A 55,972-nucleotide genomic window follows, 5' to 3' on the forward strand; every position below is an offset into this window, starting at 1 on the left:
GGATGCCCGCTTTCGCGGGCATGACGGTGTTTTTTATGGCGATACTCCCCTTTAGCGTCATCCCCGCGAAAGCGGGGATCCCGTTTTCTTGTTGTTATTACGTGTCAGTTCATAGACGGATTGGTATTAGTGAACCGTCGGGGGCTGTTTCTTATTCCCGCTTTTCATCATCCAAAGCAGAAGCATCCAGAACCATAGCGCACTTTTCTTCTCGTCACGGGGTGTTGGTTCTGGGTTCAGTTCATCTTGCGGCGCGGCGCGGCGTAGCTTCTTGTTTTTGCGTAAAGCCATGTGTTTGGTTTCGATGGCCGTAATTTCGCTGATGACGTCTTGTTCTTTTTCCTGAAGGCCTGCAATTTGCTCCACCCAATGGCTAAGGCGATCCAGCAAAGAGGGGGAAAGGTCGCTGCGTGTTTGTAGCTCTCCGGCCTTGGAACTTAGGTGTTTGATTTTGTTGGTTTGAATACCCCACTTTGTATAAAGATCGTGTAGGCGTTCAAGTTTTTGGGTTAGGATTTTATGCATAGGGAGCCTTTATGAATAGATTAAGTATCCCTATTCATACCAAATCAAGATGAAAAGCCCGTTAAAATGCCCTTCAAAATGTCCCCAAAGGGCTCATTAAGGCATCGCGTTGATCAAAGCCGTTGCGGAAGCAGAGTTTGCCGACACTGTGCGGTTGACCAAAATGTCGCGTGGCTTCACGTTGGAGCCGTAAACCTGCCTATTCCATATGTGGCGCGGCGATATGACAGAGCCTTCAAGTGAGGCCCCGACATAAAGGCCTTGTGACCGCGCAAAGGCGTACATATCAGATTTCAGACCCATGGCGGTGGCGGCATTCACACCTTTGCCAAGCTCACCAACGGCGATACCGGCATCGCCGCCCAACGTGACCTGACGATCCAAAACGGCGTTCAGTCCTTTTTCGGTCATGATCGCGATAACAAACTCGGACGTGCTGCCTCCGATTTGTAGGCCAAAGCTAAGGCCGCCCAGCGTATAGAAGGCAGGCGAACTCCACTTGTTTTGGGCATCGCGCACCAGCATCACGGCGTTGCCGCCTTGCCCGCCAAGGATGAAGGCCGCACGAATCTGGTTGGGAACGATCAGGATGGCTTTAGCGCGTGAGGCTAGGTCAACGAGGCCCGGATATTGGTTATCGCTAAGCATGGACTTAAAGGTAATGCGCGAGCGGTCCATCAGTTGATCGGGCTCGCTCCCAAACTCGCCTGCGCTACGGCAGCCGGTCAGAGAAATGAGGGCCACAAAAGCCAGAAGCAGGGAGCGGTTTAAAAAGCGCATAGAAAGTTCCTCCATTTTTGAAAAAAAGAAAGGGCTATTGCAACGCTAGAATGACGCCCAAGATGGTGATTTCGACGATTTCCTGTAAGGATCCCATCAGCGGGCCGTTATAGCCGCGCAAATGGTTGGCTCCTAGAAGGGCGACCAGCAATCCTGCGCCCGTCCCGATAGCCAGCGCATAGGTGGCGTAGGAGCCCAAGACGGCAAAGGCGATGATCCCACCCAAAGCGAGAGCCAGCAACATGCGCAGGGCAGGCGGCTGTTGGAAGTAATCCGCAACGGGATCGCCAGGAATCGGGCGCAGCCATGAGGCCATCACGACCATCATCGCGCGTGACCAGCACGCCGAAGTGATGAGGGCTTGAAAGACGATGTCGTTGTCGCTCAGGCTGGCGATGGCACCGATTTTCATAATGATCACAAGGATAACGGCAAGGGTTCCATATTGAACCGACCGTTCTTCTTTAAGCCAGCCAATGCCTTGGTCCTTGTCAAAGCTGCGGCCATAGAGATTGGCCATGCTGGCGAATTCTTCTTCATGCAAAGCGCGTGTTATCCAAAGCATGCTGATGACGGCGAAAGCCGATGTGATAATGCCTGGAAGACCTATTTGCGTCATGATCCAGTCAACGCTTGCACCAAAGACACCAATGGCCGCGCCGATAAGGGGGAACCAGACCATGGCTTTGCGAATAAAGCGGGGCCTTGGGGTTTCTTTCAGGCGCAGATTGAGACGAGTCAAATAGTTGATGGCAATGACGATTTCCACCCAAAGAGTCTCTGCCGATGGCGCATTCATCGTAATCACGGGCGGCGATTTCAGTGGCGTTCCCGTAGGCGCAGGCGCGGACTCAACCGTTTCGGCTGGTGTTTGAGCCTCTGGCGAATCGGGCGGCGTGGGGTCAAGTGGATCGGTCATACCTACAGTTATAATGGATTATGGTAAAAACGCAATCGGGATTGGGGCTGAGTTTTTGTTTTTGTCGGCAGAGGTCGCGGTCCCGCCAAGGCGATCACCCCTGAAAAAACAAAGACAAAGGTTAACAACAATCCTTTGGCTTCCAATACCTCAAGAACAGGAGGGAACGGGCATGGCGGAGTCCGTTACATGGGCCTGAATGATTTTCATCAAGGCTGTTTTTCTTGCCGTATAGTGGTCAGATCCAAGAGGCAACAAGTGATGTTCATAACCGCGTTTTGGCTGTCTGCCCCACAGGATAAGCCTTTCTTGAAGGGATAGGCTCCCCGTTTCCTCTTGCGCATGAATAACGCAATGCGTGAACGGGGTTGCGGTTGTAAGGGTCGCCGCACCTTCCAGAAGGGCAACAGCCTCATCCACTTTTTCCATTCCTTTTCTATAAACGGAAATGTCGGCCTTATCCTTACCGATCATGACGAGCCGTGTGCCGTGAGGAGCCCTGTCATAGGTGTTGTCAAAGAGCGCCCCAGCATAAGCAGCACCAGAAAGGGTTGCATAAAGCTGGTGAGCAAGAACATAAGTTTCTGCCTTGTCCGACATTGTCAATGTCGTGAGCGGAGCGCGAATATGGGGGGAATAGACTTTGCCATCCCCTGAGATCGTCAAATGAAGCCCCTGCAAGTTAGACGGCGCATGAATGACCGTCACGGCGTCTTTCGGTTGATAGAAAACGAACTGATCCTTTTGCTCATCGATCATGGCGGGAGAAGTCTCATTGAGACAGGCGTAATCATAGATTTTAATGGTAGGGTTTTTCTTAGCGTGTTTTGATTCTTTTACTGGTTGGATATAGACGGTTCCCTCGATATTCAGCCGAAGCGTGCGGATAGAACCGGAGTTAGATGACCACGAATACTTTTGTTTTCCGCCTTCAAGCAGGCGGGCTGATGCGCTTTTCCCCGCTGAATCAAGAAAGGCCTCACGGACCAAGGCTTGAAAGGATTGCTTGATGGGGCTCATGTCTATGACCTTTTTGATAGGAGTTATAATCAACAAGGCCATACCTTATCAAAACATCCCGCCTATTGAAAACAATTGCTTATGGTTAATGGTTGCATGGTTTATGGGCAACATTCAAATCCTTACAACGATCCTCTTGCTTCCAAGGCCATAGGGTGCGAAAAAGAGGCGGTTTTGCTAAGGGCTGCTTGGCCTGTTTTTATCATGGGTTGAAACATCAATGTTTTCCAATTTGTTAGGGTTGCTCTCCGCCGACATGGGCATCGATCTGGGTACGGCCAACACGCTGGTCTATGTGAAGGGGCGCGGAATCGTTTTGAATGAGCCGTCCGTTGTCGCTATCGCAACCTCACGCGGCAAGCGTCAAGTGCTGGCCGTTGGCGATGAAGCCAAGCTGATGCTGGGGCGCACACCGGGTAACATTCAAGCCATTCGCCCGCTGCGCGATGGCGTGATCGCGGACTTTGAAGTCGCGGAAGAAATGATCAAGCACTTCATTCGCAAAGTGCATAACCGTCGCAGCTTTGCGAACCCGCAGATTATCATTTGCGTGCCGTCAGGCTCGACGGCGGTTGAGCGTCGCGCGATTCAGGAGTCGGCAGAGTCCGCTGGTGCAAGGCGCGTGTTCTTGATTGAGGAGCCGATGGCCGCCGCGATTGGCGCAGGCCTTCCCGTGACAGAGCCTACGGGTTCCATGGTTGTCGATATTGGCGGGGGCACGACCGAGGTTGCGGTTCTTTCGCTTGGCGGTATTGTCTATTCGCGCTCGGTGCGCGTGGGCGGCGATAAGCTGGATGAAGCGATCATCAACTATATCCGCCGCTATCACAATCTGCTGATCGGTGAGAGCACGGCGGAGCGCATCAAGAAGGAAATCGGTTCCGCTTCACCTCCCGAAGATGGCGAAGGCCGCGTATCGGAAATCAAGGGCCGCGATTTGATGTACGGCGTGCCCAAGGAAATCGTGATCACAGAGCGTCAGATTGCCGAAAGCCTGTCTGAGCCTGTGAGCGCGATTTTGGAAGCTGTGAAGGTTGCGCTTGAAAACACCGCGCCGGAACTGGCCGCCGATATCGTGGATAAGGGTATCGTTTTGACGGGCGGCGGCGCTTTGCTTCGCAACCTCGATCTCGTTTTGCGTCATGCGACGGGTCTTCCTGTTTCGGTGGCTGAGGATCCTTTGTCCTGCGTTGCGCTGGGCACTGGCCGCGCTTTAGAGGAAATGCACGTTCTGAAGAACCTGCTGGTCGGCGGGTACTAAAGTCTAGGCTTTATAAAAGCACCTACCGTCATCCCCGCGAATGCGGGGATCCAGCTGCGAGCGATAGCGAGCGTATGAGTCAAAAATGAAAAACAAGCGCTGTTGTGAAGTTTTTTTGAGTCTTATGCCGCGCAGACGCGCGGCGCTGGATTCCCGCCTTCGCGGGAATGACGCTGTAGTGGTAATGTATTTTGTGTGCGTTAATCCCTTGGACTTTTTCCCTTAACGAAAGGGGTATCCTATGCGTCTTCTGACATGGTTTCTTACGCTGCCGATCTTTGTCGCGGTGGTTGTCTTTATCCTTCAAAACCGGCTTCAGGTCGCGATTAGCTTCTGGCCCTTCGATTTCGAAGCCACGATGCCCGTGTCCGTCCTCTCTCTGGGTCTTTTGATCGTGGGCTTTGTGATGGGCAGCCTTATGACGGGCGTGGCCGTGTTCCGCTCTGGCTGGCAAGCGCGGCGCTTACGCGGCGAAGTTGCCAAGCTGCAGGAGCAACTCAAAGAAAAAGACAACGCGCCGCTTTCTTGCGAGCCGACGATCCTTTACAAGGGTCGCTATCAAACTGTTTCAACCCTTGAAAAATCTGCGCCCCGCTCTTGGTGGTCGCGCCTTTGGAGGAAAGGATAATATCATGATCAATCCCGTTTTTTGCGCTATCGATACTTCGGATCCCGTTAAGGCTCTCGTGCTTGCTACGCAGCTGAAAGGCAAAGTTGGCGGGCTCAAGGTCGGCCTTGAATACATGATGGCCAACGGACCGCAGGGTTATGCCCAATTCGCGGCGCTGGGTCTGCCTTTGTTTGTCGATGTCAAGCTGCACGATATTCCCAACACGGTGGCGGGCGCGGTGACCTCGCTGCTGCCGCTGCAAGCCGACTTTATCACGATCCACACCGGCGGCGGCGCGGGTATGATGCGCGCGGCGGCTGAGGCAGCTGCGAAGGCCACGGGTAAGCGTCCCAAGCTCTTGGGCGTGACGGTTCTCACCAGCATGGACGCGGGCGATTTGAAAGCCGTTGGGCAAGAGGCCGACACGGCGGCGCAGGTGGAGCGTCTGGCGCTGCTGGCCAAGGAAAGCGGCCTTGATGGCATCGTGTGTTCTCCGGCAGAAGTCGTGCGGCTTCGCGCTTTGTGCGGGCCTGATTTCACGTTGATGGTTCCGGGGATTCGCCCCGTCTGGGCGGCGGCGAACGATCAAAAGCGCATCATGACGCCGCGTGAGGCTGTCATGGCGGGCGCGAGCTATCTTGTCATCGGAAGACCCATAACGGGCGCGGCGGATCCTGCCGAGGCCGCGCAAAGGATAACGGATGAAATCTTCGCCTCGTGTTGCGATGAAAAGAAAAGCTCCTGCGGCTGTGGCTGTTGCTGCTAAAATATGCGGCCTGTCGGATGAGGCGGCTCTTCGCGCGGCGATAGAAGGCGGCGCGGCCTATCTTGGCTTTGTCTTTATCCCAGAATCCAAGCGGGCGATTACCGTCGATCAAACGTTGGCGCTTTTGCAAACGCTGCCGCAACCGACTTTGTGCCGGTTTGTGACAGCTCATCCTTTATCGTCATTGCGAGGAGCGAAGGCGACGAAGCAATCCAGCGACGCGGCGTCTGCCGCGCAAGAGAGTCTTATGCCTCGCGGACGCTCGGCCTCTGGATCGCCACGCTCCGACTTCGTCTCCGCTCGCGATGACGGTAATGGGCTCGTCCTTGTCGCGCTGCTACGCGACCCGACCGATGAGCAGGTTGGGGATATTCTACGCCTCAAGCCTCTTCTTGGGCTTATTCAATTGCATGGGAGTGAGACGCCGCAGCGCGTCGCCGCGATCCGTAAGGCGGCGGGCGTGCCTGTCATGAAGGCGATAGCCGTGGCGGATAAGGGCGATTTGGCCGCCGTTTTAGCCTACGAAAAAGTGTCCGATATGCTGCTGTTTGATACCAAAATCGGCACGAAATCGGGCGGTACGGGGCAGCGTTTTGACTGGTCGATTCTGAAAGGCCTAAAAGCCCAAAAACCATGGATGCTGGCGGGTGGCCTGAACGCGGAAAACGTGCGCGAAGCGATCAGCGTAACGGGCGCAAAAATTGTCGACGTGTCGTCAAGCGTTGAAACGCGCACAAAAAAAGATCCGGATAAAATCCGGATCTTTTTAGCAAGGCTTTCTTCTTAATTTAGGATGGAGAGCAAATCATTACTGCTGAGCCATATTTTTTATTGGCAGCCGCAATCTTGGCATCATTGATCTTTCTTACGCGCTCTACCTCGGCCATCTTATTCTTTTCTGTGATCAGGGTATCGAGGAACGGAACGAAGCTCTTGCCAAAATACTTGGCGGCACGAGTCTCAAAGGCTCTAATCGATTTCGTCACATTTCCTGTCGTCAAGCTCAGACAAGAGGCAAGTTCCCAAGGCAAATAGCCGGTTGTTCTAAAAACGGCATCAGCCGCCGCACTAAACTCCTGACGAACCATTCTGGAATTCATGTCCGATCCTTTTGTATTGGCTAGTTTTGCGACAGCTTTCAATTTCTTTTCTAACTGACTGGTCATGATGCTTTCCCTTTGTAATTTGGCTGCGTTTCGGCGTGTTGAAACTTTCGAGGGTCAGCCTAAAACAGCCTAACGGAGGGGATCAATAATAAAAATTACTTTCACGCGGGAAATAAGGACAGAAAGTTGTTTATAACAGCCTCTGTTAACCATCTTTCTTGATGAGTCCTTGGGCCGCGTCATAAACCGCCGCGACGGTAAGGCTTCCCATGAGCAGCGGCGCGAACGCGCCCGCATAGGGCAAGCGGGCGAAAAGCTCGCTTGCGCTTTCGGGCGTGCGGACGATGGCTGTCTTTTCGCCCCACGGGCCATAGATGTTTTCATGGCCGGGCCCGAACAGACCCAAGGTGGGCGTGCCCATGGCCGCCGCGATGTGCATCAGGCCGGAATCGTTGCCGATAAACAGTCGCGCCTTTTGAAGGCAAGCCGCGACGGTCAAAAGGTCGTTGCCGATGGCATCGATGATCCTGCCCGCTGGAAAAGCATTCAATAGCGGCAAGAGTTGTTCACGCTCATGCGGCGCGGCGACGATCAGGAGCTTGGCCTCGGCCAAAGGCTCACCCTCTGCCGTCAGCTTCTTGGCAAGCTCGATAAAGCACTCAATAGGCCATTGCTTGGGCGGCCAGTTAGCGGCAGGTGCAAGGGCAAGAAGGGGCTGCGTGAGACCGGAGGGGATCAGCGCTTCGGCGCGCAGTTTAGCCGTTTTATCCAGCCACAGACGCGGCGCAGGCGGCGGGGACAGGTTAAGGAGGCTCGCAAGATCCTCGACCTTATGGCGGCCAGAGGGCTGTGCGGGTTTATAGGCTTTGCGCTGCGCCAGCAGCAATCGCGCCACAAGGCTGTTGCGTAGATCGACGATCAGATCCCACCGTGTGCCGATGCACTGCTGCCACAGATCAAACCAGTGGCCGTGGTATTTTTTCTTTTTAAGAACGATAAGGCGCTCAAGGCGCGGGACGGCGCGAAAGAGATCGGCGGCCACGGGGCCACAGACGATTGTAAACCGCGCCTTGGGATGGGCGGCCTCTAGCCACGCCAAAAGCCCCGTTGTTAAAACGGCATCGCCAATGCGGTTCGAAGAGATAAAGAGAATACGCAAAAGAGACTTCTTTCATTCGCAAGGGTGACTTTGGGGAGAATCGTGCTGTATAATCTAGTGCAGGAAAACCCTTTACTACGGAAATCGTTATGACGAAAACCCATGACATTGTCGAGATTTTTACAGATGGCGCGTGCAGCGGCAATCCGGGCCCTGGGGGCTGGGGCGCTTTGCTGCGCTATAAAGGCTCAGAAAAGGAGCTATCGGGCGGCGAGGCCGAGACGACCAACAACCGCATGGAGATGACGGCGGCGATTATGGCGCTGGAATCGCTTAAGCGCCCGTCCAAGGTGAAGCTGACGACCGATAGCCAGTACGTTAAGGACGGCCTGACCAAATGGATGGCGGGCTGGATTAGGAATGGTTGGAAAACCGCCGACAAAAAGCCCGTTAAAAACGTCGATTTGTGGCAACGTTTGCAAGCCGCCAGCCAGCCGCATGATTTGGAGATTCACTGGGTGCGCGGCCATACGGGCCACCCCGATAACGAGCGCGTCGATGCCCTTGCCGTCGCCGCGATTGTGCGGGGGTAGGGAGCCATCGCCCCGTTTTCGTCATGGGCGCACGCCCTAATTTAGATTTTCAATCGCTTTGAGCTTACAACTCGGAATAATAGAGGTCGCGAAGAAAGCCGTTGCTAAGGTGAGACTTCTTCATAAATTTCAGGCCTAACCTTTGAATGCTTTTTAGGCTCGCAACATTATCTGGATGAGCCATCGTTATTATGTGTTTAAACCCGATATCTCTTGCCAAGTTAAATTGCAATTGCATAAGGTTATATTGTATTTTTTGTCCTCTGTATTCGGACAAAACAAGATTACCGCCGAGTTCACAAACTTTTTCACTGGAAAGCCCCATTTCCTCTTTATACGATTTGAGCATCTCTTGTTGAACGTATAATTGGGCAATTCCCGCTAGTGTTTCTCCGTCATAGGCACCATGAAGCAAGGCATAGGACTCATCGTAAAGACTGTCTAATTCCCATTCTTCATACGGAATAAAAAATTCAGGCGGTGTAGCGGCAAGTACGTTGGAAATGAGCGTTCTCAATTGTTGCTCATCAGACTTTCTGACTTTTTTATACGTTAGGTCTTTCATTGCCGCTCCTGTTTACTGCTATCCAAACTGCCCTTATCAATCTAAACCACAATAACCCCTCTAAAACAACCGGCATTCAACCATTACCAATGTGTAAAGTGATCATAAGAAAGAAAACCAAACGGGATTCCCGCTTGCGCGGGAATGACGGGTTTTGTGTTTGGTTTTAACCCATAATTGTCATCCCCGCGAAAGCGGGGATCCCGTTTTCTTATTTTTCTTTGTGGATCAGTTCACTGGTGGATTGCTCTAACACGCTTCGCCTTGTTGGCAGGCTTTGGCTTTGTCGAGAGCCTGAAGGACGCTGGCTTTCGTCAAAAGCTCGGGCAAGGCGATGCCTTGCGGCGCACGCGGGCCAAAGACGATGTTGAACGGAATCCCATAGGATCCGTGCCTGTGCAGAAAATCCGTAATGACGGGATCGGGGCTTGTCCAGTCGGCTTGCTGCGTCACGATGCCGTCTTGCCCGAAGAGGCGGCTAGAGACTTCCTCTTGCCCTAAAACAACGCGCTTGTTGTATTTGCAGGTCAAGCACCAGTCGGCGGTTACATCGACAAAAACGGTTTTGCCCTCGCTGACGGCGCTGGCGATGGCCTTCTCATTAAACGGCGTCCAGATCCCTGACTCCTTTTGCAATGAGAGCGGAATCGAAGCGAGCGTCGCGATGGACAAGGACGCGATGAGCGCCCCGCCAATGGCCCACGGAACCAGAACGCGCAGGATGTTTTTGTGCCTTAGATACAGGGCAAAGAGAATTCCTGCCATCGCCATGCTGATAAGAACGAAAGGCCAATAGCCTGTTTGCGCCCGCACGACGATAAGAAGCCAAACCGCTGTTCCCAAAAGGCCAAAGCCCAAAACGCGGGTGAGGGTGTTCATCCAGTTGCCCGCTTTGGGCAGGGCGCTGGCGAGGTGCGGCCATAGCGCGATGGCCAGATAGGGCAGCGCCATGCCGATGCCCAAGGCTAAAAACACGGCCACGATCGTAACGCTTCCCGCTGCGAGGGCAAAGCCGATGGCCGTGCCAAGGAATGGCGCGGAGCAAGGCGTGGCGAGCAGCGTCGCCAGCATGCCGCCCGCAAAATCGCCCGCCAGTTTGGGATGGCGAGACGTATCGACCCTATCCAAAATAAAGCGTGGCAGCGAGATTTCGAAAAAGCCCCACAGGTTCGCGGTGAAAAAGGTTAAAAGGGCGATCATAAAGACCAGAAAAGCGGGCTGCTGGAATTGTACGCCCCAGCCAAAGGCTTGGCCTGACTCTTTAAGCGCGATGGTGGTGGCGGCCAGAAGCCCAAACGAAAACACGATGCCTCCGGCCGAGGCTAGAAAGGAATGACGCACAACGTCTTTGTGCTTGCCAGCGTGTTTGATGACGGACAAGATTTTGATCGACAGGACGGGCAGCACGCAGGGCATAAGGTTTAGAATAAAGCCGCCCAGAAGAGCCAACAAAACAATCGTCCAAAAGGGTAGGGGCGATGAGGGGATGGCGGCGTCGGCTAAGGTGGGCGCGGCGGATGGTGGCACTAAGGTTATTTCTCGCGCCGCGGCGCCGTTTGTCAGCGTGATCGTCAAAGGAAGGTCTGTCAGTGATGCGCCTTCCGGTAACGGGCTTAGCAAACTGGCCGTTAGCGTCGCGCCGTGGCCATCGGGGGCGGGGATAAGGCTGGGCTTGGAAAAGGCAAGCTCGTCGCCGCTTTCAATAAAGAGGTCGGGATTTTGCAAAGCGTCTTTGGTGATGAAGGTTACTTGAACAGTGTTGCTCCCAAGCGTTGTTTTTAGATTTGATAAAGCGGAGGTGTCTTGCGTGGTGGGAAGGCTGCCTGTGGCCGCCTTGATCAATGCCTTTTCTTCGCCTTTCGGTGACGCTGGCGTCAGCGCCAGATCAAAATGGCGCGGCACGCATAGGGTGCTGCACGTCAAAATATCAAGGCTGGCTTGTAGCGCCATTTCCTTAGCAGCTTCTTTTTTAAGAATGCGCAGGGGCAGGGTGACGTGGCCATTATAGCCTATTGTCTCCATCCCCATCAGGGTCAAGCGACGAGGGGCTGGGTAGAGAATGGTCAAGGACTCGATATTCTCCGATCCGTCCGTTGTGATGGCTGGCGGCGTGCCCGCCTCGCCCGCGCTGCGCCAATAAATATGCCAGCCCTCATCAAGTTGAATCTCAAGGCCGAGCGTTATTTCTTTGTTATTCGATGACAAATCATCGCCGTCGATCAACCGAACGGCAATGCCGTCTTCGCGCTGCCAGTCGCTGGCCGCCGCCCAAAGGGGCGCGGGCGAAAGGGCAAGGAGGAGAAAAAAGAGGGAGATCAGGCGATTCATAACGTTTCCTTGGTGTAGGCAGGACTTTGGGCATTGCTCTTTTCCTATGATGCAATAGAATAGTTAAAAAACAACCATGAAAATGGGGCGACCGTTGGGCAAGAAAGCAGACAAAACCAAAGCGTTTTTTGAGGAACAAAACTGGCTTACGGGTCAGATGTTGGTCGCTATGCCTTCCATGATCGATCCGCGCTTTGAAAAAACCGTCGTGCTGATTTGCTCGCATGGCCCCGAAGGCGCTATGGGCATCGTGGTCAACCGTTTGTTTGGTGATTTAGATTTTGGCGGCCTTCTCAATCAATTTGGTATCGAGTTGCCCCCCAATGCGCCTGAACACCTTGTCTATTACGGCGGGCCGGTTGAGCCTGTGCGCGGTTTTGTTCTGCATTCCTCGGACTATGATAGTGAAGCGACGACACGGATTTCGCCAACTCTCCACCTGACGGCAACTGTTGAAATCTTGCGCGCGTTAACGGAAGGCGCGGGGCCAGAGCGCTCCTTGCTGGTTTTGGGCTATGCCGGATGGTCGGCAGGGCAGCTAGAGGCCGAGATTCAGGGCAATGGCTGGCTCACCGCGCCAGCAGACCTCACCATTCTTTTTGATGCCGATATTGAAAGCAAATGGCGGCTTGCGCTGTCATCCATTGGCGTCAGTCCCACGATGCTGTCCAGCGATGTCGGGCACGCTTGAGGGAGAGGCTTTCTTAACCAAACCCTAACGATTTTCTCGTCATTTACCTAAAGATTCCTTCACTACCTATTGAATGAGGAACCCGCGATGGTTGATCTTGATCCTGTCCTTTTGGCGCGTATCCAGTTCGCGGCCAATATCACCTTTCACATCGTCTTTCCGTCCACGACCATCGCGCTCGGATGGCTGTTGTTTTATTTCAAGAGGCGCTTTGCCGCGACGAAAAATGCCGCGTGGATGGATACCTATTTCTTTTGGACAAAGATTTTCGCGTTGTGCTTCGCCATGGGCGTCGTGTCGGGCATCACCATGTCCTTTCAATTCGGCACGAATTGGCCCGGCTTTATGAACACGATTGGCAATATCGCGGGGCCTTTGCTGGGGTATGAGATTCTCACGGCCTTTTTCCTGGAGGCCACGTTTTTGGGCATTATGCTGTATGGGTTTAAGCGCGTGTCGGCGTTCGTTCACGACCTTGCGACATTCCTTGTCGCGGCGGGGACGACCTTTTCGGCCTTTTGGATTCTGTGCCTTGATAGCTGGATGCAAACGCCCGTTGGGTTTGAGATGATTAATGGCAAGGCGCACGCGACGGATTGGGCGGCGATCTTGTGGAACCCGTCCATGCCGTACCGCATGGTGCATATGCTTTTGGCCTCTGGCCTGACGGCGGCTTTTTTGGTCGCGGGTATTTCAGCCTATCGCTGGCTGCGCGGTGATCGTGGCGTGGCGGTTATGAACGCGCTGAAGACTGGCGTTTATTTGGCAGCGGTTTTGATCCCCTTGCAGGTTCTCGCGGGCGATCAGCATGGCTTGAATACCCTTCAATACCAGCCGCAGAAGGTCGCCGCGATGGAAGGCCTGTGGCATACAGAAAAAGGAGCGCCGTTTGTTCTATTTGGCTGGCCGGATAAGGAAACGCACAGCAATTTATGGGCGCTGGAGATTCCCAAAGTGGCGAGCTTGATCCTCACCCATGATCTGAATGGTGAGCTAAAAGGACTCAACGAGTTCGAAGGCAAGTCGCCGCCTGTTGCGCCTGTGTTTTGGTCCTTCCGTTTGATGGTCGGGCTTGGCGGGCTGATGGGGCTGATCTCATGGGCGGCCGCGTATCAGTTGAAACGCAAAAAGACCCTGACGCCGCTGGTGGCCAAGGCGCTTGTTGCCATGACCTTTTCGGGGTGGGTAGCCACGATCCTTGGCTGGTACGTCACGGAAATAGGGCGGCAGCCATGGCTTGTGCAAAATGTTCTGCTCACGGCGGATGCGGCCTCAAAAGTTCCGCCGCCGATGATCGGCCTTTCTCTGATCGCGTATTTGATTGTGTATGGCGTCCTGATGACGGCCTTTATCAAGACGCTTTTCCATATGGCGCGTAAAGGTTCAACAGAGGCCACGGCTCACTAAGGAAAGGATCCGATGATGGAAATCTTTGAAAACGGCCAGTGGTTGCCTTTGGCCTTCGCGCTTTTGATCGCCGTGGCGGTTTTGGTATACGCCGTGTTGGATGGCTATGATCTGGGCGTCGGCATTTTGATGCAATATGCCTTGCCACAAGAACAAGACAGGATGATCGCGTCCATCGGACCTTTTTGGGATGCAAATGAAACGTGGCTTGTTTTGGCGGTGGGGCTATTGCTGATTGCGTTTCCAGAAGCGAATGGCATCGTTTTAGGTCATCTTTATTTGCCGACCTGCTTGATGTTGCTGGGGCTTATTGTGCGTGGTGTGTCCTTTGACTTTCGCTCTAAGGCTGACGTGAAGGCCAAAGGCCGCTGGAACCGCGCCTTTACGGGCGGCTCCTTTCTGGTTGCGATCACGCAAGGCTATATGGTGGGGTCTTATATCCTTGGGTTTGAGAAAGGTGTGGGGCCGCTTCTGTTTTGCCTCATGACGGGGCTTTTTGTCGCGGCGGCCTATAGCCTTATCGGCGCGGCTTGGCTGATTATGAAAACGGACGGCGCGTTGCAGAAAAAAGCGATAGCTTGGGCGGGCACGGCGCTTAAAGGGACGGCGGCAGGAATTGCCCTTGTATCGATCACGACGCCACTGGCCAGCGCGCATGTGCTGGCACGTTGGACAACATTTCCCGATGCGTTTATTCTCGCCCCCTTGCCGCTTATCGTGCTGGGTCTTGTCGCGGGTCTGCGTTACTGCCTTAAGCGGCTGTCCCATGCGCCAACGATTAGGCAGTGGAGGCCGTTCGCCATGACGGTGGGACTTTTCCTGACGAGCCTTATCGCTCTGGCCTATAGCTTTTATCCCTATATCATTCCGGGACAGCTTAAAATCGTGGACGCGGCCAGTGCGCCGGAATCGCTTATGATCATTTTGGTGGGCGCTTTGATTGTTTTGCCTCTTTTGATCGGCTATACCTTTTTCGCGTACAAAGTCTTTCACGGCAAAGCGGATGAGCTAAGCTATAATTAAAAAAGGGCGCTATGACTTTTGATGTTTCTAAGGCCCAGCAACAGCTGGACAATATGATGCAAAGCGCCCGCCGTGCGGGCGCAGACAGCGCGGATGCGCTTTTGGTGGAGGGGCGCTCAATCAGTGTCGCGTGGCATGACCACAAGCTTGAATCGCTAGAGCATGCCGAAGGCGGCGATGTCGGCCTTCGCGTTTTGGTGGGACATAGGCAAGCGTCTGTGGCCAGCTCGGATCGCAGCCCTGCGGCTCTTGCGGCGCTTGTGGAGCGTGCCGTAGCAATGGCCAAGGCGGCAGCTGAGGATCCCTTTTGCGGCATTGCTGCGCCTGACGAAATTGCCACGTCCTTTCCTGCGTTGGAAATGGCGGATGATTATCAGATTGAGCCGCCCGCGCTTCTTGCGTGGGCTAAGGAGGCAGAGGATGCCGCTCTGTCGGTTGAGGGCATCGCGCAGTGCGAAAGCGCGGATGCGGGCTGTGGCCAGTCCACGGTCGTGATGGCGGCCAGCAATGGCTTTGCGGGGCATTATCGCCGCACGCACTATTCCATCAGCGCGGTGGCGCTGGCGGGACGCGGCACGGCGATGGAGCGTGATTACGATTTTGCCTCAACCGTTTTTCAAAGCGATTTGCCCAGCGCCGCCGCGATTGGGCGCAAGGCGGCGGAAAAAACGTTGGCGAACCTTGGTGCGCGCAAGATGTCCAGCTGCGCTGCGCCTGTTGTTTTCTCACCGCATGTTTCCCATGAGCTGTTGGGTTCCTTTGTCGATGCCATTCGTGGCAGCGCGGTGGCGCGAGGCACAAGCTTTTTGATGGAGGGCTTGGGGCAAAAGATTTTTCCGGACGCGATCACGATCATCGACGACCCTTTCCGTGCAAGGGGCTTGCGCTCCAAGCTTTTTGACGGCGAGGGTCTTGCGCCGCAACGACGCACGATTGTGGATCAAGGCACGCTCACGACGTGGCTTTTGGATCTTCGCTCTGGCAGGCAGTTGGGGATGAAAAGCACGGGTCATGCCTCACGCGGGACGACGGGCGTGCCCTCGCCGTCGGCGACGAACTTTTATATGGAAGGCGGCGCGGTTAGCCCCGACGATCTTATCAAGGACATTAAAACGGGTTTTTATGTCACCGAAATGATGGGGATGGGCGTGAACGATGTGACGGGCGATTTCTCGCAGGCCGCACGAGGCTTTTGGATTGAGAATGGCGCGATTGTTTTCCCTGTCTCGGAAATGACGGTGGCGGGTAATTTGAAGACGATGTTCAAGAATCTAACGGCGGCGGATGACCTGACCTTCCGTTATGGGGTCGATGCCCCAACCTTGCGGATTGAGGGGATGACCATCGCGGGGCTGTAAGGGATTCGCTTGAGTCTGTGGCTTTTTCTGGCGCTTTTGCACCCTGTTAATCCTAAAAAGGGGGTTGAGGGGTAAAAAACGCGCACTGACAGTTGACGCCGACGCAGGGAATCGTTAAGAGCTTCCATCCATCTGTTTCGAGGATGTTCCGCAGGTTAAGGCAGGAGCGGGTGGCCGTTGTAGCTCAGCGGTAGAGCAGGGCTTTCGTAAAGCCAAGGTCGGGAGTTCAATTCTCTCCAACGGCACCATTAAAACACGGGGCATTTGCCCCGTTTTTTAATGGGCGGAGGGAATTGAACTCCCGACAAAACAAAGAAATATAAAAGAAGAAACCAAACGGGATGCCCGTTTTCCCCCTACGCTGCTTCGCAGCTTCGGCGCGACAGGTCGCGGGGATGACGCGTGTGGATTGATATAGCCTACGTCAGATAAAATGATTCAAAAAAACTGGATCCCCGCTTTCGCGGGGATGACGGTAAGGGGTTAAATTAAAACATAAATCCTGTCATTCCCGCGAAAGCGGGAATCCAGTTTGTTTTCTTTTTTTATGATCACTTTATCGGAGATAGGCTATATTAAAAACAAATCCGTCATTCCCGCCCCGCACTTGATGCGGGGCGGGCTCCAGCGGGAATCCTGTTTGGGTTCCATCTTAATGAGTCACGTCATCGTGCCGTTGGTATTAAAGATGGTTTGCGATCAAACGGACTTGCGTTATAATGGTTTACAGACGAAAATCGATAGCCTTTTCGGGTAAACCACTGCGCAGCGGAAGGAAAGAACGTGAGCCATCCTTATTACGAAGCCATTTTGTTGATCGAGCGGGTTCACCGCCATTTTCTTGAAGTTGTGAAGGTCGATCTGGATCGCAACGGTATTCAGGACATCAACAACGTGCAGGCGCTTATTCTTTATAATCTTGGCCCCGATGAAATGACGGTGGGCGAGCTGACGGCGCGGGGCTATTACCTTGGCACGAACGTCTCGTATAACCTTAAAAAGATGATGGAAGCCGACTATCTGGTGCAGGAACGCTCGCCCCATGATCGTCGCTCGGTGCGCGTCAAGCTCTCGGAAAAGGGTCTTGCGCTGCATAAGCAGCTGAGCGCCTATTTCGAAAAGCAGGTCGGCATGTTGGATGAGGCTGGGTTGAACTCAGAGGAAATCAACAAAACGATAGGCCTTTTGCGTAAGGTTGAGCGTTTCTGGACGTCGATTATCAACTTTAACCGCGGCGCGTGATGCTTGTTTCTTTTGAACATGTTTCTTTGCGTTACCCGTGTGGCCGCACGGTCTTGGACGACATCAACCTCGCGCTGATGCCCGGCCTGTTCTATTTTCTGACGGGCGCGAGTGGCGCGGGCAAGTCGTCGCTCCTTCGCCTGATTTATCAGATGGAAAAGCCCAGCGAGGGGCGTGTGACGCTGTTCGAGCGCGACACCTCGCAGCTTTATCGGCATGAGTATCCGGCGCTGCGTCGCCGCCTTGGCATTGTGTTTCAGGATTTCCGGCTTGTGCCGCATCTCTCGGCGTTGGAAAACGCGGCGCTGCCTTTGCGCCTTGCGGGCGCGGAGCGGCTGGATGTCGAGCAGCACGTTAAAGAACTGCTGCAATGGGTGGGGCTTGGCGACCGTCTGCACGCGCTGCCCTGCGAGTTATCGGGCGGCGAGCAACAGCGCGTTTCGATAGCGCGGGCGATTGTGAACAAGCCGCGCCTTTTGCTGGCGGATGAGCCGACAGGCAACGTGGATGACGAGTCCGCAAAAAAGCTGATGCACTTGTTTCTTGAGCTGAACAAGATGGGAACCACCGTCATCTTTGCGACGCATCAAAAAGACCTTGTCCGGTGTTATGCCAAACCCGTCTTGCGCCTGAAGGGCGGGCGGTTGATCTCTGCGCGTGAGGAGGCGACCTGATGGGAATGCCAGCCAACCTTTTTTCGTCGGCCTTTAGGCAGCAACGCCTAGGCCTGATGTTCAGTATCATCATGGTGCTGATGGTTTATCTGGGCACGTTAGCCATGGCGGCGCAAGCGATGCTGGCGCGGACGGCGCTGACATGGGGCTATGATTTGCAGAGCCGGATGACGGTTGAGATCCCCTATGTTTCCGATGAGGACGCTCTTTTAAAATCGGGCAAGCGCGAGAAGATCATCGCGGCGCTCCGCGCCATGCCGGAGGTTGCCGACGTCACCTTGGTCAAGGAGGAGGAGACGCGCCGCTTGCTGCAAGCGTGGATCGATGACGAGGCGCTGTTGAACGCGCTGCCCTTGCCACAGCTTTTGGATGTATCGCTTAAGGTTGGCGCGACGCTAGAGCCGGAGGCGTTGCGTCGCCTTTTGTCTAAACAGGCGGGCGAGGCGCAGGTCTACAGCCACGCCAGCTGGATGGGCAAGTTGTTCGGTTTTCTGACGGGGCTGGGCGTTATCGCGGGCGTGATGTTAATTTTAACGGGCTTTGCGGTGGTGACCGTTATCTCGGTCGTGTGCCGCGCTGCGCTGGTGGTGCAGCATGATACGATTGAGCTTTTGTACTTTATGGGCGCGCCCGATCACGCGATTGCCAAGCAGTTTCAAAAGCATATTCAAGCGCTGGCCATCCCCGCCTCGCTCATCGGCTTTGCTTTGGCGGTTCTGACTCTGGCGATGCTGGTGTTTATGTTAAGTTCGCTGGGCGGATTATCCTTGATCGCGCCGCTTTCATGGGTCACCGTAGGCGGCATGATGACCCTGATCCCCGTGGGCGCGACGGGCCTTGCTATCATGGCGGCGCGTGTGTCTTTGCTGAAACATCTAAGGCGGCTTGGATGATATTCTTTGAGAAAAAGACTCTTTTGGCTTTTATTCTTGGCGCGGTGTTGGCCAGCTGGAGCCTTGGCTTTTTGTCCTTTGTTGATCAGGTGAAGGCTTACCGCCAGCCCGCGATTGATGCGACCCTTGCCCCAACCCAAGCCATTGTCGTGCTAACGGGTGGGAGCGAGCGCGTGGTGGCGGGGCTTGACCTTCTTAAGGCAGGCAAGGGCGTAAAGCTTTTGATTTCAGGCGTTCATGCGAGCGTGAAGGAAGCTTCTTTGCTGCCTGCCAGCGCCTTGTCGGACGATTTGCGCTCGTGTTGCGTCGTGTTGGGGCGCGAGGCGGGCAACACGCGCGGCAATGCGGCTGAGACGAAGGCTTTTATGGATGACAATCACTACGACACGCTGACGCTGGTGACGGCGCATTACCACATGCCGCGCAGTTTGCTGCTTTTCAAAAGCGCTATGCCCGATAAACAGATCACGCCTTTTCCTGTTCTGCCCGATAGCGTCGATTTAGCCTCGTGGTGGCGGCGCGTTGGAACGGCCAGCCTTTTGTTCGGGGAATATAACAAATATCTTTTCGCTACGGTCTGTCTGTGGCTTGGGGTTTACTGATGCAAAAACTGGAATTATGGGCGCGCTCTATCGCGTTTAATGTGGTCTTTCTGTTCTGGGTTACCGTCCCAACCATCCTTTTTGTCTGGGTTGTTTTGTTGCCTCAACGTTACGTCGTCACCGTCGTACGTTTTTGGCAAGCCACGTTTGTGTGGCTGGCGAAGAAAATCGCCGGTATCGATTATGTCATCAAGGGGTGGGAGAACGTTCCCGACGGCGCGTGCATCATCGCGGCCAAGCACCAATCGGCGTGGGAGACGTGTCTTCTCAATGTTTTGTTTTATGATCCTGCCATCGTGCTCAAAAAAGAGCTGACCTATATTCCCATATGGGGCTGGTTTGCCAAGGCCTCTGGCCTTATCCCCATCGACCGCAAGGGCGGCGCGTCGTCGCTGGTCATCATGAAGAAGGCCGCCAGCGCCGCCGTGAAGGCGGGGCGCAAGATTGTCATTTTCCCGCAAGGCACGCGCGTGAAGCCTCGCGCCCATAAACCCTATAAAGTTGGCGCTGCGGCCTTGTATCAAGAATTGGATTTGATGGTTGTGCCGATGGCGCTGAACTCTGGTCTCCTATGGGCCAAGAACAGCTTTTTGAAGAAAAAGGGCGTGGTGACGATTGAGTTTCTGCCGCCGATCCCCACGGGCCTTTCGCGCTCGGCCATGATGCACCGCCTTGAGGAAGAGCTAGAGGCGGCCAGTGATAGGCTGGCGGGGCAGGGCTAATACCAGTGAACCAATGAAGTGACTCATAGAAAAAAAGAAACTAAACGGGATTCCCGCCTTACCCTTTCGCCCGCCGCAAGAGCGGCGGGACGAGGGCGCGGGAATGACGGTCTTATTTTTAATATCAACCCACAAGTGTCATCCCCGCGAAAGCGGGGATCCCGTTTTCTTATTTTTTGTGGATAAGTTTATAAGAGGATCGGTATAACCCATTCAAATAACTTCATTTTTATGAAACTATAAACCATCTCTCTTTGTTTTTGTTTTGTGGGGCGTGGCTGTGGTAAAATCCGCCACCTTCATGAAACCATGAGAAGTTTGACGCACGAAAAAATGATAACCCCTCCCTTATTTTGTATGAGATTCCTATGACCGAAATTTTAGATCAAGCGCAAGATGTTTCCCTTTTCCTTACTGCTCCCCCCTTTTCGGAAGATGATGATGTCTATGAACAGGGCACCTATTCCTTTAGAGGGGATGAGGACGTGGCTGTTGATCAGGAGGAGTGCGTTGAAGCGGATTCTGATGAGGCCGAAGGTGTGATCCTTGGCACTGGCGATTTAGCGTTGGATGACCGTTATATTAACGCGGTGGTAAAAGAAGCGGTAAAAGATGCCGAAAGCCTTGATCTGTTGGATCCCGAAATAAGAAAAGCGGAGAATCTGGCGCAGTTCAATCGGATGATCACCGCCCAGAGGAAGATGGTTGATGCGCTTTTGCAAATTCCTCACGCGCTTAAAACCATACAAAAATGGTATGCTGGTGTGGCCGATGGATCCGTGACCTTTAACCATGTCATTGTGCGCGGAGATACCTATAAGGCCTTAAGCCACTATAATCAAAACCCGTCGAATCCCAATGAAGTCACCTCAAAGGATGTGTTGCCTCTTTGCCGTGTCATTGGTGACGATTGTGCGGCGCTTATGGAATGTCAGTCTGTCGGTGGTCGTGGAAAGCAAGAGCAGGATTATGTTGATATATTGAGGGAAATGATCGCTGCCCAGATCATGGGTATTTATTTCAAGAAAAAGGATTGGTGGAAACTCAGCCACGCGATTGATAAAAGTTCTCTGCCCTTAAAATATCCTCAGGCATGTGCGGAAATGAAAGCGGCACAGGCGGAGATAAAAAGCGTTGAAGATTATTTTGTCACCACCAACAAAGGCTTTGTTTATAGCCTTGCCTCTAAAATGAACCCCAACCACGATGAGGTCTGGGATAAGGAGGATCGTTATCAAGCTGGTAACGATGGCCTTTTGATGGCGCTTGAGAAATGGATACCAGAACGCAGCGTCTTTTTAACCTATGCCAAGAGATGGATCGTTCAAAGAATTATGCGGGCGCAGGATGATGAAGCGCTGACCATCCGTCTTCCCACGCATGCCGTTAGAAAACATAAAAACTATATAGCGTTGCGGATGCGCTATCAAAAAGAACATGGCGTTTATCCTGCGCCAGAGGAAATGGCAGAGTTGATGAAAGAGGAAGGGATCGACATCACGGCGGCGATGCTGGAAACTTTTCATCGTATGCCCAAAGCTGTCTATGTGCCGAAAGGCAACGACGATGATGGTCCGCGCGAGTTTGCCTGTGATAAAATAAAAAGTCCTTTTGCGGTTCTTTATGCCAAGGAACAAAAAGAAGTTTTGAGCAAGGTAATGGCGTGTTTAACGCCCAAGGAAGCCCGTGTTATCGCGTTGCATAATGGTCTGTCTGATCCTTTGAATCCCAATCTTCCCGCCAAAGAACATTCGTTGGAGGCAATTGGGAAGATGTATTGTGTTACGCGCGAGAGAATACGGCAGATTGAGGTTATGGCTTTAAAAAAGATGAAGGTTCGTGGCCGGAATGCTTTCCCGCGGTATGAGCCGTAGAGTCTTGTGCGACATTTGACGCCTCGCCTCTTTCTTTGTGCGTAGCGCTGGCCTAGGATAGCGCGGTCATGAAAAAGTCTTCCACGGATAAGCCCCAAGAAAAAGAGCGTAGCAGCCTGCCAAAGCGTGCGCGGCGCTATGCTTCCGTGTCGGCGCAAGCAGCGCAGGTGGGTGTGCGGGTCGCGGTGGCGCGGGCGATGGGCGGAAAGGCGCACAGTCCTTTTGAAGCCGCGCTCCTTCGCGCCGCGCTGGGTGGGTTGAAAGGCCCTCTGATGAAAATCGCGCAGCTTATTGCCGTGATCCCCGACCTCTTGCCGCGTGAAGTTGCGGCGGAATTGGCAACGCTTCAAGCCGATGCGCCGCCCATGGGCTGGCCCTTCGTGCGCCGCCGCATGGCCGTCGAGCTGGGCGCGCACTGGCAATCCCTTTTCAAAAGTTTTGAGCCTATGGCCTGCGCCGCCGCCTCGCTGGGGCAGGTACACAAGGCGACGGGTAAGGATGGCCGCGCCTTGGCCTGCAAGTTGCAATATCCCGACATGGGATCGGTGGTTGAGGCGGATTTGCAGCAACTCAAACTGTTGTTTGGGCTGTTTGAGCGCTTCAGTGGCGCGGTGATGACGGGCGAGGCCTTTGCGGAAATCGCCGAGCGTCTGCGCGAAGAGTTGGACTATGGCCGTGAGGCGCAAAACATGGCGCTTTACGGCAAGATTTTAGCGGACGTGAAGGATGTTCATGTGCCCAAGGCTGTGCCCGCGCTGTCCACCTCGCGCCTTCTCACGATGACATGGATGGCAGGTGAGAAGTTGACCGACGAGGTTATCAAGGCGCGCTCGCAAGCCGAGCGTAACAAGATCGCCGAGACGCTTTTCCGCGCTTGGTACAAGCCCTTTTATACCTATGGCGTGATCCATGGCGATCCTCATTTGGGCAACTACACGGTGCGCCCTGATAACAGCCTCAACCTGCTTGATTTTGGGTGTATTCGCGTTTTTAAGCCCGAATTTGTGCAGGCCATCATCATGCTCTATGCGGCTTTGCGCGAGGATGACGAGGCCGAGCTGGTGGAGGCCTTCAGGCTTTGGGGTTTTGAAAAGCCGTCTAAGGCTTTGGTGGCGGCGCTGGGTCATTGGGCGCGGTTTGTCTATGCGCCGTTCCTTGAGGATCGTGTCACCGCGATGGCCGAGACGAACGCGACGGCGGCGGGACGCGCGGTGGCATCCCAAGTCTATGGTGAGTTGAAAAAAATTGGCGGCGTTTCCGTCCCGCGCCCCTTCGTTTTGATGGACCGCGCCTCGGTCGGCCTTGGCGGCGTCTTCCTGCGCTTAGGGGCCGAGGCCAACTGGCACACCTTGTTTCATGAGATGACGGACGGGTTTGACCTTAAATTGCTTAAGCAAAAGCAAGATTCTGTCCTTTCCCCCTTCACAGCCCTGCGGAAATAGGGCAAGTTAGGAGGGTCATCCGTGTGGATAACATAACCTGATAAAATGGTATGTAGATAATGACTCCTTACAAAGATTTTACAGCTCGTCTAAAATTATTGATAGCTAAGAACCCTCATTTAATCACGACCACGTTGAGCAATATTTTTACAATGCGCCTTATAGGAAACAAAACGCATGGTGATTTGGCTGAGATAGCCATTGCAGAGTTTATAAACCAATACATGTATGACTTTAAGTCTGTTCATGTTGGCAAAGACCTTTATAGGGCAAAAGAACATGAGGAAGATATAAAGGTCATTAATGAGCTTACTAAAGCCGAGTTCCCCATAAGCCTTAAAGCGTATGGCGATGGCCCCTTACAATTATCAACAGATAAACACTTTCTTATGTTTCCTAAGCTTGAAGAACTTGGGCATACGATTGAGGGGGAAAAGAAGCTTTCTAAACTTTGGGCTGATCCAGTTTTTAAAGTTTTTAGCCAGCTTAATGTTCTCCCACTTATTTATGATGAAAAAAAGCAGAGATGTAATATTCTCGTTTTTGATCACGAGCTTGCCCAGAAAAACATAAAAAAGATCATTCTTGAAGAAGTTGGAAAGGGTAGGAAACATCCTGTTTATAGATTTTATAATCAAGATGAGAATTATATTTGCGAAGTCCGTTATGGAAGTGGAACAGCTAACGCGTTGCAGCGTGGGCTTTGGACTCACACCAAAAACGGCAGGGCATACTTTGATAGCGTGACAGACGGATGGATTTCATATTCGCACAATTTAGTGCTTGTAAAATTGTTTTCTCACGCCCTTCTTTCAACAGCACGGGGACATGAAGAGGCTCTTATCAAACTAAAAACGGACATTGAAGAACAAAAAAGAAATTCAACATTGGGAAGTTTGCCCAATGTTTGATTTGTTTACAAAAGAAGATACCTACATTCCCCTCACTGAGGGCATAAAATATGCTGGATCTAAACTAAAAATAATTCCTAACATCCTAAAAGTTATTCGCCCCCTTAATGTTGATCTAGTTCTTGATGGGTTTTCTGGAACCACACGGGTATCTCAGGCTTTTGCTCAGGATGGTTACTCCGTTATTGCCAATGATCGCGCCATATGGTCAGAGGTGTTCGCGGCGTGTTATTTAGAAAACACGCATAGTCGAAACCATTATAAACCGTTTATAGATCATCTCAACAATCTCCCCCCTGAAGATGGTTGGTTTACCCAGCACTATGGTGGGGAACCTTCAGATAACCTATCCATAGGCGTGGATGGATTTAAGAAGCCTTGGCAGGTACATAATACGCGTCGTCTTGATGCAATCAGAGGTGAAATCAGTCGGCTTAATATATCAGAGGTAGAGCGTGCCGTGCTCATCACAAGCCTCATTCACGCTCTTGATGAAGTTGATAGCACGATGGGGCACTTTGCTTCTTATCTTAATGCGTGGTCGTCACGTTCTTATAAAAAAATGATTTTAACAGTGCCGAGATTATTAGCTCCACAAAAGAAACATAAGGTTTACAGAAAGGATATTTTTGATCTTTTACCTGATATAGATGTCGATTTAGCCTATTACGATCCACCTTATGGTTCTAATAACGAAAAGATGCCTCCTTCTAGGGTTCGTTATTCTGCTTATTATCATTTATGGACGACAGTCTGTCTTAATGACAGGCCACCGCTTTTTGGAAAAGTTAATAGACGGCTGGATACATCGGATACAACAGCGGGTTCAGTTTTTGAGGACTTTCGCAGAGGGGCGTCTGGGCGGTTTGTGGTTGTTGAAGCTATAGAAGAGCTTATTAACAAAACAAAGGCAAAATATATTGTTTTGTCTTATAGCTCGTCTGGGCGCGCGACAGCTCAAGAAATAAGCGAGGTTATTAATAAAGGGGGAGACCTTCTTGAGGTTGTTGAAATAGATTATAAAAGAAATGTAATGGCTGAAATGCGTTGGACTCACGAATGGGTAAAAGAAGCCGAAAGCCCCAATAGAGAGTTTTTGTTTGTTATGGCTAAGTGATTGCGGGGCGAAGAACAACCCCCTTCACAGCCCTGCGGAAATAGGGCAAGTTAACCGTAGTCTTTCTGATTCCGTCCTGTCCTCACCCATGGTTGCCATGAAAATTGCTGTCCTAAAAGAACGTCGCCCCCTTGAAATGCGCGTTGCCGCTACGCCTGATACCGTTAAAAGGTTTAAGGCGTTGGGCTATGATGTTGCCGTGGAGTCTGATTGCGGCATTGAAGCGTCTTACCTTGATGAGGCCTATGGTGCGGCGGGCGCGGTGGTTGCGCCTTCGGCTCAGGCCGCTATGCAAGGCGCTGATATTGTACTGAAAGTCCAGCGCCCGATGAGCGCGGGCGAGGGCGTTGATGAAATTGCAGCCCTTCCCGATGGGTCTACGCTGATTGCGATGCTGAATCCCTATGCGGCGCGTGAGGAACTTAAGGCCTATGCCGCCAAGAATGTCACCGCCATGGCGATGGAGCTGATGCCGCGCATCACGCGCGCGCAAAGCATGGATGTTCTCTCTAGCCAATCCAATTTGGTGGGATATAAGGCCGTTTTGGATGCGGCCTCTGTCTTTGGCCGCGCCTTTCCCATGATGATGACGGCGGCGGGAACGGTTCCTCCGGCTCGCGTTTTCGTGATGGGCGCTGGCGTGGCGGGGCTGCAAGCGATTGCGACGGCAAGACGCCTTGGCGCGATTGTGTCGGCAACCGACGTGCGCCCCGTGGCTAAAGAGCAAGTACAAAGCCTTGGCGCGACATTCGTGATGGTCGAGAATGAGGAAACGAAGCTGGCGGAAACCTCTGGCGGTTATGCCAAGGAAATGAGTGACGATTACAAGCGCCAGCAAGCCGCCCTTATCGCAGAGACGATTAAAAAGCAGGATATTGTGATTTGTACGGCGTTGATTCCCGGACGCGCTGCGCCTAAGCTGGTTTCCAAGGAGATGGTGGTGTCCATGAAAACGGGCAGCGTTATCGTTGATCTGGCCGTTGAACAAGGCGGTAATTGCGAAGTGAGTGAGGCTGGATCCGTTGTTGATTATAACGGAGTCAAGATCGTTGGATACAAGAATATGCCCTCGCGCATTGCGGTGGATTCATCGGCTTTGTATGCGCGGAACGTGTATAATTATGTGGCCCTGTTGTCAGCCAAGGCGGGTGGCGCTTTGGACGTCAATTGGGAAGATGAGATCGTTAAAGCGGTGACCCTGACGCGCGGCGGCGGCATCGTGCATTCCCATTTCCAATCCATCTGATCGCGTTGACTTAAGGGAGGATACCCAAATGACGAACGATGAAATGTCACCTTCGATGCCTAACTACGCCGTTGCACAGTGGATCACAAGCCTTGCCATATCGGTTATTTGTTGCGCGATTTTGTTTATTGTTTTCGCGGGATATATCGTCCGTCTTCACGATACGACCAATCTTTTGTCGCTGAAGGTCGAGCTTTTGAAGGAACGCAACGACAACATGGCCTATGAGATTTCGATGTTGCGTAAAGGCCCCGTGGTTCAGATCAACGGCGTTGCGCCCGGTATGCTGAGCATCACGCAGCCAGAGGGCAATGCCTCCTCGAATGAGGCTCCTGCTGCTGGGCAGACGCCAGCGGCGGCTCCTGCTGCTCCTGCGACGGTGGCTCCCGCTGCGCCTCAGGAAAAGATGGATATCGTTATTCCGGTGGAAGAGCCCGCGCCAGCCGATGTCATTGTGCCGTCCGAGCCAGCCAAGAAAACTATTCCACCAAAAGTAAAACCGTAAGTCTCGTTCACGAGGGAAGTCACCATGGAAACACAAACACTCTTGGACGGGTTAAGCCGTCTGGCTGGGGATCAGCAAAAGTTGGCCGATGCCACCAGCGCCTTGATGGAGCAAGCCCAAAATCTTGCCCTGAACGGCGGCGGGAGTGCCAGTGGGGCGCATGGTTTCTTTATCACGGGACTGACGGTGTTCGTGCTGGCTTGTTTTGTTGGGTACTATGTCGTGTGGCGCGTCACGCCCGCGCTGCATTCGCCGCTGATGGCGGTGACGAATGCCGTGTCCTCGGTGATCATCGTCGGTGCGCTTGTGGCGGCTGGCTTAAAAGAGCTGACTCCTTCGGCGTGGATGGGATTGGTTGCCGTCGTTTTGGCATCCATCAATATCTTTGGCGGGTTTATCGTCACGGGTCGCATGCTTCATATGTACAAGAAAAAAGGTTCGTAAAGCCATGTCAGCTTCTTTGATCTCAATGGCGTATTTGGTGTCGGGCGTTTTGTTTATTCTGGCGCTTCGCGGCCTGTCTTCGCCTGAAACGGCGCAGCAGGGAAATAAGTTCGGCATGATCGGTATGGCGATTGCCATCGTCACGACCCTGCTTTTGCCGCAGGTGACGTCCTATGGCTTTATCGCCGTGGCGATTGTGATTGGCGGCGCGATTGGCGCTTTGGTCGCCAAAAAGATCAAGATGACGGCGCTGCCCCAACTGGTTGCCGCGTTCCACTCGCTGGTGGGTCTTGCGGCGGTGCTGGTCGCGGGCGCGGCCATGATGCAGCCAGAAGCCTTTGGCATGATGGAAGGCTCACGCATTCACCTTTCTAGCCTAATCGAAATTGGGCTTGGCGTGGCGATTGGTGCGATCACCTTTACGGGATCGATCATCGCGTTTGCCAAGCTGCAAGGTATCATCGGCGGCAAGCCGCTTGTGTTTCCCTTTCAGCACCATGTCAATTTGGGGCTTGGCGTTTTGGCGCTGCTCTTGATTGTTGTCCTTGTGCTGGGGCAATCGGTCACTGTATTTTGGAGCCTAGTCGGCGTGACGATGCTGCTGGGCTTCTTGCTGATCCTGCCGATTGGTGGGGCGGATATGCCTGTCGTGATTTCGATGCTCAATTCCTATTCGGGTTGGGCGGCGGCGGCTACGGGCTTTACGCTGGAAAACCCGCTGCTTATCATCACGGGCGCGCTCGTCGGTTCGTCCGGCGCGATCCTGAGTTACATTATGTGCAAAGGCATGAACCGCTCAATCTTTAATGTGATCCTTGGCGGCTTTGGCAGCGATGCAGCGGCGGGCGCGGGCGCTCATGGCGGGGGGGGGGATCGTCCTGTCAAGGCGGGCTCAGCCGAAGACGCGGCCTTTATCATGAAGAATGCTTCGAGTGTCATCATCGTTCCCGGCTATGGCATGGCGGTGGCGCAGGCCCAGCATGCGCTGCGTGAAATGGCGGATCATCTGAAAGCCAACGGCGTGAAGGTGCGTTATGCGATTCATCCCGTTGCGGGACGGATGCCCGGCCATATGAATGTGCTGTTGGCTGAGGCCAACGTGCCGTATGACGAAGTTCTGGAGTTGGACGAGATCAACCGCGATTTTGGTATGACCGACGTGGCCTTTGTGATCGGCGCGAACGATGTGACCAATCCGGCGGCCAAGACTGATCCGACCTCAGCCATTTACGGGATGCCGATTTTGGACGTGGAGAAAGCTAAGACTGTGTTGTTCATCAAACGCTCGATGGCGACCGGTTATGCGGGCGTGGAGAACGAGCTGTTCTATCGCCCCAACACGATGATGCTTTTTGGCGATGCCAAGAAAATGTGCGAGGACGTTGTTAAGGCGCTGGAAGCGTAACCAAGTGTTCTAAAAAAATAATAGTCTAATAACAAAAGAGAAAACATCATGCCTGTGTTGCGCGTTCATCTTAAACACAAAGATCGTGAGTATGCCTCAATAGATGACTACACGTTCGATATTGTCGTTGATGCTAAAAATAAACCACTAAAGAAAGTCCCATTTTTTGGCTTGTGGGGAGAGTTTAGTAAACCAGATAATCGCTATCCCGTAGTTTTGCTTTCTGATGGCCAGATTGATCTGGGTGCTGCAAGAGAAGAGGATGACCGTTTCCATAAAACGAATATGCATGAAAAAATTATAAAGGTTGGAGAGTTAGTGACCGTTTGGGAACCCAGCAGTAATGGACCGTCTGATGAATACACGCTGGAAATATCTTTAGTAAAAAATCTTTTGGAGTTGAATAATACCTATGAGCCTATGAACTAATCCGAGAAAGAAAAAAGAAAACAAACGGGATCCCCGCTTTCGCGGGGATGACGGGCTTTGTGTTTAATTTTACCTATCTATCGTCACTCCCGCGAAAGCGGGAGCCACGTTTCTTTTCTGAGTGATTTGTGCCATAAAATACGTAACACATTGATAATGAACGAAATATATTTTATCTTAAATGCGTTTTTCCTTGACTCGATGGGATGATTCTGCTATTGACATTGCTGTGCGGAGCTGTGTCCGGAATCAGAGTTCAGGGGCCAGAGCGCAGAGTTCAGGGAAGAAGGGGGCTTCGTGGCTACGCGAGGCCTTTTTGTTGGGCGCTTCAGTGCCCCGCGATAAGCATCGCTTCAAAATCTTTCACAAAGCGGGGCGTGTCGAACAGGGGCAGGGAGAGGCGCTTTTGCGTGAGGTGGTTGTGGAGCGCCTTGCGCTCGGCATGGTCCGTGGAAAGGCGCAAGGCCAGCGCTTTGTAATCGGCGAGGTTGGTCGTGATAAGCTGGGGAAGCTCCGCCGCCGTAAGGAGGCTGGCGGCGACGCGGCTGACAAAGCTTTGCCCCGCCATGGTCACGACGGGCACACCAGACCAAAGGGCATCGCTGGTCGTCGTATGCCCGCCGACAGGGAAGGTATCCAGCGCCAGATCGACAACGCCATATCGCGCCAGATGATCCTCTTGCGCGGCGGCGGGCGCGAAGTGAAGGCGTGTGGGATCGACGCCGTGCTTGGTGGCCTCTTGGCGCAGGGCATCGGGTGCAAAGGGGTTGGATTCCAAAAGCCACAAAACGGAATCCGGCACGCTTTGCAGCACCTCGCACCAGACAGAGAAAATCTCTGGCGTGATTTTGTACGTTTGGTTGAAGCTGGCCAGCACAAGCGCTTTGTCGGGCAGGCCATAGGCGCTTTTGGATAAAGGCTCGCTGGCCTTTTTCTGGCGGTCGTTGATTTGATAGGTGTGGGGCAGACGTAAGACGGTTTCGGTGAAATAGCGCTCACTGCCGCTTGGGACGGTGACGGAATCCGCGACAAACGCATCGATAAACGGTGCGCCCGTTGTGGCCGGAAAGCCCAGCCAATGCATCTGGCGCGGTGCTGGGCGATGCGCGAGGATGTCGAGCCTTGCGCCGCTGGTGTGGCCTTTTAGGTCAATGAGGATGTCGATTTCGTCAGCGCGGATACGCTCGGCGCACTGCAAGGGGGTCAGGGCGTTAAGTTCGATAAAATGATCGGCCTCATGGCGCAGGCGCTCACGAATGGCCGAGTGGTCCTCGATGCCATAGCTATAGGCATAGATTTCGAAACGCTCGCGGTCATGCAGGCTGAAAAGTTCCGCGATCAGCCACGAGGTTGCGTGCGCGTGGAAGTCCGAGGAGAGATAGCCGACGCGCAGCTTTTTGTGGGCATAAGGAGGCGGGGGAGGAAGCGGCATCAGTCGGTTAAAATGCTTGGCGCAATAGCGTTCTGCCGCCGCGCGTTGCAAAGCCGGATCGTCGAACAAAATCGCCGTAATGTTCGGCGAGAGGGAGGAGTCGGGGGCGGGCGCTTCCCGCCAGTCGCACACTTGGCGGCAGCAAAATAAGTATTGTCCGCGTCCTTCGGGATTATCGGGGCGCAGGGCCAAAGCTTTTTGCCAAAAGGCGATGGCATGAGGCAAGTTTTCTGTTCTCTGCGAAAGCTTGGCTTGCGCTTCGGGAATCTCAGGACGCTGGGGATGGTGGGGGGCCAGATCCTTGAGGGCGGCGAGGGCCTCGTCGTTTTTGTTTTGCAAGGACAGAATGCGGGCAAGGTTCATGGTCGCTTCGAACCAGTGCGGATAGGCAACTGCCGCGCGTCGGTAAAGGACGATGGCGCGGTCGGTCTCTTTCAGGCTCCCGGCCACTTGGGCGGCTAAATGCAAAAGGTTGGGGTCTTTGGGCGTCGCCAAAAGCGCCTTGCGCAAGGCTTCGTTGGCGGCGGCGAAATCACCGCTCTGCGCGAGGGATAGCAGACTGAAATAGCGTTCTTGCGCAGTTTTTGACATACCGTTTGCACTCCCGTGGACAAGCCGCTACAGTATGACGCGTTGTCGCCGTAAAGACAATGCGGGGAATGAAGAGAGCCACGGGCTTTTTGATCCCTTAGACCCATAACGATGAGATAGACGACGCTGTGTTAGCCGATATCGGTATCATTCTCCTGCTTTTGCTTTTGAACGGCTTTTTTGCGATGGCTGAGTTGGCCATTGTGTCGGCGCGTCGTGCGCATTTGCGCAAGTTGGTTGAGGAAAAGAAAAGCCGTGGCGCGAGCCTTGCTTTGGAAATGGCCGAACATCCCAATTCGTTTCTCTCTACGGTTCAAATTGGGGTTACGCTTAACAGTATTTTGACAGGCGCGTTTTCCGGCGCGACCTTTGCCAAGCCGCTTGGCGATTTCTTGAATCAATTTGCTGTTTTTGCGCCTTATGGTTCAGAAATTGCCTTTGTGGGGACTGTGGCTATCGTTGGATATTTGACCCTTGTGATCGGGGAGCTTGTTCCCAAGCGCTTAGGGCTGGCTTATGCCGAAATTATCGCAGTTCCCGTTGCGCTTGTGATGAATTTTTTGGCCAAGGGCGCAGCACCTGTTGTGTGGGTTTTGAATAAATCGACTGAGTTGTTTATTCGTCTGATAAGGCTTCATGGCTCTAGCGCTGTATCCGTCACAGAAGAAGAGGTCAAGGATCTGATCGCCGAGGGAACGCAAAAAGGCGTCTTTAAGCAGGCCGAAAAGGAAATGCTGGAAGGCGTGATGCGCCTTGCGGATTGGACGGTGCGCACCATCATGACTCCGCGCATAGATATGATGTGGCTGGGCATCGAAGACAAGGTTGAAGAGAACATCAAGGAAATCTGCGCCAGCGGCTATAGCCGCCTTCCCGTGGCGCGGGGCGATATGGAAGAAATCCTAGGCATTGTTTATGCCAAGGATTTGCTGAACATGCTTTTACGAGGCGAGCCGATTGATGTGCAGGCCACAATGCGTCCGGCGCTGATTGTTCCCGATACGACCTCGGTTTTGCGGCTTCTTGATCTGTTCAAGGAATCCAGCCAGCATTTGGCGATTATTATCGACGAGTATGGCAGCATCGAGGGGCTGGTTACGGCCACGGATGTCTTGGAATCCATCACGGGCGCGTTGCCCGATGGCGGGCAGGAGAGTGACGAGAAGCCCGTGCAACGCGAGGATGGAAGCTGGCTGATCGATGGTATGACCCCTGTTGATGAGGTTGAGATGATCATCGGTGTCAAAAACCTGCATGACAGCGGCGAGTATCATACGCTCGCGGGCTTTATGATCGATAAGCTGGGACGCATCCCTACCGCTGGCGATCATTTCCAGTGGGGAGCCTCGCGTTTTGAAGTCGTGGATATGGATGGCCGCCGCGTGGACAAGGTGCTGGTCAATCCCGATTCTACGGCGACCAAGGATGAGGAAGAGATTGATTAGTTGGGCATTCAGGATTCGGCATTCAGCATTTAGGGGGGGACGGCGTTTTTCTTGATCGTCATCCCCGCGAAGGCGGGGATCCAGCTGCGCCGTGTCTACGGCGCGCATAACTCGAAAATGCGCAGAAAACGCAATTTTTTTTGACTCATACGCCTCGCGGACGCTCGGCGCTGGATCCCCGCCTTCGCGGGGATGACGAAGGGAGAGACGGGAATGACGAAGGGAGCGACGTTTTTACCCTAATTCCCAATTTTGAATAAGGTTAAAAAAAGGGGTTGTTCTGACGCACTGAAAAGGTTAAGAAGAAAGTCACTTGTGAGGCTCGTCAGAGAGAAATGACGGAAGGCCACGCGGCTATGAGCCGCTGGAGCGCGTGGAAAGAACCGTGGCTCCTTTTGAAAAAAAACGACAAGTTAGAAAGACAGCAGAGAAAACAATGAACGATAGAAATCACAGCATAAGACAGCCCAGTTCAGGTACGCGCCGCCCTCGCAGCCGCCATCCTAGCAGCGGAGGCAGCAACGGCGGCAATGAAGGCCGTCAATCCTCTGGCAACAACAATTCGATGCGTGGCGATAATCGCCCCCGTTCGGCAGCCTCGCTTCGCCATCAGTCCTTTGACAGCAATGGGCCCGATGTGCGCGTGCGCGGCAATGCGTGGCAGGTTTACGAGAAATATCAGTCCTTGGCGCGTGATGCGACCAGCGCGGGCGACCGCGTTATGGCTGAGAGCTATTTGCAGCATGCCGAACACTACTACCGCGTGACGGAAGCGATTGAAGAGGCCACAACGGCCGAACAACAACATCAACGCGGCGGCAGCGGATCGTCGCCACAAACACAGCTACCAGCGCAGCCTCAAGCGCCTTTTGGTTCGCAGCCTGATATGCCTTCGAACTATTACACGCCGGAAGGTAAGGGGCCAAATGCTCCTGCCTCACAGCCAACGGCTGCAGGCGAGGGGCAGCAGCCCCAGCCTCAAGCTCAATCGGCAAGGCCAAGAGCTGAGCGCGTGAGCGAGCAGCGGGAAGACATGCCGCAGGCCGAAGTCACGCGTCGCACGCCGCCCCCCGTTAGTGCCTTGTTCTCAAGCGATGACGACGAGTCGGGATCTAATCCGCAGACGCTTGTGGCTGGTAAGTAAAAGCGTTGCAGGCGCTTTTTTCTCGCGCGGTTTTATGACGAACACTGTTGACATCATCACGTTCGGCTGTCGGCTCAATAGCTATGAGTCCGAGGCGATGCGCACCCTTGCGCAAAGCGCTGGCCTTGGCGATGTCGTGTTGGTCAACACCTGCGCCGTGACGGCGGAGGCGGAGAGGCAAGCGCGGCAAGCCATCCGCAAGGCGCGGCGCGAAAAGCCATCGGCCACAATTATCGTGACGGGCTGCGCGGCGCAGATTCATCCCGAACGCTATGCTGCGTTGGATGAGGTCGATCATGTCATCGGCAACAATGAAAAGCTGAAGGCCGAGACGTATGCCTCTCTTGTGTCCGAAAGGGGGGGGCAGGCGCGGGTTGTGGTTGAGGATATTCAGCGGGCAGGGCAGGCCATCGCACCGCTTGTAAGTGGGTTTGCGGGCGGGCTGACGCGCGGCTTCGTGCAGGTGCAAAACGGCTGCGATCATCGCTGCACCTATTGCATTATTCCTTATGGGCGCGGCGTTTCGCGTTCGGTTAGCGCGGCGGCGATTATCAGCCAGACGCAGACGTTGGTAGAGCAGGGCTTTCCCGAAATCGTGCTGGCGGGCGTGGACATTGCTTCTTATGGCGCGGATTTGGCAGGCAAGCCGACGCTGGGCGCGATGGTGCGCGAGATGCTGGCCGCTGTGCCAGAGCTTAAGCGGCTGCGGCTCTCCTCTCTGGATCCCGCTGCGATTGATGAGGATTTGTGGTGGCTTTTAGAGCATGAGCCTCGCCTGATGCCACATTGGCATTTAAGCTTGCAGGCGGGCGATGACACGGTGCTAAAGCGTATGGCGCGGCGGCATAGGGTCAAGGATTTGCGGGCCTTGTGCGAGCGGGCGCGGGCGGCGCGTCCCGATATTATTTTTGGCGCGGATCTGATCGCGGGTTTTCCCGCCGAGACAGATGCGATGGCTGAGGGTACGTTGGCCTTGGTGGAAGAGCTGGATTTAACGTGGCTGCATGTGTTTCCCTATTCTGCGCGGATTGGGACTCCCGCTGCCAAGATGCCGCAAGTGCCGATGGAGGTGCGCCGCGCCCGCGCCGCCCGTTTGCGGCAAGTCGGGCAGGCTGCTATGATCCGGCACTTGGAGGGGATTGTGGGGCAGCGCGTTGCGGCGCATGTCGAGCAGCCGATGTTGGCCCGCACGCCGACCTTTGCCGAAGTTCGGCTTGAGACTTCGGCGATGGTGGGCAGTGTGATCGAGGTAGAGGTTTTGGCGCGTGACGGCGAGAAACTGGTGGGAAGAGAGAGCAAAACAAAATGACGAACCAAACAGGATGGCTGGCGCGGTTGCGCGGCGGGCTGACGCGCTCTAGCGCGAAAATCGGCGACGGGATTACGGGGCTTTTTACCAAGCGCCGCTTGGATGACGCTGTGCTAGAGGAAATGGAAGAGCTTTTGATTGCCGCCGATATGGGGCCTTCTGTTGCGGCGCGGCTGGTTGCCGATTTTGGCAAGAGCCGCTTTGGCAAAGAGATTACGGATCAGGAAGTGAGGGAGGCTTTGGCCGCGCAGATTGCGGCGATCGTGGCGCCTTGCGCGAAGCCTTTGGTGCGCGATGAGAGCAAAAAACCGTATGTTGTGTTGATGGTCGGCGTGAACGGCGCGGGCAAGACGACGACGATTGGCAAGATGGCTAGTCTGTTTCACGGGCAGGGCTTAAGCGTGATGATGGTTGCGGGCGACACGTTTCGCGCGGCGGCTGTCAGCCAGCTGCAAGTGTGGGGCGAGAGGACGGGTTGCGAGGTCATCACGGGCGCGGACGGCAGTGATGCGGCGGCTTTGGCCTATCAGGCTTTGGAGAAAGCCAAGCGTGAGGACATCGATGTGCTTCTAATCGACACGGCGGGGCGCTTGCATAACAAGGCCGATTTGATGCAAGAGCTTTCGAAAATTAGCCGCGTGATTAAGAAGGTTGATCCCGAAGCGCCTCATGCGACGCTGTTGGTGCTGGACGCGACAACGGGGCAAAACGCCCACGCGCAGGTTGAGGTGTTCCGCGATTTGACAGCCGTGACGGGGCTGGTGCTGACCAAGCTGGACGGCAGCGCCAAGGGTGGCGTGCTGGTTGCTCTGGCGGATCGGTTTAAGCTGCCCATCAACGCGATTGGTGTGGGTGAGGGCGTAGAGGATTTGCAGCCCTTCGATGCTGCCGACTTCGCGCGCGCGCTAATGGGGATTGAAGGAAAAGACTTTCCCTCACGTCATTGCGAGTGACTGCAAGGAGCGCGGCAATCCATCTCCTGAACATTTCATCAGAGTCCTTCTTTGCCAATACAGGAGATGGATCGCCACGTCGGCCAAGAGGCCTCCTCGCGATGACGGGAGAGGCTGCTTAAACCAATCGCTCGCGGATGGCGCGGTAAGGCTCAATACCGTCCGTGGGGCCAAGGGCGGTGAAGACGGGTGCCCGCGAAAGGATTTTGCTCGCGATGGTTTTGATCTCGTCCTCGGTGACCTTCATGATTTGCGCCAGCGTGTCCGCCATCGGGATCGAGCGGTTATAGGTCAGGACGTGGTGGCCAAGAGTCTCGGCGCGGCGCATGACGCTTTCCTGTCCCATCAGAAGGTCGGCGCGGGCTTGCGCCTTGGCGCGGTTCAGCTCGCTTGCGCTCACACGGGTCGTCACGTCGCGCAGCTCACGGCACACGACGGGGATTAGCTCTTTTACGCGGGCGGGATCGGTTCCGGCGTAAAGGCAGAACAGGCCGGTATCTTGAAATGGCGCGTGATAGGTCGAGATGTTGTACACAAGGCCGCGCTTTTCACGCACTTTTTGGAAGAGGCGCGAGGACGAACTGCCGCCCAGAAGCGTGCCAAGCAGCCCCGCCGCAGGCGCTGTCTTGGCGTGCAGGCTGGGGGCCGGAAAGGCCATCATCAGGTGGAGCTGCTCGCTGTCCTTTTGCTGGCGCAGATCGCCGCTTTTGATCCGCGCAGGCTCATGCTTGGCGGGCGTGCCAGCGGGCAGGCGGCCAAAATAGCGCCGTGCAAGGGCGACCAGCTCATCATGCGCGATCTTGCCTGTGCCGACGATGACGATGTTCCCCGCATGGTAGTGCTTGCCGACGTAGTCCACAACTTTCTCGCGTGGCAGGCGCTCAATCACGTCCTCGGTTCCAAGGATAGAGCGGCCTATTTTCTGGCGGGGAAAGGCGGTTTCGTGCATTAGGTCGTAGATGTAGTCTTCGGGCGTGTCGCGGTCGCGCCCGATTTCTTGGATGATGACCTGACGTTCGCGGTCAAGTTCTTTGGCATCGATGACGGATCGTAGAAGCATATCGGCGATGATATCGGCGGCGCGGTCGGCATCTTCGGGAAGGACGCGGGCGTAGTAGGCCGTTTCCTCGCGGGTTGTGTAGGCGTTCATCGCCCCGCCGTTCTTCTCGATAGTCTTGGAGAGGGCGTAAGCCGAGCGGCGCTTTGTGCCCTTGAACATCATATGCTCCGTCAGATGGGCAAGGCCATTCGCGCTCCATGGCTCATGGCGCGTGCCGACGCCCACCCACGCGCCAATGACCATGCTTTCGGCATCCAGCATGGTGTCAGTGGCAACGCGTAGGCCGTTGGCGAGGGTCGAGATTTGAACAGTCATAAGGTCTTTCCTAAAACTTTTTGGTTCTGTGAATAAATAGGCTCAAACAGTAAAGCGCCTTGCTATAGTCCGTCCGCTTGAAAACCCGAAAAATTTTTCTCCGCCAAGCCGCTTACCCATAAGAGAAACCAACAACCGCGGCCAAAAAGTTTTCGGGTTTTCAAGTTGACGCAGTATGTAGAGCTATTATCGCGTCTTTTGATTCGCTTCGCAACCCTTTCAAGGAAGGGATATTATTAATAATCTCAATTATAACAATGCCTTAATAAGTGTAAAGAAAGTAACACTTTAAACGCAAGGGACTCTTGTATGGTAAATTGGTTATCACGGAGGGAAGGGAAGGATTAGCCCCAACGGCGCACAGGGCCGACATCGACATGGACGAAGTCGGACTTGGGGTAGAAGCCGACGCCGCCTCGGCTCATGAATAGGGCTGTCGTTTGTAGGCGGCGCAGCGAGACGCCCTCCATGCGGATATCGGTGGCGAGACCCTTCATGTGGTAGCTTTGACGCGCTACGCCGTCGGATTGGCTGTGCAGCGCGGCATTCGTTTGAGGCGAGCGGTAACCCGATATGATCTCAATCGGTGTGTCGGCGTGCAGCTTGCCTTGCAGATCGTGGAGAAAATCAATCAGGTTGGCCGAAATGGGGTACACGTCGCCCGTGCGGAAATCACGCAGGATATGGTTGATTTTGCCCATGGCCGAGCGGTCAAACGCGCCGTTCTTCCAATAGGTCACGCGCAATTTTTCATCTGTGTGCAGATTACGGAAAGCCAGTTCCTTCATCTTGGTGGATGAAGCGGCGCGCGCTAAAGCCAAAGACGGGTTCGCCAACAAGCAGGTCGAAGCGACAAGCCCAAGTTGAAGAAAGCGGCGGCGGTTTTGATCTGGTAACGCAGTCATTCGAAAGGTACGGTTTCCACTATTCAATAAAACGACGAGAATTCGTATGCTCTTTTTGGCAAGAAAACAAGATGTTTGCGTTTGAAGGAACTATATTTGTTTAATAACAAGAGGTTGTGTGGGAATAATCGAACTTATGTCAGAATCTGGCGGGAGGATAGCCTGTGTTGGGCTGCGCTGCAGCGGCAAGTATATGGTCAACATAGCGGCCTTGGAACATGACAATGCCTATTTCCTGTCCCGTTTTTATGGCGCGTTCGTCCTCGCAACGGCACAGGATGGTGTGGGCTTGCCCCGTCTCCATGATGATGTTGCGGATTTCTGGGATCATGCTGGGAATCATGTCGTCCAGCGCATTGGGTGTCCAGTAGAGCTTCATGAGGTCAACCCCCAGTTTGGCCCGATTGTAAAAGGGCAGGGTATGGTGGGTTAGCCCGTCCAGACAAAGACGGAATCCATGATCGTGCAAATAGTCGCGGGCGAAGAGAAAGGCTCCCATGTCGGAACAAACGTCCAGTTTGTTAAGCTCAATGACAAGGCGGCCCCGTAATCGGGGGACGATTACGGCTTCAAATTTAGCGAATTCAGGCGTTAGGATTGTGGACACGTTGAGATTTAGGCTAAAGGGGCGTGACGAAGCCACGCCATCGCGAATAAGCATTAACATAAGGCGGCGATCCAGCTTCTGCGTGAGGTATCTGAAGAGCCATGTATCGGAAGCTATGTTGATATTAGGGGCGATGGCATTTTGTAAATCTTCGATAGAAACAAAGATTTCTTCAAACAAAGCTTGGGGCGCGACATTATCAACCAATGTGTAAACCGTTTGTCGCCTTACGATATTTGTGACATCGACATTATCGAGAGACTTGTCAATTTTTTCCAGAAGATCGGGGCGCATGGGGGTGCGTATTAAAGCGGGGGCCGATTCGGCAAGGCTTTCCTGCTTTAATCGGGTTGTTTCTGCCTCTTTGAGGGCTTGTCCGACATCGGTTAAGAGAACGTCATAGTCTTTTTCCACGTTATACCACGTGCAAAAAGAATCGTTTCCCGTGGAGCTAAGGTTTTCCATAAGGGGATCTTGACTGAATAAAAGCCTGATGCGCAGGACGCTGGCTTCAAGGGCGGTCAGGGTGGCATCTTTGGCAATAAAAAATAAATCATCGTTGCTGAGGTGGAAAATCTGCCCCTCAAAGCCGCTGGCTAAAGCCGTAAATGATTCGCTCGCTATGCGGATATAGCTATCACGGCAATAAGCACTTGAAAGGTTGGAAAAGTGCATACAAAGGGCCACGCGCCCTGCACGCAGCCGTGTCAGCCTCTGGATAAGATCCAAAAGGATGGCTTCTTGCAAGGGGGGGCGGTTTTTAAGAATTTCAGGCATTGGGGGGGGTAAAAAACAGAGGAAGGATAAGATGTTAAAAATGCCTAAGCTTAGTTAATTATTAGTAACTTTGTTTTTAATCTCTGGTTGAGGATTAAGGGATAGACTGCTCATACCAGTCCTTGGTCCGCTGTACTTTTATCAGATGATGGGATCCTTTTTTACCATGACCGATATGCCCTTGACCTCACCTGCAACGGATGAATCTCCAGCGACGATGCCGGATAAGAAAAAACGTTTTTATCTGAATGCGCTGGCTGTTTCCTTGCTTGTCTTTTCTATGGCCGGTTTATGGCGCCTTGTTTCGAATTATGATCTGATGGTTGATGCTTCGGGGATGAATTTTTATGGCAGCGTTGGGATTGCCGTTCTTCCTCTTTTGTTCCTTACTTTTGTCTTGATGGAGGAATCGAAACTTGCAGTTAAGATAACTGTTGGTGATGATTACAAAACGCGTCTTGATCAGTTGCGAAACCGTCTGGATTATCGCGAGAACATGATCCGCCTAATCTCTAATCACCAAACGGGTGCGATTGCTATTTTTGATCGCCATAACCGTTACTTTTTTGCCAATGAGGTCGTTGCCAAAGAGGTTGGTAAAACGGTGATGGAAATTGTTGGGCAACCGCCGATCAAGGTGTTGAGTAATGAACAGGCGATGAAGCTAGAACTTCGCCTTGCCGAGGTGCGTGCGACGGAATATCCGATTGAGGTCGTTGAGCCGGTGGTTGATAAAAAAGGTGCTACGCGCTTTCTTAAACGTCACTATGAGATGATTGCCGATATGCCCGAAATGATGGGGTGTGTTCTCTTGCGCGAAGAGGATTTAACCGATCTAATTGTTGAGCGCGAACGCCGCGAACAAATGCTCAGGCAGGTTATTGAAACGCTTGTGGCTGTCGTGGATCGCCGCGATCCTTATGCGACGGGGCACTCTTCGCGTGTGGGTCAGTTAGCGCGTGCTATCGCTCTTGAAATGGGTTTGGAGCAGCTTCAGGTCGAGGCGAGCGAGATTGCGGGATCCTTGATGAACTTTGGCAAGGTTTTGGTTTCGCGTAAAATACTGACAAAAACTTCTGTTTTAACGCCCGATGAGCTTCAGCGTGTGCGCGATAGCATCCTTATCTCGGCCGATATTCTGGCGATCATTGGTTTTGAAGGGCCTGTTGTGCCGACGCTACGGCAGGTTTTAGAACGCTATGACGGGACGGGCGTGCCCAACGGGCTGAAGGGTGAGGAAATCCTTGTCACCGCGCGCATTGTCGCGGTCGCCAACGCTTTTGTCGCGTTTGTCAGTCCCCGTGCCCATCGTGACAGTTTGCCATTTATTGAGGCGCTCACCGTTTTGGATAAAGACGCGGGTAAGGCCTATGATGAGCGCGTTCTTGTTGCCATGCGTCATTACATTGAAAACCGCCCCAATAAACTGGATTGGTTGATGGCGTCAAAGCCTGTTTAATTTTTTTAGTCTGCCCCAACGAAAAAGGCCACCGGCTTGCGCCAGTGGCCTTTAGTGTCAGTTCGTACTTTTAGGCTGAATAGTACAGATCATACTCAATGGGGTGGGGAGCCATACGATAGGTGTCCCACTCCGCGCGCTTCAGATCAAGATAGCCTTCGATCATATCCATCGAGAACACATCGCCCTTGAGCAGGAAGGCGTTGTCTTTCTCTAAAGCCTTGATGGCTTCTTCAAGCGAGGCGCAGACCGTTGGAATCTTGGCCAGCTCCTTAGGAGGCAGGTCATAAAGATTTTTTTCCATCGCATCGCCCGGATGGATCTTGTTCTTGATGCCGTCAAGGCCTGCCATCAACATGCCCGCAAAGGCAAGATAAGGATTAGCGCACGCGTCGGGGAAACGAACTTCCACGCGCTTGGCCTTGGCTCCCGCGCCGAACGGAATGCGGCAGCTGGCCGAGCGGTTGCGCGAGGCATAGGCCAAAAGGACGGGAGCCTCATACCCAGGAACAAGCCGCTTATAGCTGTTGGTTGTGGGGTTGGTTAGCGCGTTGAGAGCCTTCGCGTGCTTGATGATGCCACCGATGTAGTACAGGGCCATATCGGACAGGCCTTCATACGTTTTGCCCGCAAACAAAGGCTTGCCACCTTTCCAGATGGATTGGTGTGTATGCATGCCCGATCCGTTATCGCTGTGCAGCGGCTTGGGCATAAACGTCGCTGTTTTGCCATAGGCATGCGCGACATTATGAACGACGTATTTGTAAATCTGCATGTTGTCGCCGCATTTCAGCAACGTGTCGAACTGGATGCCCAGCTCGTGCTGTGAGGCCGCCACTTCGTGATGGTGCTTTTCGACTTTAAGCCCCATTTGCTCCATGATCAGTAGCATCTCGGTGCGCAAGTCCTGCGCCGAGTCAACGGGGTTGACGGGGAAATAACCGCCCTTGATGCGTGGGCGATGGCCTCGGTTGCCTTCCACGTAGTCGCGTGCGGTATTGTGCGGCGCTTCGCGGCTATCCAGTTTAAAGAAGGTGTTGTGCGAGTCATTGCTGAACTTCACATCGTCGAACACGAAGAACTCGGCCTCTGGCCCGAAATAGGCCGTATCGCCAACGCCTGCCGTTGCCATGTATTTCTCGGCTTTTCTGGCGATAGTGCGCGGGCAGCGGTTATAGGGCTTATTCGACACGGGATCTATAACATCGCAAATAAGCGACAACGTCGCTTCCGTATAAAAGGGATCGACGACGGCGGTAGAGGCATCGGGGATCAGCGTCATGTCGGATTCGTTGATTTCTTTCCATCCAGCGATAGAGGAGCCATCGAACATAATGCCTTCTTTAAAGGTGGCCTCGTTGATTGTGCTAACATGATGGGTTAAGTGCTGCCATTTACCACGTAGGTCGGTAAAGCGCAGATCGACGAATTTCACGTCGTTTTTCTTCATGAAGTCTAGGACGGTTTTTGCGGTCGCCATGGTTAACCCCTGTTGCTGGACGGTTGAAAAGAAAACAAAAACGAATCGAGATTTATGGTGCGTTGCGCAAGAACTAAGCTGATATCTAAGCGCTTGACAACTTTGACGGGTTTAGATAAACCCAGTGTTATGAAGTGCTGTCACAGCCTGCTCCCACAAGGGGCGGGCGTTTTTGTTGGCAAGAGCTGCCTTCGGGTTGTTTTCTTCATCTTATGTGTGGCGGCCGTAGCTCAGTTGGTAGAGCCCTCGGTTGTGGTCCGAGTTGTCGTGGGTTCGAGTCCCATCGGTCGCCCCACCCTACGCTGCTTTGCAGCTTCGGGTGTCAGGCCACCCTCTTTTGGGTGGACTGACACATCCGAATAGAAAAAGTGTAGGGTGCCTCCCGAAGCCTCTATCGCCTGAAGCGGTAGCGAAGGTGATGGCGTAGGGAGGCTTTATCCATGTGGTATGTCTATTTTCTTAAGTTATCGAATAACGATATTTACGTTGGTTTTACAGGTGATTTGAAGAAAAGGGTCGGCGTACATAATCGTGGGGATGTTGTCGCCACAAAGCCTTATTTGCCAGCGCACTTAAAAAGTTATGTTGCTGTAGAAACAGAAGAGATAGCCATGAAACTCGAAAAGTATTTTAAATCGGGATCAGGAAAAGCAATTGCCTACAAACGGCTCTTGTCCAACTAATCTTCCTATTCAAAATCACGAACCGTGTTGGCCAAGCCTTGCTCTAAGGTATAGGGCGGAGCCCAGCCCGTCGCCTTGCATAGGGCTGCATTATCCGCGCAGAGCGAGCCGAGCAAACGATCCACGGCTTTTTGTTTCCCAGTTATTTTTCCGAGGCCTCGAAGCCATGAGGGCGGTATTGGCCAAAGGTTGGCGCGTCGTCCCATGGCTTTGGCGATAGCGCGGATAAGATCAGGTGTTGAGACATCCTGTCCATCCGTGACAAGAAAGGTTTTGTTCTTCGCCCCTTCGGACTCAAGACAGGTTGTCATCGCGGAAACCAGATTGCCGCGATAAACAAGGCTGCGTTTGTTGCAAATCATCGCAAAGGGCAGGGGCGCACCGCGTCGAACAATTTGCATCAAGGCACGGAAGTTAGCGCGGACGCCCGCGCCGTACACCAAGGGTGGGCGCAAGATCGTTACGGCCATCGGCGTTGTTGCGGCCAAAGCCATAAGCGCCGTTTCGGCCTCGGCTTTAGAGATGGCATAGGGATCTTCGGGTGCGGGCGCATCAGCCTCGGTATAGGGCGTATCGCGCCCCTCGCCGTTGACTTTAATTGTGCTCATGAACAGAAAGCGCTTCACACCAGCCTCGGCGGCTTGTTGCGCCAGATGGATTGTGCCTTGTGTGTTAACAGCACGGGAAACGGCGAGAGGATCGGTGGCGCTGTCCTTCATCACATGCACGCGAGCCGCCAGATGCACTACGGCCTCGCAGCCTTGCAAGGATTCGCGCCAGTCGGTGGTATCGCCCAGCTCCCCTACCATGACGCTTTCGCAAGGCAAAGGGATGGAGGAGGGAGAACGTAAGGCGCAGCGAACGTCCCATCCCTTTTCAAGGGCAGCAGCGATAAAGGCGCTGCCGATAAAACCTGTCGCGCCTGTGACAAGAACCTTCATGAACGTGCCTTAGAAAAACTATTGTATATCTCTAAATGCTTTTTGACGACTTCGCGAATGTCAAAGGCTTCCTCAGCCAGCTTGCGACCCGCGAGTCCCATGGCTTGCCTACGCTGTGGATCCAGAATGAGCTTTTCAAGGCCGTTCGCTAGTGAGGCCGCATTGCGAACGGTCACAAGAAGTCCTGTCACGTCCGGTGTTATGGCATCGCGGCATCCGGCGACATCGGTGGTAACAACAGCGCGACCACAAGCGGCGGCTTCCAGCAAAGCTTTGGGCATCCCCTCGCGGTAGGAGGGCAAAGCGACGATATTCGATTGTGGCAGAATGGCGGGCATGTCGGCGTGATGCCCCCATGACTCGACAATCCCTTCACGCACCCATCCTTGGATTTCATCTTCGGTCAGGCTGGCCGGATTAGCGGGATCGGTGGAGCCGACAAGGCAAAAACGTGCCTCAATGCCTTTGTTTTTGAGAAGGCGGGAGGCTTCAGCAAACTCGCGCACACCTTTATCGACCAGAAGTCGCGCTACCAGCATGACGACGGGCGTGCCTTCGGGTTCGGGCTTCACGTCATAGGCCGAAAGGGAAACGCCAGAGCCCCTGATAAGAACCGTTTGCGTTTCCTTGATCCCAGCGCCTTGCATTAAGGCGTGGCGGTCATCGACATTTTGGAAAATAACTTTTGTGCGAGCGCTGCCAAGCGCAAACCTATAAAGATCCAGCACGATGGAGCGACGAAGACGCGCCCTGATCCCTTGATCCAGAAAAACGAAACCAAGGCCAGAGACGGCAGCCACGCAGGCGGGGATCCGCGTCAGCCGCGCCGCAATACCACCAAAGATGACAGGCTTGATGGTCACAAGGTGGAGAATGTCGGGGCGCAGTTTTAACAGAAGAAAAACAATTTCAAAAAAGCTGGCAAAATAGGAAGCAAGGCTAGCCTTCCCCCGTTCAAGCGCGAGTGGGTGAACGATGATGCCGTGGCTTTCTAGGACTTCTTTTTTATCTGACATGCCGCACGCGACATGAACGCCATAGCCCTGACGCTGCGCCTCTAGCGCGATGGGGAGGCGGTGCGAGAGGAAGAACCAGTCAACATTGACAATATAAAGAATCGTTTTCTTCATGGCTTATTATGCTCCAGCCATGCCTCAAACATCAAGATATCCCATAGGGGATAGGCCCAATTGCGCTTACCGGATAGATGATCGCGCCATTTTTCGCGGATGGGTTTGGGGTTAAAGAAGCCCTCACGCCTTAGGCGCGTTTCATCCAGTAAATCTTCTGCCCATGTTTTGAGCGGCCCGCGCAGCCATGAATCTAGCGGCACGCCAAAGCCCATTTTAGGGCGCTCGATCAGTTCGCGTGGGACATAACGATCAAGCACTTGCCGCAGAGGCCACTTGGTTTGTCCATCCCGTATCTTTATGGATTGGGGAAGGCTCCATGCAAAGGCGACAACGCGAGGATCAAGAAGCGGTACGCGCGTTTCTAGTGAAACAGCCATCGCGGCACGATCCACCTTGGTCAAAATATCGTCCGGCATGTACGAAAGCATGTCGAGCGCCATCATGCGCTGCACGTCGTCTAGCCCTTCCATGTCGGGCGATAGGCTTGTCAGCATAGTTGGCGGTTCCTGTCCTTCTATCACGATAGAGGCCGGATCGCTCCAATGTGATACCAGCGAGCCGTAAAGATGGCTGACCGAGGGGCTGGCCAGCGCGTTCGCGCCCTTGTGCATCTTGTCGCCCACATTTGACCATGAAGGTTTTCGAGAAGTGAGGGAAGTCATTAACGCCACGCCGCGATTCCAGCTTTGCGGCGGAATGGCGGTGATAACCCGCGCCATCAGGCGGCGCAATGGGAGCGGGATTTTCGCAAGGCGGCTCCATGCCGAGGCGGTGAGCTGATAGCGCGTGTATCCGCAAAATAATTCATCGCCGCCGTCACCCGATAGGGACACGGTGACGTGTTGCCGCGCCAACTGTGAGACGAGAAAGGTTGGTATCTGCGAGGAGTCGGCAAAAGGCTCGTCGTAAAAGCGGGGCAGGGAAGGGATCACGTCCATCGCTTGCTGCGGCGTGACGTAAAGCTCAGTATGATCCGTGCCAAGATGCTGCGCGACGGCCTTGGCGTGCGCGGCCTCATCATAAAGCGCGTCTTGAAAGCCGATGGAAAAGGTTTTGACGGGGCGCGAGGCGCTGGCCTGCATCAAGGCGACGATGGTTGAGGAGTCAATGCCGCCTGACAGGAATGCGCCCAGCGGCACATCAGCCATCATCTGTGATTGAACAGCGTCTTTTAGAAGAACCTCTAGCGCATCCACGGCCTCTTGCGGTGAGCCTTGAAACGGATTGAGGACGCCTTCTCGTGCCACATCCGCGCCCGACCAATAGCGCGTTATGGTCGGGGCCTGTTCGCCTTGCGCCAACGTCAAAAGGCATCCGGCCTCTAGCTTATGAATCCCGCGATAGATAGAGGATGCGCCCCCAATACAGTTGTGCCGGAGCAAAAGGCAAAGCCCATCGCGATCAATCTCTCCTTCAAACGAAGGATGTTCGCGAAGCGCCGCAACTTGCGAGGCAAAAAGGAAAGTGGGTGAGCCGCCTTTTCTTTGCCAGCCGTAGTAAAGCGGTTTTTCGCCAAGGCGATCGCGTGCCAGCGTCAGAGACTTCTCTTTTTTGTCCCAGACGGCGAGTGCAAACATGCCGCGCGTTTTTCTAATCGTGGCTTCGATGCCCCACGCGTCAAAACCAGCGACGAGCGTTTCCGTATCAGAATGACCTTTCCAAGCCGCAGGGGCGCGGCCAGTTTCTTGCAGGCCTTTACGCAAATCGCCATGATTATAAATCTCGCCGTTAAAGACGATTACAAACCGCCCGCTGGCCGATGTCATGGGTTGATGCCCCGCAGGGGACAGATCGACAATCGCAAGGCGGCGGTGGCCAAGGGCAACTCCGGCGGCGCTGTCGATCCACGCCCCCGCATCGTTAGGGCCACGATGCGCCAGCGCATCGGTCATGTTGGTCAGGAGAGATTCACCCTCGCCGTCGCCAATCCCGCTCCACTGGATAAAACCCGCTAATCCGCACATGTAACGCGCCCTTTTAGGCTAGAGAGCCTCAAAAGAAGGATAAAGGTCACAAACCACGCCAGCATGGCATAACGATTATCAGGATGAAAGAAAAACAGAGGAAGGTGAAGGCCTAAAGCTGAGAAAAGGAGAAGGCCTGTTGTTTGCTCGATTTGTTTTTTCCATACCCGTTTGATGAGGAGGTAAGAAAGACTGGCGAGGATCAGAGAATGGAACGCCGCAACAAGAGCCATATCGCGGAGCTGCGTTGTATAGCTATTGCCCAGCCAGCGTGCCCCCTGTTTGAGGACGGATAAAACGGCAGGGTCATGCCATGCGCCGCTGGCAATGGCGCTCGTGGCATTCATATAGGTAGAGAGCGGCACTAGGAGATTGGTGTGATGCTCGCCCGCGCTGGTCAGAAGAACAAACTGGCTGCCAAAATACATATTATGGAGGAGACAGACGGCGATTGCAGAAAAGCCTGCTCCCAGAAAGAGTATGTTGAACACTTTTTTATGGCGCAAAAGGACGATGGCGCAGAATACGATAGACAGCACGCTGGCCACGACCAGATTGGGGCGAACAAAGGTTGCCAAGGCCCACAAAAGCCCTGCCGAGAACCAAAGACCTGTTGCGGGTGATGTCGGGTTCCTGATGCCGCGTGTTGCAAGGAGGAGGCCCGCTAGCCAAAGGCTGTAGCCCACAGGCTCGGCCATTGAGCGGCTGGAAAGGTCGATAAGGGAGGGATAGGCTCCACCGATCACGTTGACGGCATAGGGAAGAAGGCCGAGAGCCAAGGTGGGCAGAGTCCAAAACTCGATATCAAGTTGTTTGAATAAACGCCAAATCAACAGCGGGAAGAAAAGGACGGCCATCGCCTCGCCATAACGCATCTCACCGAACACTATATTCTCAAGGGCTATGACATAGCGAAGGCCGGGCATAAAATAGAAAACGTCCTCGCCGCCGCGCAGGGCCTTCATCCAATCGCCATTGAAAAGAGCGCGGGTAATCTCGCGCCCATAGCTGGAATGGACAAGGCCGTCATCGCCGCCGCCATAGGGGATAACGCCTAGCAAAAGGGAAGGGTTATGAAACGCAAAGATGAGCGCGGCAGCGAGTGTCAATCCGGTGCCGTAGGCAAGGGCTTTCCATCGAGGGCGCAGGGAGAAGAAAACGAGGCAGAAGACGCCCAAGCTCGCCAGTGCCAAATCTAAAACCCTCCATGCTTTTTGGCTTGCTGTCCAGTCTAGGGTCAGGCTTGTTTTTTCTTGAGGGTCAATGAACCCAACCCAGATTTTTTGGGCAGACGAAGCGAGGGAGAGTGTCTCGCAGCTTGGTGTTTCGTGAAATTCACGATTAAGGGAAGAAACGGCCTTTTTATCGGCTCCCGTTTCGCGCCATAACGCGCCTTGCCAGCATAGCGTGCCGCCCTCCGCTTCTGGCGGAAGCGTCAGTTCAAGCCAAAACGGCGCGGTCTCTCTTCTGATATCGCTGAGGGGGTTTCCGTCCGCGTCCTTATTGTACCAGTTAAAGGTTAGCTCATTGAAAGCGCCAAGGCGCGCCGTGAGCAGATCATGAATGTCGATAAAGCGATTAAGTCGCGAGATGTCTTTTGCGCGTTGCCAGAAATTATCTGATGACCAGCCTACGGGTTCAGTGGGCCACGCAAAATACTGCCAGCAGCCATAGGTCGCCGGATTACAGCGCTGACCGGCGGGGTAGGCGCGGTTGAAGGTTTGTGCAAAGTCGGCTAGTACAGGGTGCGGAAGGGTCGCGCGCCAAGGCTCGCTTTGCGGTTGGCCTTGGGTCAGGAAAACGTGGCTGCGCTCTTCCACTTGTGCGATGGGTAGGTTAACGCGGATCGCGATCAGTGCAATCATCGCGAGGGACACAAGCGCGATGCGCCTTCCATCGGCTTTTTGCTGGGAGAAAAATAGAAAAAGCAGGCCGGCCATCATGAGCGCTAGACGGAAGAGGGCATTAATAGGGGGAATAAGAACCGCAACCAAAAGAATAAGAAACCACATCGTAAAACCGACGGAAATTCTTTGTGGTGGGGTTTTGGTCATGGATGCGTCAAAGTGCCCAAAAGGGTTAAGGGAGCTACCTTGCTTTTAAGAAATATGTGAATTAGAGTCAAACAAGCATCTTTGTTATCTCTAACTTTTTTTGATTCATGCCCCCTATTCTCCGTCTTCTTAGGCCTCTCCAGTGGGTCAAAAGCGCCTTTGTCGCCGCGCCGCTGTTTTTTAACGCCCCCCTTTGGTCAGCGCAAACGCTGGCGCTCGTGGCATGGGGTATGGCCGCTTTTTGCCTAATGGCTAGCGCAGTTTATGTTTTGAACGATTTGATGGATCGTGAGGCCGATAGAGAACACGCCGTCAAAAGGTTGCGCCCCCTTGCGAGTGGCGAGGTTTCTCCCTCTCTGGCTTACGTTCTTATCCTTGTACTCCTCGTCATTGCCTTGGAAATTGCGACGTGGCTTGGCGGCTTGTTTCCTGTCTTCCTCCTTTCATATGGTGCGATTCAGCTTCTTTACTGTTTCTGGCTTAAGAATCATGCCCTGATTGATGTGATGACGATTGCCATTGGCTTTGTTTTGCGTGTGCTGGCGGGGGCGGCTTTGATTGATGTGACGCCAACCTCGTGGATCATTATTATGACAATGCTTCTTGCCTTGTTTCAAGGTCTGGCGAAGCGGCGCGATGATCTCGTGCATGCGATGGAGGTCAGCCATCGGCGCAGTCTTGTCGGCTATAATAAGCCATTTCTGGATGTTGCTATTTCTGTGATTCTGGGCGGCCTTCTTGTCGCCTATCTGATTTTTACAACCGATGCTGCCGTGATTGAGCGTTTTGGAACGGAAAATCTTTTTTATACAGCTCCTCTCGTGATTCTTGGCATTCTGCGCTACTTGCAAATTACACTGGTCGAAGAAAAATCAGGTTCACCGACCGAGGTTGTATTGCGTGATAAGTTTATGATTTTCTCTATCCTTGGGTGGGTTGTTTCCTTTTTTGTGGTGCCCCATGTGTAACTGCGAGGCAGGGGCTATTCGCCGCGACATCGACGCTCTTTTTAAAAACACGCCTTGGCTGCTTCGTATGCTGGCGACGCTTCGCCCGTTTATCTGCCCTTTTGAGGAAATTTTGAAAGAGGTTCCGGCAGGCGCTTCGACCTTGGATATTGGCTGCGGGCAGGGGCTTTTGCTCAACCTTTTGGCGCAGCGTAAAATGATTGCGTCGGGCATCGGGTTTGAGGCGAATGAAATGACCTTGGCGATTGCCCGTCAAACAGCGCAGGAGCATGGGCTGGGCGGACTTTCCTTTGTGCAGGGCATGACCCCCGACCAACTGCCGCAAGGCCCCTTTGGGCTTGTGATGATGATTGATGTTCTGCATCACGTCAGCGTCAAGGATCAAAAAGGCTTGTTTATGGCGGCGGCGTCGCGCGTGGCTAAAGGGGGGTGCTTTATTTATAAAGATATGGCGATGAGGCCCCTGTGGTGCGCTTGGATTAACCGCCTGCACGATCTGGTTTTGGCGCGGCAAATTATCCATTACGTCCCGTTTGAGATTGTCCAATTGTGGGCACATGAGGCAGGGTTTAAGGTTTTGCGCAGCGAGTCCTTGCGTCGGCTGGCCTATGCGCATGAGCTTCTTGTTTTGGAAAACCCCATATGATCTTTGCCGCCGTTCCTTCTCCTTACTTTATCGCGTTGGCTGTGGCGGCCAACAGTGGCGCGACGTTGTTTTTGAAAAAGGCGATGCAGGGGCAAGCCTCTCTTTTGGCGACGTTTCCTTTTTTGTCGCCATCTGTTTTGGCCTATGGCGCCGCCGCGCTGTTTTTCTATGGCGCAGCGTTTATTCTTTACGCGTTGACGCTTCAACGGTTGCCTATTTGTCTTGCCTATCTCGTTATAACCTCGCTCACACAGATTGTATTATTGAGCTATGGTGTAACGTTTTTACAAGAATCACTAAGCCCAACGGCATGGGTTGGCGTGGGGCTGACATTGACGGGCCTCACCCTTATCTTTCTCCCGGTAGGACGGTAAGAGAACATGGGCTTTCTTCGTTTGTTCCTAGCCTTGGGCGTGATCGCGGCTCATACATCCGGCAGCCCCTCCTTTTTTGTTGGCGGGCGTGAGTCCGTCCTCCTTTTTTATATTATCTCTGGCTTTTACATGAGCCTTATCCTGAATGAGAAATACACAGGTGTAGGCTCTAACATCGCTTTTTATAAAAGCCGTTATTTGCGCCTGTGGGTTCCCTATGCCGTCGCAATGGTTTTCGTAGCGATAGGATTCTTGGCATCGGGCGTTTGGCGTTTTTATGCTGAAACCTATCAGGCCTTTCCTGCGGGCTATGCCGTCTTTGCGGGGCTGTCGAATATCTTTATCTTGGGGCAGGACATTCTGTGGCTGGTCAGTACCCGCGCGGGTGAGCTGGTGTTACGCCCGATGGGAGCCGAAGGCTTTAACGGCGCATCGCTGGCCATGAATGGCCCCGTTTTTTCCGTAAGCTTAGAGCTGTACTTTTATATGCTTGCGCCGTTTATTGTTCGGCGAAAGAGGACGGCTTATTTGTTTGCTCTAACGGGGTTGGCCTATCATGTGATGTTGCGCGCGGGGCATCTTTCCAGCCTTGGCCTAACCTATCACGTCTTTCCCGCGACGGTTGCCTATTTCGGGATGGGCGCTTCGCTTTATCATCTGTCTAAAAAGGAGCTGTGGCAGAAAAGTGATCTTGCCTTTATCGCTGTTGCTGTGGGCTTGATCATGCTCATGAGCTCCACCTTCTTGCCAAGGCCGCTTCTTATTGGCTTTATGGTCGCGTTGCCCTTCCTTTTTGCGCTGATGCGTAGGATCGCGTTTGACCGTTGGTTGGGTGAGCTTTCATACGGCGTTTATATAATACATCTCCCTTTGCTGATGATTGTGAACAAATGGACGCATGATTTTTGGGGCGTGGGGCAGTTTTGGGGGATCGCGCTCACTTCTATCCTGCTTAGCATGGCACTTCATCACGGGATCGAAGTGCCCCTCACGCGCTACCGCGAGCGTCATTTTGCTTCGCGGATGATTTCCAAATAAAGCGCCTCATATAAAGCCATCATGCGCGTGAGCGAGAAATGCGCCTCTACGTGCTCCTTGCCCTTGCGGCCAAGCTCGGCACGATAGGCTTCTGGCGCCTCGATCATGGCTGTAAGTGCCGACGCCAACGCTTTGGGTGAGGAGGACGGTACGGTCACGCCGCCTTCACCAAGAAGAGCGGGCAGGTCGTCCACGTTAGTCGTAACACAGGGCTTTTCCATCGCCATCGCTTCGGCAACGGCAAGGCCAAACGACTCCGTAATGGAAGAAAGGCAAAAGATATCCATGGCTGCCAAGCAGTCGGGGATATCGGCGCGTTCGCCCATCAGATGAAAGGCGGCGGAGGCGCTCTCACGCCCGATCCAAGCGTTTAGCGGCGGGTTGGATTTGGTCATATCCGTCCCTACCAACATAAAATGAACGTTTTTGTTTTGCGATAAAACAAGTCCTGCCGCGCGGACAAGCGTTTCGATATCCTTGGTTCCATTAAATCGCGCGACGCAACCGATGACCATCGCACTATCGGGAATCCCTTCTTCTTGCCGGAGGCGCGTTCGGGCTTGTGGGGTAGCTTTCATGGCCACAATATCAAGGCCGTTCGGGATTACGACGATTCGGCTAGAGTCATAGCCGCGCTGCGCGTGAAAAAGGCTGCAGGCCTGTGAGACGGCGATGATCTTGACGGGAATCCATACCGACAACCTTGCGCAAAGGGGCAGAAGCCAGCGCGCTGAAGCCGTTCCCGCCAGCGCAATGTTACAGGCGTGAAGGCTCCATACGACATGGGGGCAGCCCGCCAACCGCGCCACGATCCCGCCGATAAGGTCAGCGTGAACCATCCATGTTTGCATGATGTCGGGTTTCGTTTTCCTGATAAGGCGGTAAAGCGCCCATAGGACGCGCGGCGCATCAATAAGAGAGTGGAGACCCAAGGCGTGAACGGTCACGCCTTTTTCTTTCAGGCGCACGCCAATAGGCCCTGTGTCCGTCAACGAGATGACCTCGTGATGAAACGCGGGCGAGCCTTGATGCCGCTCAACAAGGCGCTGCAGCATGATTTCTGCGCCGCCCGTGTTCAGGCCGATGATAAGGTGAAGAATACGCATACTTTTTGACTAAAACACATTGGCGATGGCTCGTCCAGCGGTGCTGTAAGTGCCTTGGCGGGCTCCTTTGACTTTGGGCGGTGAAGTGGGGTAAAAGTCTATCTCCTTGTTTTTAACCTTTATGCGCGATTAACATGTCAAAACCCCAAAAGATTCTGGTCACGGGAGCCGATGGCTTCATAGGCTCTCACTTGACCGAAGAGCTTGTTCGTCAAGGGCATGACGTGACCGCCTTTGTTCTTTACAACTCCTTTGGCTCATGGGGCTGGTTGGATCACTGCTCGCCTGACGTGCGGGGCAAGTTTAAGGTTTTCTCCGGCGATATTCGCGATCCCAACGGCGTTAGGACGGCGATGGCGGGCATGGATGCTGTCATGCACCTTGCGGCGTTGATTGCGATTCCTTTTTCCTATCACTCGCCAGATTCGTACGTCGATACGAATATCAAAGGGACGCTGAATGTTTTGCAGGCAGCCCGCAGTGAGGGCGTGGCGCGGATTATCCATACCTCCACCAGTGAGGTTTACGGGACGGCACGTTATGTGCCAATTGATGAGGTTCACCCGCTGCAGGGCCAGTCTCCCTATTCAGCGACGAAGATTGCCGCTGATCAGTTGGCGATGTCGTTCTTCCTTTCATTCGGCACGCCTGTCGTGACGGTGCGCCCGTTTAACACCTATGGTCCTCGGCAATCCGCCCGTGCCGTGATCCCGACGATTATCACCCAATTGGCGGCAGGGCAGAGGCAGATAAAGCTTGGCTCGCTTCATCCTACGCGTGACTTCAACTATGTTGAGGATACCGTGGCAGGTTTTATTGCCGCCCTAACAGCAAAGGGCTGCGTTGGTGAGACGATCAATTTGGGGAGTAATTTTGAGGTGAGCATCGGCAAAACGGCGCAGATGATTGCTCAAGCGATGGGCACGCCCGTTGAAATCCTCTCCGATGACGAAAGGCTTCGCCCTGCCAAAAGCGAGGTTGAGCGTCTGTGGGCCTCGAATGAAAAAGCTAAGAAGCTTTTGGAATGGGCGCCCTGTTATGGCGGTGAAGAAGGCTTTGCAAGGGGGCTTCAAAAGACGATTGAGTGGTTCATAAACCCCGAGAATCTGAAAACCTATAAAGCGGGGATATATAATGTCTAAACGCGCTGTGATCCTCGCGGGCGGGAAGGGGACGCGGCTGCGTCCCTATACGACCGTCCTTCCCAAGCCGCTTATGCCGCTAGACGATCGACCGATCCTTGAAATTGTGATCAGGCAGCTTGCTAAGGCGGGGTTTGATCGCGTGACCTTGGCCGTTAATCATCAGGCGGAGCTTATCCAAGCGTTTTTCCAAGACGGCGCGCGGCTTGGTGTATCTATCGACTATTCTTTAGAAGATAAGCCGCTTAGCACGATGGGGCCGTTGAAGCTTATCCCTGATTTACCGGATCACTTTTTGGTGATGAATGGCGATATTCTTTCCGATCTTGATTATGGCGCTTTCTATGACAGGCATGTTCAAGCGGATCGTCTGTTCACGGTTTCCTCGATGGAAAGGGAGCAGCGCGTTGATTATGGCGTTCTTGATTTGAACGAGGCAAACGATTTAGTGGGCTTTCGCGAGAAGCCTAGCCTGACCTATCACGTCAGCATGGGCGTTTATATGGTCAGCCGTAGGGTTTTGGATGTTATCCCTGAAGGCCGATCTTACGGATTCGATCAGTTGATGCTTGATCTGATTAAGACAAAAACACCCGCAACCGTAGTCCCGTTCGATGGCTATTGGCTGGATATCGGCAGGCCGGACGATTACGAAAAGGCGCAGAGTGAGTTTGCTGCCATGAAAAGCAGGTTCCTTGATGATTGATGCCCTTGTGACAGGTGCAGGCGGCTTTGTGGGGCGAGCGCTTGTGGCTCGTTTGAAGGCCGAAGGCCGTGACGTTTTAGCATTGGATAGAGCCGCTGGTGAGGTTGAGGACGCCGCAACGTGGGAGGCTCTTCCCGCCGCTCGCTGTGTTTATCATCTGGCAGCGCGCACCTACGTCCCCGA

General features: G+C 53.7%; 54 protein-coding genes and 2 tRNA genes (1 of these 56 cut by a window edge). 38 read left to right on the forward strand and 18 right to left on the reverse strand.

What is annotated here, in order from left to right; all coding sequences use genetic code 11:
• Positions 1-126: 126 nt before the first annotated feature.
• The 4 genes from WC612_03385 to WC612_03400 form a co-directional block, all read right to left on the reverse strand.
• Positions 127-525 (reverse strand): hypothetical protein, encoded by a 399-nt coding sequence (locus WC612_03385; protein ID MFA6279821.1) that lies wholly within the window; start codon positions 523-525, stop codon positions 127-129.
• Between the two features lie 96 nt (positions 526-621).
• Positions 622-1,305, reverse strand: a complete 684-nt coding sequence (locus WC612_03390) for a lipid-binding SYLF domain-containing protein (protein MFA6279822.1) — start codon at positions 1,303-1,305, stop codon at positions 622-624.
• A 34-nt stretch (positions 1,306-1,339) separates the two neighbouring features.
• Complete coding sequence (locus tag WC612_03395) at positions 1,340-2,224, reverse strand: adenosylcobinamide-GDP ribazoletransferase (GenBank protein MFA6279823.1); 885 nt, start codon at positions 2,222-2,224, stop codon at positions 1,340-1,342.
• Positions 2,225-2,374: 150 nt separating this feature from the next.
• Positions 2,375-3,244, reverse strand: a complete 870-nt coding sequence (locus tag WC612_03400) for a hypothetical protein (protein MFA6279824.1) — start codon at positions 3,242-3,244, stop codon at positions 2,375-2,377.
• Positions 3,245-3,464: 220 nt separating this feature from the next.
• On the opposite strand from WC612_03400, the gene WC612_03405 reads away from it, so the two are divergent.
• The 4 genes from WC612_03405 (at position 3,465) to WC612_03420 (ending at position 6,668) form a co-directional block, all read left to right on the forward strand.
• Positions 3,465-4,505 (forward strand): rod shape-determining protein, encoded by a 1,041-nt coding sequence (locus WC612_03405; protein MFA6279825.1) that lies wholly within the window; start codon positions 3,465-3,467, stop codon positions 4,503-4,505.
• A 241-nt stretch (positions 4,506-4,746) separates the two neighbouring features.
• Positions 4,747-5,133 carry a LapA family protein gene (locus WC612_03410; GenBank protein ID MFA6279826.1) on the forward strand — a complete coding sequence of 129 codons (387 nt, stop codon included), beginning with the start codon at positions 4,747-4,749 and terminating at the stop codon, positions 5,131-5,133.
• Between the two features lie 4 nt (positions 5,134-5,137).
• The gene (pyrF, locus tag WC612_03415; protein MFA6279827.1) at positions 5,138-5,881 is read left to right on the forward strand and encodes an orotidine-5'-phosphate decarboxylase; all 744 of its coding nucleotides are present in this window, start codon (positions 5,138-5,140) and stop codon (positions 5,879-5,881) included.
• Positions 5,817-6,668, forward strand: coding sequence for a phosphoribosylanthranilate isomerase (locus WC612_03420; GenBank protein ID MFA6279828.1), 852 nt, complete (start codon positions 5,817-5,819; stop codon positions 6,666-6,668). The genes pyrF and WC612_03420 overlap by 65 nt, the downstream gene beginning before the upstream one ends.
• Position 6,669: 1 nt before the next feature.
• Here WC612_03420 and WC612_03425 read toward each other — a convergent pair whose 3' ends face one another.
• Both WC612_03425 and WC612_03430 read right to left on the reverse strand, forming a co-directional pair.
• Positions 6,670-7,047 carry a hypothetical protein gene (locus WC612_03425; protein MFA6279829.1) on the reverse strand — a complete coding sequence of 126 codons (378 nt, stop codon included), beginning with the start codon at positions 7,045-7,047 and terminating at the stop codon, positions 6,670-6,672.
• 145 nt (positions 7,048-7,192) lie between these two features.
• A complete protein-coding gene (locus tag WC612_03430; GenBank protein MFA6279830.1) occupies positions 7,193-8,146 on the reverse strand; it encodes a glycosyltransferase family 9 protein in 954 nt (317 codons plus the stop codon).
• Positions 8,147-8,235: 89 nt separating this feature from the next.
• Between WC612_03430 and rnhA the strand changes: the two genes are divergently transcribed.
• On the forward strand, positions 8,236-8,679 hold the full coding sequence (gene rnhA / locus WC612_03435; protein ID MFA6279831.1) for a ribonuclease HI: 444 nt from the start codon (positions 8,236-8,238) through the stop codon (positions 8,677-8,679).
• A gap of 64 nt (positions 8,680-8,743) precedes the next feature.
• Here the strand turns inward: rnhA and WC612_03440 are convergent, their stop codons facing one another.
• A complete protein-coding gene (locus tag WC612_03440) occupies positions 8,744-9,244 on the reverse strand; it encodes a GNAT family N-acetyltransferase (GenBank protein MFA6279832.1) in 501 nt (166 codons plus the stop codon).
• 249 nt (positions 9,245-9,493) lie between these two features.
• Positions 9,494-11,572 carry a protein-disulfide reductase DsbD domain-containing protein gene (locus WC612_03445; protein MFA6279833.1) on the reverse strand — a complete coding sequence of 693 codons (2,079 nt, stop codon included), beginning with the start codon at positions 11,570-11,572 and terminating at the stop codon, positions 9,494-9,496.
• 94 nt (positions 11,573-11,666) lie between these two features.
• Between WC612_03445 and WC612_03450 the strand changes: the two genes are divergently transcribed.
• From WC612_03450 to WC612_03540, 19 genes are all read left to right on the forward strand, one after another.
• Positions 11,667-12,263 carry a YqgE/AlgH family protein gene (locus tag WC612_03450; GenBank protein MFA6279834.1) on the forward strand — a complete coding sequence of 199 codons (597 nt, stop codon included), beginning with the start codon at positions 11,667-11,669 and terminating at the stop codon, positions 12,261-12,263.
• A gap of 87 nt (positions 12,264-12,350) precedes the next feature.
• Positions 12,351-13,670 (forward strand): cytochrome ubiquinol oxidase subunit I, encoded by a 1,320-nt coding sequence (locus WC612_03455; GenBank protein ID MFA6279835.1) that lies wholly within the window; start codon positions 12,351-12,353, stop codon positions 13,668-13,670.
• 12 nt (positions 13,671-13,682) lie between these two features.
• On the forward strand, positions 13,683-14,693 hold the full coding sequence (locus tag WC612_03460; GenBank protein ID MFA6279836.1) for a cytochrome d ubiquinol oxidase subunit II: 1,011 nt from the start codon (positions 13,683-13,685) through the stop codon (positions 14,691-14,693).
• An 11-nt stretch (positions 14,694-14,704) separates the two neighbouring features.
• Positions 14,705-16,051, forward strand: a complete 1,347-nt coding sequence (locus WC612_03465; protein ID MFA6279837.1) for a TldD/PmbA family protein — start codon at positions 14,705-14,707, stop codon at positions 16,049-16,051.
• A 173-nt stretch (positions 16,052-16,224) separates the two neighbouring features.
• Positions 16,225-16,299 (forward strand) — tRNA-Thr (locus WC612_03470).
• A gap of 535 nt (positions 16,300-16,834) precedes the next feature.
• Positions 16,835-17,293 (forward strand): MarR family winged helix-turn-helix transcriptional regulator, encoded by a 459-nt coding sequence (locus tag WC612_03475; protein MFA6279838.1) that lies wholly within the window; start codon positions 16,835-16,837, stop codon positions 17,291-17,293.
• On the forward strand, positions 17,293-17,967 hold the full coding sequence (gene ftsE, locus WC612_03480; GenBank protein MFA6279839.1) for a cell division ATP-binding protein FtsE: 675 nt from the start codon (positions 17,293-17,295) through the stop codon (positions 17,965-17,967). Before WC612_03475 ends, ftsE begins: the two co-directional genes overlap by 1 nt.
• Positions 17,967-18,860, forward strand: coding sequence for a hypothetical protein (locus WC612_03485; protein MFA6279840.1), 894 nt, complete (start codon positions 17,967-17,969; stop codon positions 18,858-18,860). The genes ftsE and WC612_03485 overlap by 1 nt, the downstream gene beginning before the upstream one ends.
• Complete coding sequence (locus tag WC612_03490; protein MFA6279841.1) at positions 18,857-19,462, forward strand: YdcF family protein; 606 nt, start codon at positions 18,857-18,859, stop codon at positions 19,460-19,462. The genes WC612_03485 and WC612_03490 overlap by 4 nt, the downstream gene beginning before the upstream one ends.
• Entirely contained in the window at positions 19,462-20,184 is a 723-nt protein-coding gene (locus tag WC612_03495) for a lysophospholipid acyltransferase family protein (GenBank protein ID MFA6279842.1), read from the forward strand. Before WC612_03490 ends, WC612_03495 begins: the two co-directional genes overlap by 1 nt.
• A 368-nt stretch (positions 20,185-20,552) precedes the next feature.
• The gene (locus WC612_03500) at positions 20,553-22,058 is read left to right on the forward strand and encodes a sigma-70 family RNA polymerase sigma factor (GenBank protein ID MFA6279843.1); all 1,506 of its coding nucleotides are present in this window, start codon (positions 20,553-20,555) and stop codon (positions 22,056-22,058) included.
• Positions 22,059-22,126: 68 nt separating this feature from the next.
• Positions 22,127-23,500: an AarF/ABC1/UbiB kinase family protein gene (locus tag WC612_03505; protein MFA6279844.1), complete on the forward strand. Its 1,374-nt coding sequence runs from the start codon at positions 22,127-22,129 to the stop codon at positions 23,498-23,500.
• Positions 23,501-23,559: 59 nt separating this feature from the next.
• Complete coding sequence (locus tag WC612_03510) at positions 23,560-24,411, forward strand: hypothetical protein (protein ID MFA6279845.1); 852 nt, start codon at positions 23,560-23,562, stop codon at positions 24,409-24,411.
• Positions 24,404-25,528 carry a DNA adenine methylase gene (locus tag WC612_03515; GenBank protein ID MFA6279846.1) on the forward strand — a complete coding sequence of 375 codons (1,125 nt, stop codon included), beginning with the start codon at positions 24,404-24,406 and terminating at the stop codon, positions 25,526-25,528. The genes WC612_03510 and WC612_03515 overlap by 8 nt, the downstream gene beginning before the upstream one ends.
• Positions 25,529-25,625: 97 nt before the next feature.
• Complete coding sequence (locus WC612_03520; protein MFA6279847.1) at positions 25,626-26,774, forward strand: Re/Si-specific NAD(P)(+) transhydrogenase subunit alpha; 1,149 nt, start codon at positions 25,626-25,628, stop codon at positions 26,772-26,774.
• A gap of 28 nt (positions 26,775-26,802) precedes the next feature.
• Positions 26,803-27,279 carry a hypothetical protein gene (locus WC612_03525; protein MFA6279848.1) on the forward strand — a complete coding sequence of 159 codons (477 nt, stop codon included), beginning with the start codon at positions 26,803-26,805 and terminating at the stop codon, positions 27,277-27,279.
• Between the two features lie 24 nt (positions 27,280-27,303).
• Positions 27,304-27,723 (forward strand): NAD(P) transhydrogenase subunit alpha, encoded by a 420-nt coding sequence (locus WC612_03530; GenBank protein ID MFA6279849.1) that lies wholly within the window; start codon positions 27,304-27,306, stop codon positions 27,721-27,723.
• Positions 27,724-27,727: 4 nt separating this feature from the next.
• Entirely contained in the window at positions 27,728-29,128 is a 1,401-nt protein-coding gene (locus tag WC612_03535; GenBank protein ID MFA6279850.1) for an NAD(P)(+) transhydrogenase (Re/Si-specific) subunit beta, read from the forward strand.
• Between the two features lie 48 nt (positions 29,129-29,176).
• Positions 29,177-29,557 (forward strand): hypothetical protein, encoded by a 381-nt coding sequence (locus WC612_03540; GenBank protein MFA6279851.1) that lies wholly within the window; start codon positions 29,177-29,179, stop codon positions 29,555-29,557.
• Between the two features lie 328 nt (positions 29,558-29,885).
• Here the strand turns inward: WC612_03540 and WC612_03545 are convergent, their stop codons facing one another.
• Entirely contained in the window at positions 29,886-31,580 is a 1,695-nt protein-coding gene (locus tag WC612_03545; protein MFA6279852.1) for a tetratricopeptide repeat protein, read from the reverse strand.
• 128 nt (positions 31,581-31,708) lie between these two features.
• Between WC612_03545 and WC612_03550 the strand changes: the two genes are divergently transcribed.
• The 4 genes from WC612_03550 (at position 31,709) to ftsY (ending at position 36,431) form a co-directional block, all read left to right on the forward strand.
• Positions 31,709-33,025, forward strand: a complete 1,317-nt coding sequence (locus WC612_03550; protein MFA6279853.1) for a hemolysin family protein — start codon at positions 31,709-31,711, stop codon at positions 33,023-33,025.
• Positions 33,026-33,461: 436 nt separating this feature from the next.
• The gene (locus WC612_03555; protein ID MFA6279854.1) at positions 33,462-34,169 is read left to right on the forward strand and encodes a DUF4167 domain-containing protein; all 708 of its coding nucleotides are present in this window, start codon (positions 33,462-33,464) and stop codon (positions 34,167-34,169) included.
• A 34-nt stretch (positions 34,170-34,203) separates the two neighbouring features.
• Positions 34,204-35,478 (forward strand): tRNA (N(6)-L-threonylcarbamoyladenosine(37)-C(2))-methylthiotransferase MtaB, encoded by a 1,275-nt coding sequence (gene mtaB / locus WC612_03560; protein MFA6279855.1) that lies wholly within the window; start codon positions 34,204-34,206, stop codon positions 35,476-35,478.
• Entirely contained in the window at positions 35,475-36,431 is a 957-nt protein-coding gene (gene ftsY / locus WC612_03565; protein ID MFA6279856.1) for a signal recognition particle-docking protein FtsY, read from the forward strand. Before mtaB ends, ftsY begins: the two co-directional genes overlap by 4 nt.
• 118 nt (positions 36,432-36,549) lie before the next feature.
• Here ftsY and WC612_03570 read toward each other — a convergent pair whose 3' ends face one another.
• The 3 genes from WC612_03570 to WC612_03580 form a co-directional block, all read right to left on the reverse strand.
• Complete coding sequence (locus tag WC612_03570) at positions 36,550-37,806, reverse strand: pitrilysin family protein (protein ID MFA6279857.1); 1,257 nt, start codon at positions 37,804-37,806, stop codon at positions 36,550-36,552.
• A 344-nt stretch (positions 37,807-38,150) separates the two neighbouring features.
• Positions 38,151-38,711: a DUF882 domain-containing protein gene (locus tag WC612_03575; protein MFA6279858.1), complete on the reverse strand. Its 561-nt coding sequence runs from the start codon at positions 38,709-38,711 to the stop codon at positions 38,151-38,153.
• Between the two features lie 139 nt (positions 38,712-38,850).
• Positions 38,851-40,095, reverse strand: a complete 1,245-nt coding sequence (locus tag WC612_03580; GenBank protein ID MFA6279859.1) for a hypothetical protein — start codon at positions 40,093-40,095, stop codon at positions 38,851-38,853.
• 166 nt (positions 40,096-40,261) lie between these two features.
• Here WC612_03580 and WC612_03585 point away from each other — a divergent pair, with 166 nt between their 5' ends.
• On the forward strand, positions 40,262-41,554 hold the full coding sequence (locus tag WC612_03585; GenBank protein MFA6279860.1) for an HD domain-containing phosphohydrolase: 1,293 nt from the start codon (positions 40,262-40,264) through the stop codon (positions 41,552-41,554).
• Between the two features lie 70 nt (positions 41,555-41,624).
• On the opposite strand, the gene glnA is transcribed toward WC612_03585, so the two are convergent.
• Complete coding sequence (gene glnA, locus WC612_03590; GenBank protein ID MFA6279861.1) at positions 41,625-43,034, reverse strand: type I glutamate--ammonia ligase; 1,410 nt, start codon at positions 43,032-43,034, stop codon at positions 41,625-41,627.
• Positions 43,035-43,253: 219 nt separating this feature from the next.
• Here glnA and WC612_03595 point away from each other — a divergent pair.
• Together WC612_03595 and WC612_03600 are read left to right on the forward strand one after the other, a co-directional pair.
• Positions 43,254-43,329 (forward strand) — tRNA-His (locus WC612_03595).
• Between the two features lie 145 nt (positions 43,330-43,474).
• Positions 43,475-43,717 (forward strand): GIY-YIG nuclease family protein, encoded by a 243-nt coding sequence (locus tag WC612_03600; GenBank protein MFA6279862.1) that lies wholly within the window; start codon positions 43,475-43,477, stop codon positions 43,715-43,717.
• Positions 43,718-43,722: 5 nt separating this feature from the next.
• Here the strand turns inward: WC612_03600 and WC612_03605 are convergent, their stop codons facing one another.
• Genes WC612_03605 through WC612_03620 form a run of 4 tightly spaced genes read right to left on the reverse strand, consistent with a single transcriptional unit; the run spans position 43,723 to position 49,809 of the window.
• On the reverse strand, positions 43,723-44,658 hold the full coding sequence (locus WC612_03605) for an SDR family oxidoreductase (protein ID MFA6279863.1): 936 nt from the start codon (positions 44,656-44,658) through the stop codon (positions 43,723-43,725).
• Positions 44,655-45,788 (reverse strand): glycosyltransferase family 4 protein, encoded by a 1,134-nt coding sequence (locus tag WC612_03610; GenBank protein ID MFA6279864.1) that lies wholly within the window; start codon positions 45,786-45,788, stop codon positions 44,655-44,657. The genes WC612_03605 and WC612_03610 overlap by 4 nt, the downstream gene beginning before the upstream one ends.
• On the reverse strand, positions 45,785-47,755 hold the full coding sequence (gene asnB / locus WC612_03615; GenBank protein MFA6279865.1) for an asparagine synthase (glutamine-hydrolyzing): 1,971 nt from the start codon (positions 47,753-47,755) through the stop codon (positions 45,785-45,787). The genes WC612_03610 and asnB overlap by 4 nt, the downstream gene beginning before the upstream one ends.
• Complete coding sequence (locus WC612_03620; GenBank protein MFA6279866.1) at positions 47,743-49,809, reverse strand: hypothetical protein; 2,067 nt, start codon at positions 49,807-49,809, stop codon at positions 47,743-47,745. The genes asnB and WC612_03620 overlap by 13 nt, the downstream gene beginning before the upstream one ends.
• Before the next feature lie 107 nt (positions 49,810-49,916).
• Here WC612_03620 and WC612_03625 point away from each other — a divergent pair, with 107 nt between their 5' ends.
• The 4 genes from WC612_03625 to WC612_03640 are packed head-to-tail and all read left to right on the forward strand — an operon-like array spanning position 49,917 to position 52,835.
• Positions 49,917-50,777, forward strand: coding sequence for a UbiA prenyltransferase family protein (locus tag WC612_03625; GenBank protein ID MFA6279867.1), 861 nt, complete (start codon positions 49,917-49,919; stop codon positions 50,775-50,777).
• The gene (locus WC612_03630; protein MFA6279868.1) at positions 50,770-51,423 is read left to right on the forward strand and encodes a class I SAM-dependent methyltransferase; all 654 of its coding nucleotides are present in this window, start codon (positions 50,770-50,772) and stop codon (positions 51,421-51,423) included. The genes WC612_03625 and WC612_03630 overlap by 8 nt, the downstream gene beginning before the upstream one ends.
• Entirely contained in the window at positions 51,420-51,797 is a 378-nt protein-coding gene (locus tag WC612_03635) for a hypothetical protein (GenBank protein MFA6279869.1), read from the forward strand. The genes WC612_03630 and WC612_03635 overlap by 4 nt, the downstream gene beginning before the upstream one ends.
• Before the next feature lie 6 nt (positions 51,798-51,803).
• Positions 51,804-52,835: an acyltransferase gene (locus WC612_03640; GenBank protein MFA6279870.1), complete on the forward strand. Its 1,032-nt coding sequence runs from the start codon at positions 51,804-51,806 to the stop codon at positions 52,833-52,835.
• Here WC612_03640 and WC612_03645 read toward each other — a convergent pair.
• Complete coding sequence (locus WC612_03645; GenBank protein ID MFA6279871.1) at positions 52,805-53,941, reverse strand: glycosyltransferase; 1,137 nt, start codon at positions 53,939-53,941, stop codon at positions 52,805-52,807. The two genes, WC612_03640 and WC612_03645, sit on opposite strands and share 31 nt — an antisense overlap.
• A 134-nt stretch (positions 53,942-54,075) precedes the next feature.
• Between WC612_03645 and WC612_03650 the strand changes: the two genes are divergently transcribed.
• The 3 genes in view from WC612_03650 to WC612_03660 are tightly spaced (each overlapping or abutting the next) and all read left to right on the forward strand, a layout consistent with a single transcriptional unit that may run on beyond the window.
• Complete coding sequence (locus WC612_03650; protein ID MFA6279872.1) at positions 54,076-55,083, forward strand: NAD-dependent 4,6-dehydratase LegB; 1,008 nt, start codon at positions 54,076-54,078, stop codon at positions 55,081-55,083.
• Positions 55,076-55,789 (forward strand): sugar phosphate nucleotidyltransferase, encoded by a 714-nt coding sequence (locus WC612_03655; protein ID MFA6279873.1) that lies wholly within the window; start codon positions 55,076-55,078, stop codon positions 55,787-55,789. Before WC612_03650 ends, WC612_03655 begins: the two co-directional genes overlap by 8 nt.
• Positions 55,782-55,972, forward strand: the start of a protein-coding gene (locus tag WC612_03660; protein ID MFA6279874.1) for an NAD(P)-dependent oxidoreductase. The gene runs 661 nt beyond the window's last position; 191 of the gene's 852 nt are visible here — the first part of the coding sequence; it begins with the start codon at positions 55,782-55,784; the stop codon falls past the right edge of the window. The genes WC612_03655 and WC612_03660 overlap by 8 nt, the downstream gene beginning before the upstream one ends.

The organism is Bdellovibrionales bacterium (genome assembly GCA_041662785.1).
In the GTDB taxonomy this organism is placed as follows: domain Bacteria; phylum Pseudomonadota; class Alphaproteobacteria; order UBA9219; family UBA9219; genus UBA8914.

What these genes read in the sequence shown, in the direction of transcription:
- WC612_03385 (MFA6279821.1), bottom strand. Translation starts at nt 525, where the DNA reads ATGCATAAAATCCTAACCCAAAAACTTGAACGCCTACACGATCTTTAT.
- WC612_03390 (MFA6279822.1), bottom strand. Translation starts at nt 1,305, where the DNA reads ATGCGCTTTTTAAACCGCTCCCTGCTTCTGGCTTTTGTGGCCCTCATT.
- WC612_03395 (MFA6279823.1), bottom strand. Translation starts at nt 2,224, where the DNA reads ATGACCGATCCACTTGACCCCACGCCGCCCGATTCGCCAGAGGCTCAA.
- WC612_03400 (MFA6279824.1), bottom strand. Translation starts at nt 3,244, where the DNA reads ATGAGCCCCATCAAGCAATCCTTTCAAGCCTTGGTCCGTGAGGCCTTT.
- WC612_03405 (MFA6279825.1), top strand. Translation starts at nt 3,465, where the DNA reads ATGTTTTCCAATTTGTTAGGGTTGCTCTCCGCCGACATGGGCATCGAT.
- WC612_03410 (MFA6279826.1), top strand. Translation starts at nt 4,747, where the DNA reads ATGCGTCTTCTGACATGGTTTCTTACGCTGCCGATCTTTGTCGCGGTG.
- pyrF (MFA6279827.1), top strand. Translation starts at nt 5,138, where the DNA reads ATGATCAATCCCGTTTTTTGCGCTATCGATACTTCGGATCCCGTTAAG.
- WC612_03420 (MFA6279828.1), top strand. Translation starts at nt 5,817, where the DNA reads ATGAAATCTTCGCCTCGTGTTGCGATGAAAAGAAAAGCTCCTGCGGCT.
- WC612_03425 (MFA6279829.1), bottom strand. Translation starts at nt 7,047, where the DNA reads ATGACCAGTCAGTTAGAAAAGAAATTGAAAGCTGTCGCAAAACTAGCC.
- rnhA (MFA6279831.1), top strand. Translation starts at nt 8,236, where the DNA reads ATGACGAAAACCCATGACATTGTCGAGATTTTTACAGATGGCGCGTGC.
- WC612_03440 (MFA6279832.1), bottom strand. Translation starts at nt 9,244, where the DNA reads ATGAAAGACCTAACGTATAAAAAAGTCAGAAAGTCTGATGAGCAACAA.
- WC612_03445 (MFA6279833.1), bottom strand. Translation starts at nt 11,572, where the DNA reads ATGAATCGCCTGATCTCCCTCTTTTTTCTCCTCCTTGCCCTTTCGCCC.
- WC612_03455 (MFA6279835.1), top strand. Translation starts at nt 12,351, where the DNA reads ATGGTTGATCTTGATCCTGTCCTTTTGGCGCGTATCCAGTTCGCGGCC.
- WC612_03460 (MFA6279836.1), top strand. Translation starts at nt 13,683, where the DNA reads ATGATGGAAATCTTTGAAAACGGCCAGTGGTTGCCTTTGGCCTTCGCG.
- WC612_03465 (MFA6279837.1), top strand. Translation starts at nt 14,705, where the DNA reads ATGACTTTTGATGTTTCTAAGGCCCAGCAACAGCTGGACAATATGATG.
- ftsE (MFA6279839.1), top strand. Translation starts at nt 17,293, where the DNA reads ATGCTTGTTTCTTTTGAACATGTTTCTTTGCGTTACCCGTGTGGCCGC.
- WC612_03485 (MFA6279840.1), top strand. Translation starts at nt 17,967, where the DNA reads ATGGGAATGCCAGCCAACCTTTTTTCGTCGGCCTTTAGGCAGCAACGC.
- WC612_03490 (MFA6279841.1), top strand. Translation starts at nt 18,857, where the DNA reads ATGATATTCTTTGAGAAAAAGACTCTTTTGGCTTTTATTCTTGGCGCG.
- WC612_03495 (MFA6279842.1), top strand. Translation starts at nt 19,462, where the DNA reads ATGCAAAAACTGGAATTATGGGCGCGCTCTATCGCGTTTAATGTGGTC.
- WC612_03500 (MFA6279843.1), top strand. Translation starts at nt 20,553, where the DNA reads ATGACCGAAATTTTAGATCAAGCGCAAGATGTTTCCCTTTTCCTTACT.
- WC612_03505 (MFA6279844.1), top strand. Translation starts at nt 22,127, where the DNA reads ATGAAAAAGTCTTCCACGGATAAGCCCCAAGAAAAAGAGCGTAGCAGC.
- WC612_03510 (MFA6279845.1), top strand. Translation starts at nt 23,560, where the DNA reads ATGACTCCTTACAAAGATTTTACAGCTCGTCTAAAATTATTGATAGCT.
- WC612_03515 (MFA6279846.1), top strand. Translation starts at nt 24,404, where the DNA reads ATGTTTGATTTGTTTACAAAAGAAGATACCTACATTCCCCTCACTGAG.
- WC612_03520 (MFA6279847.1), top strand. Translation starts at nt 25,626, where the DNA reads ATGAAAATTGCTGTCCTAAAAGAACGTCGCCCCCTTGAAATGCGCGTT.
- WC612_03525 (MFA6279848.1), top strand. Translation starts at nt 26,803, where the DNA reads ATGACGAACGATGAAATGTCACCTTCGATGCCTAACTACGCCGTTGCA.
- WC612_03530 (MFA6279849.1), top strand. Translation starts at nt 27,304, where the DNA reads ATGGAAACACAAACACTCTTGGACGGGTTAAGCCGTCTGGCTGGGGAT.
- WC612_03535 (MFA6279850.1), top strand. Translation starts at nt 27,728, where the DNA reads ATGTCAGCTTCTTTGATCTCAATGGCGTATTTGGTGTCGGGCGTTTTG.
- WC612_03540 (MFA6279851.1), top strand. Translation starts at nt 29,177, where the DNA reads ATGCCTGTGTTGCGCGTTCATCTTAAACACAAAGATCGTGAGTATGCC.
- WC612_03545 (MFA6279852.1), bottom strand. Translation starts at nt 31,580, where the DNA reads ATGTCAAAAACTGCGCAAGAACGCTATTTCAGTCTGCTATCCCTCGCG.
- WC612_03555 (MFA6279854.1), top strand. Translation starts at nt 33,462, where the DNA reads ATGAACGATAGAAATCACAGCATAAGACAGCCCAGTTCAGGTACGCGC.
- mtaB (MFA6279855.1), top strand. Translation starts at nt 34,204, where the DNA reads ATGACGAACACTGTTGACATCATCACGTTCGGCTGTCGGCTCAATAGC.
- ftsY (MFA6279856.1), top strand. Translation starts at nt 35,475, where the DNA reads ATGACGAACCAAACAGGATGGCTGGCGCGGTTGCGCGGCGGGCTGACG.
- WC612_03570 (MFA6279857.1), bottom strand. Translation starts at nt 37,806, where the DNA reads ATGACTGTTCAAATCTCGACCCTCGCCAACGGCCTACGCGTTGCCACT.
- WC612_03575 (MFA6279858.1), bottom strand. Translation starts at nt 38,711, where the DNA reads ATGACTGCGTTACCAGATCAAAACCGCCGCCGCTTTCTTCAACTTGGG.
- WC612_03580 (MFA6279859.1), bottom strand. Translation starts at nt 40,095, where the DNA reads ATGCCTGAAATTCTTAAAAACCGCCCCCCCTTGCAAGAAGCCATCCTT.
- WC612_03585 (MFA6279860.1), top strand. Translation starts at nt 40,262, where the DNA reads ATGACCGATATGCCCTTGACCTCACCTGCAACGGATGAATCTCCAGCG.
- glnA (MFA6279861.1), bottom strand. Translation starts at nt 43,034, where the DNA reads ATGGCGACCGCAAAAACCGTCCTAGACTTCATGAAGAAAAACGACGTG.
- WC612_03600 (MFA6279862.1), top strand. Translation starts at nt 43,475, where the DNA reads ATGTGGTATGTCTATTTTCTTAAGTTATCGAATAACGATATTTACGTT.
- WC612_03605 (MFA6279863.1), bottom strand. Translation starts at nt 44,658, where the DNA reads ATGAAGGTTCTTGTCACAGGCGCGACAGGTTTTATCGGCAGCGCCTTT.
- WC612_03610 (MFA6279864.1), bottom strand. Translation starts at nt 45,788, where the DNA reads ATGAAGAAAACGATTCTTTATATTGTCAATGTTGACTGGTTCTTCCTC.
- asnB (MFA6279865.1), bottom strand. Translation starts at nt 47,755, where the DNA reads ATGTGCGGATTAGCGGGTTTTATCCAGTGGAGCGGGATTGGCGACGGC.
- WC612_03620 (MFA6279866.1), bottom strand. Translation starts at nt 49,809, where the DNA reads ATGACCAAAACCCCACCACAAAGAATTTCCGTCGGTTTTACGATGTGG.
- WC612_03625 (MFA6279867.1), top strand. Translation starts at nt 49,917, where the DNA reads ATGCCCCCTATTCTCCGTCTTCTTAGGCCTCTCCAGTGGGTCAAAAGC.
- WC612_03630 (MFA6279868.1), top strand. Translation starts at nt 50,770, where the DNA reads ATGTGTAACTGCGAGGCAGGGGCTATTCGCCGCGACATCGACGCTCTT.
- WC612_03635 (MFA6279869.1), top strand. Translation starts at nt 51,420, where the DNA reads ATGATCTTTGCCGCCGTTCCTTCTCCTTACTTTATCGCGTTGGCTGTG.
- WC612_03640 (MFA6279870.1), top strand. Translation starts at nt 51,804, where the DNA reads ATGGGCTTTCTTCGTTTGTTCCTAGCCTTGGGCGTGATCGCGGCTCAT.
- WC612_03645 (MFA6279871.1), bottom strand. Translation starts at nt 53,941, where the DNA reads ATGCGTATTCTTCACCTTATCATCGGCCTGAACACGGGCGGCGCAGAA.
- WC612_03650 (MFA6279872.1), top strand. Translation starts at nt 54,076, where the DNA reads ATGTCAAAACCCCAAAAGATTCTGGTCACGGGAGCCGATGGCTTCATA.
- WC612_03655 (MFA6279873.1), top strand. Translation starts at nt 55,076, where the DNA reads ATGTCTAAACGCGCTGTGATCCTCGCGGGCGGGAAGGGGACGCGGCTG.